The organism is Hymenobacter polaris, assembly GCF_012927305.1.
Classification (GTDB): Bacteria; Bacteroidota; Bacteroidia; order Cytophagales; family Hymenobacteraceae; genus Hymenobacter; species Hymenobacter polaris.
This window is the reverse complement of sequence record NZ_JABBGH010000001.1, coordinates 1086686-1144356: the sequence shown is the minus strand read 5'-3', so window position 1 is coordinate 1144356 and position 57671 is coordinate 1086686. Positions and strand designations below refer to the sequence as shown.

The window sequence follows — 57671 nt, the reverse complement described above, 5'->3', positions numbered from 1 at the left end:
TGGTCGCGCTCGTCCCAGGGCTTGAGGCGCACAATCACCATGCCGTAGCTGCTGCCGCTGCCGGCCAGGAAGTTCTGGCCCGAGATGCGCAGCGTGCCCCGCACCGCCGGAATACCCCGGATGAGGCTGTCCACCTGCGTGTTGATGGCCGTGGTGCGCTCCAGCGACGAGGCCGGCGGCAAGCTCACGTTCACGAAGATGGTGCCCATGTCCTCGGCCGGCACGAAGCTGCTGGCCGTGCCCGTCATCAAAAAATACAGCGCCACGCCGAAGCCTGCTACGCCCGCCAGCGCCAGTACCTTGTGCCCCCCCAGAAACTCGACGCCCCGCGTGTACTTGGCCACCAGCCCGTCGTAGGCCGCATTGAAAGCCCGGCTGAAGCGCTGCCGGTAGCTGAGCTTGGGCTGCGGCGGTGGGGTGCCAGCCGGGGCCCTAGGGTCGGCATCCACCTTGGCGGGCTCGTCGCCGTGGTCGGGCGGCAGCAGAAACAGCGCCGCCAGGGCCGGGCACAAGGTTAGCGCGTTCACCGCCGAAATGAGAATGGCGATGGCCAGCGTGATGCCGAACTGCTTGTAAAACACCCCGGTAGAGCCCTCAATAAACGTAACGGGCAAGAATACCGCCGCCATCACGAGCGTGATGCTGACGATGGCGCCGCTGATTTCGCCCATCGCGTCGATGGCCGCCTTGCGGGCCGAGGTGTAGCCGCTTTCGAGCTTGCCGTGCACGGCCTCCACCACCACAATGGCATCATCGACCACGATGCCGATGGCCAGCACCAGCGCAAACAGCGTGAGCAGGTTGATGCTGTAGCCGAACAGCTTGAGGAAGAAGAAGGTACCGATGATGGACACCGGTACCGACACCCCGTGGATGATGGTGGAGCGGAAGTCCTGCAAAAAGATGAAAATCACCAGAAACACCAGCGCGAAGGCTTCGAGCAGGGTGTGGATTACTTTGTCAATCGAGGCGTCCAGGAAATCGTTGACGTTCACCAGCGTCGTGTACTTGACGCCGGCCGGAAACGACTTGGAGGCGTCTTCCAGCACCTTCACCGACTTCTCAATCACGGCGCGGGCGTTGGAGCCCGGCGTCTGGTTGACCGAGATGCCCACCGAGGGCTTGCCGAAGGTGGCGCTGTTGCTGTTGTAGGCCTGGGCGCCCAGCTCGATGCGGGCCACGTCGCGCAGGTGCAGCAGCTGGCCCTGGGCGGTGCCGCGCAGCACGATGTCCCCAAACTGCTCGGCATTTATGAGCTTGCCGGTATACTGAATGACGTATTGGAAGCTCTGGTCGGAGTTTTCGCCAAACTTGCCCGGCGCGGCGTACACGTTCTGGTCGGCCAGCGCGGCGGTGATGTCGGCCGGCACCAGGCCGTAGATGGCCATCACGTCGGGCTTCAGCCAGATGCGCATCGAGTAGTCGCGCGAGCCGAACGCGTTGGAGGCGCCCACGCCCGTCACGCGCCGCACCCTAGGGGTGATGTTAATCTGGGCGTAATTCTGCAGGAAGGTTTGGTCGTAGGCCGGGTTATCGCTGTAGAGCGCAAAAATCAACAGGTTGCTGCTCTGCTGCTTGCGCACCGTCACGCCGGCCAGGGTCACTTCCTGGGGTAGCAGGCTGGTGGCGCTGGCCACGCGGTTCTGCACGTCCACGGCCGCCTGGTCGGGGTCGCGCCCTACGTTGAAGTACACCTGGATGCTAGCCGAGCCGTCGTTGGTGGCCGAGGACGTCATGTAGGTCATGCCCTCCACGCCGTTTATCTGCTCTTCCAAAGGCGTAATCACGCTCTTGAGCACCACGTCGGCGTTGGCACCCGCGTAGCTGGCCGACACCTGCACGGTGGGCGGCGAAATATCGGGATACTGCGCAATGGGCAGCGTGAGCAGCCCTAGGGCCCCCAGCAGCACCAGGATAACGGAGATAACCGTTGATAAAACGGGCCGCTCGATGAATATCTTTAGCATTGCAATTAGTAGCTAATCGTTTGGCATTGCGAGTTCGCGAAGCAATCGCAACCCGCATGAAACCCTAGGGCCACTATTCTAGTGCGATTGCTTCGCGGGCTCGCCATGACAAACGCTCCTTAAAGCAGCGTTACCCTTTTACGTCCGCCTTGGCCTTGGCTGCCGACTGCACCACGGGCTTAATCTTGGTGCCGTCCTTGAGGCTGGCGGCGCCCTGCAACACCACTTCCTCGCCCGGCTTCAGGCCCGCATCCACTACGAACGACTGGCCATCGGGCGTGGGCGTGACGGTGATGGGCGCGGCGTACACGGCCGTGTCGCGGCCCACCACGTAGGCAAAGCGCTTGCCCTGCAGCTCGTAGGTGGCGCTCTGCGGAATGACGAGCACATTGCGCATGGGCTGCACGGTGCGCACCGCGCCGCTGCCGCCGCTGCGCAGCAGGCCGTTGGGGTTGGGGAAGGTGGCGCGGAAGGTGCTGGCGCCCGTTTCAGTATCTACCGAGCCGATGGCCGTTTTCACCCGGCCAGGGTACTGATACACCGCCCCGTTGGCCAGCACCAGGCGCACGTTGGGCAGGTTGGCCAGCTTGTCTTGCAGGGTGGCGCCGGGCCGCCGCTGCACAAAGTTCAGCAGTGCCTTCTCGCTGAGCGAGAAGTAGGCGTACACGTCGGCCGTGCCCGACACGGTGGTGAGCGGGTCGGCGGACGTGCTGCTCACCAGCGCGCCAATCTTGTTGGGGATGGTGCCCACCACGCCGTCTACCGGGCTGGTAATGACCGTGTAGCCTAGGTTAGTGAGGGCATTAGCCAGCGTGGCGCGGGCCTGGGCCAGGGCGGCCTGCTTGCTTTCGAGGGTGTACTGGGCGCCTTCCAGCTCGTACTTGCTGATGATGCCGCGCGCCACCAGCGGCGACACCTTGCGCACGGTCATCTCGGCGGCATCCACGTCGGCCTGGGCGGTTTTGATGCCGGCGCGGGCCGTGCGCACCTCTTGTTCGTACTGCGGGGCGCTAATTTTGAATAGCTTCTGGCCCTTAAGTACGTTGGCGCCCTCGTCCACGTAAATGGCCTCCACGTAGCCATCCACCTTGGGCCGAATTTCCACGTTCTGCTTGCCCTGAATGGTGGCCGGGTAGTCCTGAAACAGCGTCACCGTATCGGGGCGTAGCCTGAGCACGGGGTAGGTTTGAATTTTGGGCGGGCCTTTCTGGGCCGCATCCTTCTTTTTGCCGCCGCATGCCGCCAGGCTCAGCGCCAGCAGGCCGGCCGCCAGAAAAGGCAGGTTGTTCCGCATAGGTATAAAGGTGCAAAGCTGGAAGCAGCTGGCCGGTATAGAGTAGGCAGACAGCTGCAATTCACCGGCTAAAGGCTCTATACGCACGGATGGGGGATAGTGATTAACGTCGCCTAGAATCGCGAGCGTGTAGCGCACCAGACAATGACAGGCGACATTAAGCACTACTCACCAAACGTTAGTTACTACTAATGGTGGTGATGCCCGGCCGGCCGCTCCTTGCCGAATAAATTGACCAGCGCGCCCACCACAAACAGCGCCGCCCAACACACGTAGAGCCACTGGTAGCCCGCGGGCAGGGGCCGGGCAAATACGTAGCGGATGAGCACCTGGGCCCCGGCGCTCATCAGCAGGCCGGTGAAGGCGATGAACTGCCAGGAGTTGAAGCGGGTAGGGCGGTAGAGCTTAGCGAGTTCCATGGGGCGAAAAGATGGGCTGGGGAAGGCAACAACGATAACCCCGCCCCCGGCTCCGCGTATGCAACAACGGCGGCGGCCCGCGCGAAGTTTACCGGTGCGGGCCCTAGGCTGCCTTTTCCGCCCAAGCCTTTACCCTTTTCCCTCCCCCTAATATGTTACTCAACGACGAGATTTTCGACGAAAACAAGCCCAAAACGGGCGAGCAAGAACACCAGGGCTCCAACCAAAACCCGGTGAACAACGTGCCCGGTGCCCACAACGAAGAGCTGGAGAAGCAGCGCGACTACCAGCGCGACCAAAGCAACAACAAGGACAGCAACGACGCCAGCGCCGCCCGCAACACCGGCGCCAACGCCTATACGCAGCGCAGCGACCAGAAAGACCAGTTGAGCAACCTGCACATTGGCGGCTCGGAAACCGAGCCCCAGGGCGGCAATAACCACGCCACGGCCGGCGAGCAGGCCCAGGGCCCCGGCTTCACCGAGGAAGGCAGTTACGAGCTGGGCGACGGCATTCGGATGCACGACCAGCGCCTGGGCGAAGACCACACCAGCGGCCCCGCCCGCAAGCCCCAGGACGAAACTAGCAACTAGCTGCTGCCTAGTGAGGTAGCTAGTCGATGGTGGCCTAGGGGCAGTGCTGCTCCTAGGCCTTTTTTCACTCAACCAAGTAGCGTAGTAGGTGGCCCGGTGCCCAGCCTGCGCTGCCAGGTTATTTATTTCGCTGCATATCGTGCGCTTTCAACTCAAAAAAAAGGCCGGGGTAAGTGCCCTAGCCTTCCTGCTGGCGGCTGGCGTGGCTAGCTGCAACTCGCCCACCCAACCAGCCGGCTCATCGGTAACGCTGCCCGCAGGCGCGGAAGCGCAAGACTCGGTGAAAGCCAGCCTAACTGCCCCTGCCCCCGATGCGGTAAGTACCAGCGCCGACTCGACGGCGGCCCGCTCGTCCGTAACGCCCCGTTGAGCACGCAGGCCCTAGGGGCACTAGGATGGAACAGGGCAACATCAGTTGAAAATGGGGCGCAGACGCAGGCTAAGCGCGCTCCGCAACATTAGGGCAGCCACTTAAGAAAGACGCAACCGTGCCTTTCTTAAGTGGCTGCCTGCTTGCTAACAAGCCCCGTAGTGCGGCTTAAGTAGTTGGTTGTTAAGAATAAATAATTGCAACATTGACGGTACTGGCGTGCGTAGGGAAAATAAAATTTTAGCCCCCTGCTTCACGTATGATTACTGTTTCCTCCACGCGCGGGCTGGCCAGCCGGCCTTTACCCCGCCTGCTAGTGCTGGCCGGCCTGGCCGCCAGCCTGGGCGGCCCGCTGGCTGCTTGCAAAAAAGACAGCGACTCGTCGCCCAGTCTCATTCAGCCAACCACGGCCAAGCCCAGCTACGCGCCCAACGAGAACGACCAGATGTGGGCCGTTATCGAGCAGTTTATTGCCTTCAATGACCCGGCATTGCCCACGCTCTCGGCCCGCCAGGCCCGCATGACGCACAGCGTGAGCGGCGACGCCGTGCGGGCGCTGCTTGCCAAAAACAACCGCGCTGCCTCGTCTTTTAACCTGACCATCAGTCAGATGGTGCTTAAGACAAACACTGCCGGCTCGGCTGCCGATGGCGTGCCGGTGCGGGTGTACAAGCCTGCCAACGCGAGCGGCACCCTACCGGCCATCGTGTATTACCACGGCGGGGGCTTCGTCATTGGCTCGCTCGACGTGTATGAGCCGTCAGCTAAGGCGCTGGCCAACAACACTGGGGCCATCGTGTTCTCGGTAGATTACCGCCTGGCTTCCGAAACTATGAACAAGTTTCCGGCGGCCCACGAGGATGCCTACGCCGCCTACAAGTACGTGCGCGATAATGCGGCGGCCCTAGGGGTGAACCCGGCTAAAATTGCCGTGGCGGGCGAGAGCGCCGGGGGCAACCTGGCCGCCGCCGTGTGCCTGCTGGCCAAGGAGCGCGGCCTGGCCCTGCCCGTGCACGAGCTGCTGGTGTACCCCGAGGCCGACAACAACATGACCACGGCCTCTTACCAGAAATACGCCAATGCTATGCCCCTGAACCAGGCCAACATCCAGTATTTCAGCGGCCTGTATTTTAACTCGCCGGCCGATGGCGACAACCGCCTCATTTCGCTGGTGGACGTAGCCGACCTCAAAGGCCTGCCACCCACCACGATTATCGCCGCCGAAATAGACCCGCTGCAAACCGAGGGCCAGAGCCTGCGCGACAAGCTAACGGCCGCCGGCGTGAGCACGGACTACACGCTCTACGCGGGCACCACCCACGAGTTCTTTGGTACCTACGACCTCGTGCCCCTCGCCGTCGACGCCCAAAACCACGCCGCCGACCGCCTTAAGGCCGCGTTTCAGTAGGAAGTCAAAAGTGAGGAGTTAAAAGTTAAAATCCCCGGCCTCCATGTGAAGCCGGGGATTTTAACTTTTAACTCCTCACTTTTGACTTCCTACACGCTCATCCGGCGCCCAAACAGCAGGTACACCGGCAGCCCTAGGGCCACCAGGCCCAGGCCGTAGCGCGAGTACTCGGCCGTGTCAGGGGCGATGAGCAGGATGATGCAGAAGGCCGAGGCCAGCACCACGTAAATGCCCGGTAGCACCGGGTAGCCCCAGGCGCGGTAGGGGCGGGGCGCGGTGGGCCGAGTGCGGCGCAGCACGAAAATGCCGATTATCGTGATGAGGTAGAACAGGATAACCGAAAACATGACGTAGTTGAGCAGCTGCCCGTAGCTGCCGCTCAGGCACAGCAAACTGGCCCACAGGCACTGCACCCACAGCGCCCGGCCCGGCACCCCAGCCCGGTTGAGGCGGGCCAGCCCCGGAAAAAACAGGCCGTCCTTAGCCATGGCGTAGTAGGCGCGGGCCCCGCTCAGGATGATGCCGTTGTTGGCCCCGAAGGTGCTGAGCATGATGAGCACCGCCAGCACGTAAGCGCCCGCCCGGCCCATTACCGACTCGGCCACGGCAGTGGCCACCCGGTCGTCGGTGGCGTACTGAATGCCGCGGCCGGCTAGGGTAGCGGCCTCGGGCGAGCCCTGCAGGGGCAGCACCAGCAAATACACCACGTTGATGAGGATGTAGAGCGTCGTGACGATGGCCGTGCCTAGGGCCATGCTGCGCACCAAGGTGCGCTCGGGGTTCTGGATTTCCTCGCCCGCGAAGCCGATGTTGTTCCACGAATCGGACGAGAACAGCGAGCCGGTCATGGCCATGCCGATGCCAATAACGAGCGCCCCGCTGCTGAGCGGTACCACCGTCCCGCCCACGCCCGGCGCCGGCGAGCGCGTAGCGTGCCAGAGGTCGTGGAAATTGGCCTGCACGGCGTCGGCGTTCAGCCCCAGAAACAAGCCGAACAAGATGAGCAGCGCCAGGGCCACGAGCTTGGTCGAGCCCAGCACGTTCTGGATGAGCTTGCCAGCCTGCACGCCCCGCGCGTTCACGGCCGTGATGGCCACGATGAGCAGAATGGCCAGCACCTGCACTGAGCTAATGGGAAAGGGCCCTAGGCTGAACAGCACGTGCTTGACCGAAAACCAGGGCAGCAATACGCCCGTGAACTTGGCAAAGGCCACCGCCACGGCCGCGATAACGCCGGTTTGGATGACCAGAAACAGCGTCCAGCCGTAGAGAAACGCCACCAGCCGCCCGAAGGCCTCGCGCAGGTACACGTACTGCCCGCCCACCTTGGGGAACATGGCCGCCAGCTCGCCGTAGCTAATGGCGCCGGCCATGGTGATGAGGCCCGTGAGCAGCCACACCACCAGCAGCCAGCCCGCCGAGCCCACCTGCCGGGCAATGTCGGCCGACACCAGGAAAATGCCCGAGCCAATCATGGAGCCCGTGACGAGCATCACGGCATCAAACAGCGTAAGCGCGCGCTTGAAGTGGCCGGGCGCGTCGGTAGTAGGAGGGGAGGTAGTGGGAGAAGCCATTCAGGGAGGATTTTCGCCAAATAACGGGCCTAGGGCTGAATGCAACTTCTGGGGCAACACTAGTATCTTCAGGCTGACTTCAGAAAAACCACCTACTCGCTGGAAAATAACCGCCACCATGCGTCTGCTGCTACTCTGCCTGGTCAGCCTGTTCTGCGTCACCTGCCTGGTAGCGTGTGAGAATACCGCCGAGCCCGACCAGCTGACCGTAGTGCAGGGCACCGTGACGAGTGCTGAAACCGGCCGGCCGCTGGCGAGCGTGCTGATGGTCATTGAGTCGTTTCAGCGCGGCATATTTGGCAGGCCCTACCTAATTGCCACTGGCGACTCGGTGCGGACCGATAGGCAGGGTAAGTATCAGCTGAGCTTTCGCAACCGCAAGGGCCTGTACTATGCCGCTACGGCCGAGCCGCTGGATTTGCGAAAGTCTTCGCCGTACTATCGCTTGGCTTTTGTCACCAATCCTAAAGCTAGTATTTTTCAATATCTTAACAGCCAAGAAGTAACCGTTGGTCAAACCAATACCGTCGATTTCCAGCCCAACGAGCTGCGCACCGTGGCCGTGCGCATTCGCAACCGTAACACCGGCTACCAGCAGCTCGATTTCAACTACCGCTACCTGCACGGCAACAACCTGGATACGCTGGCCTATCTACGCGGCTACTACCTGCCGCCAGTGGGCGTGCAATTTCACTATTACCAGCGCAACACCGCGGGCCAGCTAACCAAAGACACCGCCGTGGCGCTGGTGGTGCAAAGTCCCGCTGCCCGGCCGCCCGATACGCTGCGCGCCACGCTCACCTTTGGGCGCTAAGCTGCCCTAGGGACCCTTGCGCCCTAGGCGCTACTTTTGCCCGCATGTCCCGCAAGCTCCTGGCCCTGCTGCTGGCCTCGCTGCTGCTGCTGTCGCTGGCCACCTACGTTTACTACCGCCGCACGCTGGCCGCCGTGCCCGTCGATGCCTACGCCCTGGTGCCCGACGATGCGGTGCTGGTGCTGGCCACCCGCAACCACCCCGCCCTGGTGCGCCACCTGCAGGAGGCCGGCGTGTGGGACAACCTCACCGGCGTGCGCTACTACCAGCAGGTAGCCGGCCAGTTGACCCTGGCCGACAGCCTGGCCACCGGCGGCAACCCCAGCGCCAGCCCCCGCCGCGGCTTACTGAGCCTGCTCGGCAATAAGCTGGTGCTGACGTCCTTGCACGTCACGGGGCCGCGCCAGGTAGACCTGCTCTACCAGCTGCCACTGCTGAGCGTGCGCGAGTACCGCCAGGCGCGGGGCCTGCTCGAAACCCTGGGCCGCGACCCGCGCTACACCCTAGGGGCGCGTGCCTACGAAGGCCAGGAGCTGCAGGAGCTGACCCGGCGCGGCGGCGAGCGCCTGACGCTGCTCAACTACCGCAACCACTTGCTGTTCAGTACCAACCCGGGCCTGGTAGAAGCCGTAGTGCACCGACTGGCGCACCCCGACGCGCCCACCGTGCGCGCCGGCTTCGGCGAAACCGACTTGTTCCGGCTGCGCGACTTCGATGCCACGCTACTCATCAATTTTCGCCGTCTGCCGGGGCTGCTCGATGTGCTGTGTCAGCCCGGTACCCACGCCCGCCTCGACCAGGCCCTGGCCTTGGTGCGCGACGGCTGGCTGGGGCTGCAACTGGCCCCCGGCCAGCTTACCTGCACCGGCTTTGCCAACCCCGAAACGGCCGCCGGCGCCTGGCAGGCGCAGATGAGCGGCCCGCCCACCCAGGCCCTGCGCCCCCTGGCCGAGGTGCTGCCCCAGCGCACCGCCCTGCTGCTGGCCGTAGATGGCCGCCTGCCCCTAGCCGCCGCCCCCGACTCGGCTACCCGCCCGGCCCTCGACAGCCTGCGCGCCAGCTTGCTGCCGGGGGCCGCCCTGGCCTGGCTGGCGGCGCCCACGCCCGGCCCGCCGCCCGCGCCGGTGCTGGTGCTGCGCTGCCGCGCCCCCGGCCGGGCGGCAAGCTGGCTGGCGCGCCTGCGCCGCGCCGCCCGGGTGGCGCCCGCGTTCGAGCGCGTGGGCCGTTTCGAGCTGTTTGGGGCGCCCGTGGGCGCGGCGCAGCTGGCGGGCCCCCTCGGCGGCCCTGCGCCGGCCGACACCGTGCCGCTGGGCACGGTGCTCATGGGCAGCTACTTGGTGTGGGGCGAGAAAGCCAGCCTGCGCCGATACGCCGCCGAGGTGGCGGCCGGCCGGGTGTGGAGCCGCTCCACCACGCAGGTGGCGCTGGTGCAGCAGGCCTTGCCCCAGGCCCGCCTCACCCTGCTGGCCGATGTGCGCCAGGGCTGGAACGCGCTGCTGGGTACGCTGGCCGAAGACCGCCGCGCCGGCTTGCTGCGCAACGAAAGCCTGCTGCGCCGCTTCCCGCAGGTGGCCTGGCAGCTGCTGCCACCCGACGCGGCCCCTAGGGCCGGCGGCCCCGCCCAGGCCGGTCCCTACTACGCCCAGCTGCTGCTGCGCCGCGCCACCGAAGCCACGGCCGCCGACTCGGCCCTGGCGGCCAGCACCGGCACCCGGTTCCGCACCGCGCTGGCCGGTAAGCCGCTGCTGCTGAGCGCCGCCGAAAACGCCTATTCCACCGTGCTGGCCGATTCGGCGGGGGTGCTGCGCCTGCTGCCCGGCGCGCCCGGCGCCCTGCCGTGGGTGGATAGCCTGCCCGGCCCGGCCGTGGGCCCCGGGCCGCGCCTGGTGCGGGGCCGCCTGCTGCTGGCCACCGCCCACCAGGTGCACTGGCTGAGCGTGGCCGACGGCCGCGAGGCGCCCGGCTTCCCCCTCAACCTACCCGATACCACGACCCTGACGGCGGTGGTGGCCGCTCCCGGCACCCCGCGCCTGGTGGTGGCCACTGCCACCGACCTGCTGCTGCTCGATACCAACGGCCGGCGCTACCCCGGCTGGCCCCGCCGCCTCGAAGCACCGCTGGCCGGCCCGCCCGCCCTGCTCACCGTGGGCGGGCGCGACGTGGTGGTGGCGGCCCTGCGCAACGGCTACGTCTACGCCTTCGACCAGGCCGGCGAGCGCTACCCCGGCTTTCCGGTGAGCGCGGGGGCTAGGCTGGCGGGGCCGCTGCTGGCCACGGCCGGCCCCACGCTGGCCAAAAGCCAGCTGCGCCTCGTCAATCAGCACGGCGAGCTGCTCGCCTTCACCCTCAGCGGCGACGTGACGAGCCGCCGCCGCCTGGCCACCTGGAGCCGCACGGCCAGCTTCCGGCTGGTGCCCGAGGCCAGCCGCCGCGCCGGCTCCTTTGTAGTGGTGCGGCAGGATGGTGGCCAGCTCAGCGCCTTCAGCCCCACCGGCGAGTTGCTGCTGAGCCGCCAGCTGCTGACCTCGGGCGAGAAGCCGGTGCAGTGGTTTGACTTTGGGGGCAGCCACCAGGTGCTGGCCCTTACCGAGCCGCTGCCGGGCCAGGTCACGCTCTATACTGGCCAGGGCCGCCCGCTGGCCGGTAGCGCCAGCGCCCCGGCCACCTGGCCCAGCACCGGCACCGGCGTGGCCCTGCGCTACGACGGGGCTCGCCGCCGCTACCTGCTGGTGCGCTACCAGGGCCGCGAGCTGCACCGCGACGAGGTGGCGGAATAAAAAATTGCGGACTAAAAAAAGGCCCATCCCGCGCGGGATGGGCCTTTTTGGTAGGCTACGGCCCTAGGGGCCGGGCTACTACAGGGGCCGGGCGTCGAAGCCGGCTTCCTGCACCAGCGCCGCCACCTGGGCGGGGGCCAGGGTGGTTTCTACCGTCAGCACCTTGTCGGGGGTGGTGGTGTCCACCTGCCAGGTGCTGATGGCCGGCTCGGCGTTGAGGGTGGGCGTCACGGCCCGCAGGCAGTTGGCGCAGTTGATGGTGGTTTTGAAGCGTTGGGTAGCCATGAGTAAGAAAGCTAAAGGCCGCGCCCAAGCGGCGCTGGCGTAGCCTCTACAACCCGCCCGTCCCCAAATTGATTGCACCCGCCTGGCCCTAGGCCCCCTCCGGGCTAGAAAGGGTAGCCGATGCCCACGTTGATAATCGTTTGGTTGGTAGTGGTGCGAATGGCCTCGCGTAGGCGCCAAGGGGCGTCGGGCACCGTGGGGTCGTACACTTTCGTGGCAATGTCGAAGCGCAGGATGATGAACGTGAAATCCATGCGCAGGCCGAAGCCCGACGCCACCGCAAACTGCTTGTAGAACGAGTCGAGCTGGAATTTTGCCCCCGGGCGCCGGTCGTCAGGCTGCAGCGACCACACGTTGCCAAAATCGGTGAACACGGCGCCGTTGATGAACGAGTACAGCGGGAAGCGGTATTCTACCGACCCTTCCAGCAGCACGTTGCCCGGCTGCTCGGTCACGTAGTCGCGGGTGCCGTCGGGCTTGGTGGTGGCAAAGGAGCCGATGCCCAGCCGGCGCGGCGCCCAGGCCCGCACGCTGTTCGAGCCCCCCGCAAACAAAAACTTGTCGTAGGGAATAATATACTCGCTGTCGCCGGCCTGGGCGGGGGGCGTGGCCGTCAGGGCCTGGGCTATGCCACCATTGAGGCGCCAGGCCAGGTAGGTGGTGGGCGACAGCTTGTAGTACTGCCGGTAGTCGGCCGTGACTTTGTAGAAGTTATACACCGACAAGCCGGTGTCCTTAAACCAGCCGGCGTCGCGGTAGAGCCCGCGCGTGAGCCCGCCCAGCTCCACAAACCAGCGGAAGTAGTGCGCCGAGCGCGTCTGGTTGATGTCGTTGGAGTTGAAGATGGAGCTGAAGCTGAAGCTCGGCTCGTAGATGTTGCGAAACGACTGGTAGAGCGGGCTGCCAAATTTGATGCGCAGCGTATCCAGCTGCGCCTGGTAGGCCTCGCTCACAAACGGCGTGCTGACGATGCCAATATCCAGGGGCGTAAAGATATACTGCTGGTAAACACTGGGTTGCCAGAGGTAGTCGAGCGTGGCCTCCGTGTTGCTGCGGGTGTAGTAAGGGGTTTTGGTGTAGTTGTTGGAAACCGAGAACCGGGTGCGCGGCTGGTCGTTGCGCAGGAAATTGCCGAGGCCGAAGGGCACCAGAAACTGCGGCACCACCAGGGCCGCCGAGGCGCCGTACTGCAGGGTGTAAAGGGAAGACGTGTTGGTGGCGTCATTCAGGTCGAGGCGGGCCAGCTGGCCTTCCAGGCCGGCGCGGGCGCTTAGCTCCAGCACCTCGGCCCCGCCAAAGGGGTTGCGCCACTTCAGGCGCAGGTTGCCGAAGGGCCCCACCTTGTCGGCCACGTAGGTGCCGCCAAATTCGGTGGTTTCGGAAAAGCGCGGGCTAGGCGAGGTGGTGATGGTGGCGTCGAGAAAGCCCGTGGGCGACTCCAGCGCGGCGGGGGGCCGCGGGGGCCCTAGGGCCGGCCGCAGGGTATCGGCCAGGGCCACGTCGGCGTTGGTGGTGTCGCGGGCCACGTTGTCGAAGCTCACCCGGCTGTCGGCCGCCACCTTGCGGTAGGTCACGGTGTTGAACTGAAACATGTCCAGGGCCGACAGCTGGCGCTGGGCGCGCTGCGTGCGGGTGAGGTTGTAGAGCTGGCCCGGCCGCAGCGGCACCTGGCGCACCAGCACCTTGGGGCTGATTTCGAGCGGCCCGCGGCTGGCAATCAGCACCGAATCCTGGCGCACGGTATCGCGCGGGGCCACGCGGCGGCCCGTGCGCCGCAGCCGGCTGGCCGTCATGGAGTCGGACACGGCCGCCGGGGTAACGCCCGCCGGCAGGTTGGCCGTCGAGATGCGGCCCGTGCGGTTGGCGTTGGTGGCCACGCGGGCGGCCGCCGTGTCGGCGGCCAGCTGCTGGCGGTACGACCGCCGCCCCAGGCGGGCAGTATCGCCGGCCGTGGCGCGCAGGGCGCGGGCCCGGCTCACGTCGGTCAGCAGCGTTACCTGGCGCAGGCGGTAGCGGCGCAGGCCGCCGGGGGGGCTGGCTAGCAGCATGCGCAGGCGCACTTGCTGCTTCTCAAAGCTCGTATCAGCCTCAAAGGAAATCAGTTGGGCCCGAAAATCGTAGTAGCCCGCGTTTTTGAGCAGCGTTTCGAGGCGCTGGCGCTCCAGCCCAATCGCGTCCTCGTTGTAGGCGTCGCCGCGGTGCAGCAGCGCGTCCGTCTGGCTTTGGGCAATCACGCGCGCCACCCCCGAGTCGGGCACGATGCGCGCCAGCTGGCTCAGGGTAAACTCGGGGCCTTCCTTCACCTCGTAGGTCACGGCCACGCGCCGGTACAGGCGCTGGCCGGTCAGGGAATCGCGCAGGGGGGTGGCTCGCACGGGCTTGCTGCCCAGCAGGTTGCGCACGATGCCGCCGGGGCTGCGCTTGGCGCGGGCCGTGTCGAAGTAGCTCACCTGGGCCCGGAAGTAGCCCTGCGAGTGCAGGTACGTTTTGAGCTGCTCCACGGTGCGGGCGCTCAGGGTGGGGTCGTAGAGCACGGGCGGCTCGCCGAGGCGCATAATGGCGTTGCCCTTGTTAAGAGCCGTGCGCTTGCGGGCCAGGCGGCGGTCGCGGCGGTCGGCCAGCCGCCCCACGCGGGCCGAGTCGGTGCCCGCCTGGGCAATCTTGTCGGCGTACTTGGCCTGAATGCGCGCAATGTGCCGCTTGATGCGGGCCGAGTCGTAGAACGAGTGCCCCAGCTGGTAGATGGCCAGTCGGGGCAGCGGCAGGTTGCGGTTGGGCTTTTGCTGCACCAGTGTTAGCATGCGCTCCTGCTGGGCCGTGGTCAGGCCGTCGCTCTCAATCGTTACCTTCGTCAGCAGGCGCTCGTTGGGCGCCAGCAGGCGCAGCGGCGAGCAGCCCACGGCCAGCCACAGCGCCACCAGCGCCAGTAGGCCCCGGCCGCCCGCCGCGCCACGCCGCCGCGGGTGGTCGTTACTTTGTGGGTCCAATGGTTTCAAAAGCTCTCGCCAAATACATTCGGTCGCTGCACCAGCGCAAATATCGGCAGCGCCACGCCGCCTTCCTGGTCGAAGGTGCCAAAAGCGTGCTAGAGTTGCTCGGCGCGGGCCTGGCCATCGAGCACCTGGTGGCCACGCCCGCCTTCGCCCCGCAGCTGGCCGCCGCCCGCGCCCCGCTGCATTTGGCCAGCGAAGAGGAGCTAACCCAGCTGGGCACGCTGCAAACTAACGCCGCCGCCCTGGCCGTAGTACGCCAGCCTGCCCTAGGGCCCCTGCTGCCCACCTTGCCCACCACCCAGCTCGTGCTGGCCCTCGACGGCGTGGCCGACCCCGGCAACCTGGGCACCCTCTGGCGCCTGGCCGACTGGTACGGCCTGCCCGGCCTGGTGCTGAGCGAGCACTGCGCCGACCCCTTCAACCCCAAGGCCGTGGCCGCCAGCATGGGCGCCTTCGGCCGGGTGCCGGTGTGGGCCGGCCGTGACCTGGCCACCTGGCTAAGCGAGCTGCCGGCCGAAACGGCGGTATTCGGAGCCGACCTGCACGGCGACAACGTGCACCGCCTGGCCCTAGCCCCCAGGGGCGTGCTGGTGATGGGCAGCGAAAGCCACGGCCTGAGCGAAGCCGTTGGCCAGGCCCTCACGCAGCGCCTGCACATTCCGCACGGCCCCGGCGGCCGCGCCGAAAGCCTGAACGTGGCCGTGTCGGCGGCCATTCTGCTGGATAATTTTTTTCGAGGCGTGAGCTGACGCCGCCCTTGGCGGGCCACTGGGCCCTAGGGCTACGGCCGGCGGCCCCGCCGCCAGCCACTGCTTAGGGGCTGCCTTGCTCGTTGGGCGCGCCGTTTATCTTGCGCCGGTACGTGGCTGCGGCTGTTTGTGCAAATGCCCGAAACCCGCACCACCTCGCGCCTCACTACCGACCCCGGCGCCAAAGCCTAGGCCCCGGTTCTTTTCGCTACCTTCTCCCGCCTCCTCTCACCCATGAAACGCTGGTATTCCAACCTCACCGTGCAGGTGCTCACGGCCATTGCCCTCGGGGTGCTGGTGGGCGCGCTCTTTCCCAGGCTCGGCGCCGGCCTCAAGCCCGTGGCCGACACCTTTATCAACTTGATAAAGATGCTGATAGCGCCCATTATCTTCCTGACCGTGGTGCTGGGCATCGCCGGTATGGGCAGCCTCAAGAAAGTGGGCCGGGTGGGGGGCAAGGCCCTGCTCTACTTCGAAATCGTGACTACGCTGGCCCTGGCCATCGGCATCGGCGTGGCCAACCTCACGCAGCCGGGCGCCGGCGTGCAAGCCACGGCCCAGGCCGTGCTGCTCGACAGCAAGAAAACCGAGGAAGCCGCCAAGTTTACCGACAAGGCGGGCGAGATGAACTGGGTGGAGTTCTTCACCCACATCGTGCCCGACAACGTGGTGGGCGCCTTTGCTCAGGGCGACATCCTGCAGGTGCTGCTGTTTGCGGTGCTCTTTGGGCTGGCCCTCAATCGCTTGGGCGAGCCCCTGGCTCCGCTCACGCGCACGCTGGAGCGGCTGTCGGCCGTTATGTTTCAGGTGCTGGGGCTGGTGATGAAGCTGGCACCCCTAGGGGCCTTCGGGGGCATGGCCTTCACCATCGGCAAGTACGGCATCGCCACGCTGCTGCCGCTGGGCAAGCTCATGCTGGTGGTGTACGTCACCATGTTCCTGTTCATCTTCGTGGTGCTCAACCTGATACTGCGCTACTACAAGCTGCGCCTGGGCGCGTACCTGAGCTTTATCAAAGAAGAGATTCTGCTGGTGCTGGGCACCTCGTCGTCGGAGTCGGCCCTGCCGCGCATGATTGACAAGCTGGAGCGCCTGGGCTGCTCGCGCTCGGTGGCGGGTCTGGTCATTCCGACGGGCTACTCGTTCAACCTCGACGGCACGAGCATCTACCTTTCCGTTGCGGTTATCTTTCTGGCCCAGGCGTTTAACATCCCGCTCACGTTCACCCAGCAGCTCACGCTCATTGGCATTCTCATCGTCACCAGCAAGGGGGCGGCGGGCGTCACAGGCTCGGGCTTCATTGTGCTGGCTTCCACGCTGGCCGCTACCAAAACCATTCCGGTCGAGAGCGTGGCCCTGCTGCTGGGCGTCGACCGCTTCATGAGCGAAGCCCGCGCCATCACCAACGTCATCGGCAATGGCGTGGCCACGCTGGTCATTGCCAAAAGCGAGGGCGAGTTTGACGAGGCCCGCTACCAGGCCGCCATTGCCGGGCACGCCGTACCAGTAACTCAGATGGCCCCGGCCGCCGTGCCGCAGCCGCTGCTAGAATCGCACTAGCGGCCGGCTGGGTGCAGGAAACGCACTAGAACCCGCCGTTTTGGCTGCGTTACTACGCCGCGCGCGACGCCACTGGCACCTGGGAACGCGAAAACTGCTGGAACACCGAAACGTCCTGCTGGCAGTCGTTTGCCACGCCCTAGGTACGCTTCCACTACCCGCCTGGCTTCACTTTCAATCCTGCGCAGGCTCGCCGCGCCAGCGCCTTCTGCGACTCGGTGGTGGCGCTGCTGCACCCGCCCGGCGCGCAGCCCTTCGACTATTACTTGATGAGTTCGGAGGAAGAGCTAGGCCGGCTGTTCAACTTCGATTACTGGCTGGCCTACAATACCGGCTTCACCCAAAAAGCCTTCAACCGCACTTTCTCCAGCCGCGGCCGCGAGCAGCACCGCCACGAGTTCGTGCACATGCTGTACCCCGCCGTAAAAAACTATTTCCTAGCCGAGGGCCTGGCCACCTACCTGGGCGGCGTAGATGGCCACACGCCCTACCGCGAAACCCTGCGCGCCGTGGCCCTCGATTTGCAGCGGCACCCTGGCGTAACGTTCGAGGACCTCTACACCAGCAAGTTCCGCTACCCCACCAACGCCAACCCGCGCTACGTAGCAGCGGGGCTGGTGTATGAGCTAGTGGCTCAGCGCGCCGGCGTGGGCGCCTTTCAGCAGCTCGAAGAAAGCGAGAACACCTACGCCTCTTTTTTGCAACATTTCGCGGCTTTGCTGCGCCTGCCGCCCCCTAGGGCCGAGGCTCTGCTCAACCAGCAGCTGCGGGCTGCCGCCCGGTAGCTGCCTTTGCCGGCCGCGCCGCCGCGCCCAGGTCGGCGCCCTAAGGCCGTGGTAGCGTGGCAGTTTTCCAGGCCGGCTAGTGCCCTGCCAGCGCCACCTGCGGCACCCCGCGCAGTTCTAATTCGATGCCGCGGGCCGGGGCGGCCTGCCGAAAAGCTTCGATGGCTTCGAGCACGTCGTGGTCAATCACATCGGAGCGGCTGCCATCGAGCAGTACGCGGCTGCCGGCGGGCAGCTGGTCGAGGGTAGTCACGATGCTGGCCTTGTTGAGGAACGACACGTGCTCGGGCAGGCGCAGGTGCAGCAGTTCGCCGGGCGCGGGCGGGGCGTCGGGGGCGCCCGATTCGCGGCGCAGATACGAGCCGGCCTTGGCGTTGTCCTTGAGAATGAAGAAGAACCCGAGCACCAGCCCTAGGCTCACGCCCTTCAGCAGGTCGGTGAACAGCACCGCGATGATGGTGAAGATGAACGGCCCGAACTGCGCCCAGCCCAGGCGCCACTGCTGCCGGTACAGCGCCGGCTTGGTTAGCTTGAAGCCCACCACCAGCAGCACCGCCGCCAGCGCCGACAGCGGAATCAAATTCAGCCAGCGGCCCAGCAGCAACAGGCTGGCCAGCAGCAGCGTGCCGTGAATAAAGGCCGCCAGCCGGGTGCGCGCCCCGGCCGCAATGTTGGCCGACGAGCGCACGATAACCGCCGTGAGGGGCAGCCCGCCGAGCAGGGCGCTGACGAGGTTGCCCGCGCCCTGGGCCAGCAGCTCGCGGTTGGGCGGGGTGTGGCGCTTCTGCGGGTCAAGGTTATCTACGGCCTCGATACTGAGCAGCGTTTCGAGCGAGGCCACGATGGCAATGGTGAGGGCCACGCCGTAGGTGGCCGGCCGGCGCAGGGCCGAGTAGTCGGGCCAGGTCATTTCGCGGCTTAGCTGGCCTAGGGTCGTTAGCACCGGCAAGTGCACCAGGTGGGCGGGCCGCACCTGCCAGGCCGGCGCCAGTAGGTGCAGCAACTGGTTGAGGCCCAGCGCGGCCAGCACCGCCACCAGCGCCCCCGGCACCAGCCGCGCCCAGGCTTGGCGCCGCACCACCGGGCGGTCCCAGAGCAGCAGCAAAAGCAGCGATGCCAGCCCAATCAGCACCGAGCCGGGACTAAACGCCCCCAGGGCCGCTCCCAGCTCGGTGAAGGTGGTGCGCCCGTCGGCCTGGAAAAACTCCAGGTCTTCGAAGTAGTCCTTGTCGAACCCCACGAAGTGCGGCAGCTGCTTCAGAATGAGGATGATGCCAATGGCCGCCAGCATCCCCCGAATAACGGCCGCCGGAAAATAAAGCGCGATAATGCCCGCCCGCGCCGCGCCCAGCGCCAGCTGCATGACGCCCGCCACGGCCGTAGCCGCCGCCACCGCCGGAAAAGACCCTAGGGTGCCAATGGCCGACACCATGACGATAGTAAGGCCCGCCGCCGGCCCGCTCACGCTCACGTGCGAGCCGCTCAGCAAACTCACCACCAACCCACCCACGATGCCCGCCACCAGCCCCGCCAGCAGCGGCGCCCCCGAGGCCAGCGAAATGCCTAAACACAGCGGCAGCGCCACCAGAAATACTACCAGTCCCGCCGGCGCATCCTGGCTGAGGTGGGCAAAAGGCGAAGTGGGAGAGGGCGGAATAGTTGCTTTAGCAGCAGCCAGCGGTGCCGGAGCAGGTAGCGGGTGGGGCATAGAGAAGAATGGGTTGGTAGGTAAAATCTACTTGGTGTGTACTATTTTTCATCAGTACTTCATGTGTAAAAGTACTTGTTGCCCAGGCTGAAAGCAACAAGGATTAAGAAAAGATGAATGAAAGCCACGCACCGGCCACGCTGCCAGCGGTCAGGCCAATTAGAGAGTGTGGTGGCCGGCGCTACCCCTTAGCCTGGGTCTCTGTGGGCACACGGGGCAAGGCAACAGTAGGCACGCTTGGCTGCCTAACGCGCCTGCGGGGTCTGGATAAAAAGGCTGACCAGCCCGGCCGGGCGTAATTTTGACGTATGCCCGTCTCGCTGCGTTTGCTTCTTTACTGCTTGCTGGCGCTACTGGGCGCCTGCCAGGCCGCGCCCGCCGAGCAGCCCGACACGCTGGTGAACCTGGCTACCGTGCAAAGCGGCCCTAGGGTGCAGGCCGACGAACTAGATGGCGCCATTCGGCAGCAGCCTCAGAATACGGCCCTGCTGGCTCGCCGTGCCAGCTTGCGCCTGGCCGCCGGTCAGCCCACCGCCGCCCTGCGCGACGTATCGGCCGCCCTTGCCATCGACGACCAGGATGGCGACTTGTATTACTTGCAGGCCCGCGCCCTGCGGGCCCTAGGGCGCCTAACTGAGGCGCTGACCGCCGCCCGCGCTGCCGCCGCCGCCGGCTACAACGCGCCCGAGCTACCTCTGCTGGAGGGCGAAACCCACTTGGCCGCCCACCAGTACGATGCCGCCCTGGCCAGCCTCGACCGCACCCTGCGCCTCGACCCCGACCAGCCGGCCGCCCTCTTCTACAAAGGTCTGGCCTACGCCGCCACCCAGGATACCGTGCAGGCCTTCGACTACCTGCGCGCCGCCCTGGCCCGCGACCCCCGCCAGCCCGAGATTCTGCACCAGCTGGCTTTTCTGAGTAATGCCTACCGGGTGCCTACCGATGCGGCCCGCTACGCCACCCTAGGGCTGCGCCTCGACTCGGCCTCGGGGGCGCTGCACTACGATTTTGGCCGCCAGCTGGAGCTGCAGGGCCGCCCCGACAGCGCCCTGCGCTACTACCGCCGCGCCCTGGTGCTCGACAGCACCCAGTACCGGGCCGACTACCGGCTGGCGCTGGCCGCCAGCGCCCACGGCCAGCGCCCCGCCGCCGTTATTCCGCACCTGCGCCGGGCCCTGCGCCGCAACCCGCGCCTGCCCCAGGCCCGGCAGCTGCTGGCCGAAGCCCTCGAAGCCCAGCGCCGCCTGCCCGAAGCCCTGCGGCAATACCGCATGCTGGTGCTCGAAAACCCCGGCAACACCCACTGGACTTACAAGGTGTGGACGCTGGGGCAGAAAGTGCAGTCCGCCCTGCCCGACAGCCTGCGCACCGGCCCGCGCTACTACCCACGCCCGGCCAGCCTCAGGCCCCGCCCCGCCGCCGAGGCGCTTTTGCCGTCCCGCTAGCCCCTAGGGCACTATCAAGCGAGTAGGTTGGTTTAGGAAGATGGCGTTTTGGCGCCGTCCGCGCTCCGCGCCCTCTGCGGGCAATCCGTTAGCGCCAGTCCGCCGAAAACCACCGCCCTAGTAACTTGCCGCCCCGTTTGCGACTTTCGCAGCGACTACCCCATGCTTCATATCACCCTCCCCGATGGCTCGGTCCGCCCGGTCGAGCCCGGCACGACTGGCTACGACCTGGCCGCTGGCATCAGCGAAGGCCTGGCCCGCAACGCCTTGGCAGTAAAAGTCAACGGTGAAATCCGCGACCTGCACCGCCCCTTCACCCAAGATGCCCAGGTGGAAATCCTTACCTGGAACGACGCCGGCGGCAAGCAGGCTTATTGGCATTCCTCGGCCCACCTCATGGCCGAAGCCCTCGAAGCGCTGTATCCCGGCGTAAAGCTGGCCATTGGCCCGGCCATCGAAAACGGCTTCTACTACGACGTGGACCTGGGCGAGGGCCGCACCATCAGCTCCGACGACTTTCCGCTCATTGAGAAGAAAATGCTGGAGCTGGCTAAAAACAAGAGCCGCTTCGAGCGCCGCGAGGTGCCCAAGGCCGAGGCCGTGGCCTACTTCACCGAGAAGCAGGACCCCTATAAACTCGAGCTGCTTGAAAACCTGGAGGACGGCAACATCACTTTCTACACCCAGGGCAGCTTCACCGACCTCTGCCGCGGCCCCCACATTCCGGATACCAGCCCCATTAAGGCGGCTAAAATCATGAATGTGGCCGGCGCGTACTGGCGCGGTGACGAGAAAAACAAGCAGCTCACGCGCCTCTACGGCATCACCTTCCCCAAGCAGAAGGACCTAACCGAGTACCTCGAAAAGCTGGAGGAAGCCAAGCGCCGCGACCACCGCAAGCTGGGCAAGGAGCTGGAGCTGTTCGCCTTCTCGGAGAAGGTGGGCGCCGGCCTGCCGCTGTGGCTGCCCAAGGGTACGGCCCTGCGCGAGCGCTTAGAGCAGTTTCTGCGCAAAGCCCAGGTAAAAGCTGGCTACCAGCCTGTGGTGACGCCCCACATCGGCGCCAAAGAGCTGTACGTGACCAGCGGCCACTACGAGAAGTACGGCGCCGACTCGTTTCAGCCCATCAAGACGCCCAACCCCGGCGAGGAGTTCTTCCTCAAGCCGATGAACTGCCCCCACCACTGCGAAATCTACCGCACCAAGCCCCGCAGCTACCGCGACCTGCCGGTGCGCCTGGCCGAGTTTGGCACCGTGTACCGCTACGAGCAGAGCGGCGAGCTGCACGGCCTAACCCGCGTGCGCGGCTTCACGCAGGATGATGCCCACATCTTCTGCCGCCCCGACCAGGTAATCGACGAGTTCAAGAAAGTCGTCGACTTGGTCTTGTACGTATTCAAGGCCCTAGGCTTCACCGAGTTCACGGCTCAGGTAAGCCTGCGCGACCCGGAGAATAAAGCCAAGTACATCGGCAGCGACGAGAACTGGACGATTGCCGAAAACGCTATCATCCAGGCGGCGGCCGAAAAGGGCCTAACCACCGTCACGGAGCTGGGCGAGGCGGCCTTCTACGGCCCCAAGCTCGACTTTATGGTGCGCGATGCCCTAGGGCGCCGCTGGCAGCTGGGCACAGTGCAGGTAGATTACAACCTGCCCGAGCGCTTCGACTTGGAATACGTGACGCCCGACAACACCCGCGCCCGCCCAGTGATGATTCACCGCGCGCCGTTTGGCTCTTTGGAGCGCTTCGTGGCCGTGCTCATCGAGCATACGGCCGGCAACTTCCCGCTCTGGCTCTCGCCCGAGCAGTTCACGGTGCTGCCCATCTCCGACAAATTTGCTGATTACGCCTACCAAGTAAAAGCCGCCTTGGAGGCGGCCGACCTGCGCGGCACCGTAGATGCCCGCGACGAGCGCATTGGCCGTAAAATCCGCGATGCGGAGCTGGCCAAAACGCCCTATTTGCTGGTAGTTGGCGAGAAAGAGGCGCAAGACAACTTGGTAAGCGTGCGCCGCCACGGTGAGGGCGACCTTGGCTCGATGCCGCTCGACGCCTTTATTAAAAGCGTGCAAAATCAAGTAGCCGAAGCTATGGGCTAGCTTGATTAGGATATACCAAGTAATTTTCCGATATTTGCCCCCCGAACGCCTGGCCATCCGCCGGGCGTTCCCCTTAAAAACATCTTTCCAGCCACATTTCAGCAGGAGGACTTTCGCCATAGCTACCCCGAATCGTCGATACGTGCCCCGCCAGCAGGTGGAGGAGCCGTTCAAAATCAATCAGAAAATCACCGCCCGCGAAGTTCGCCTGGTCGGTGATAATGTCGAGCAGGGTGTTTACCCGACCGACCAAGCCCGCAAAATGGCCCAGGACCAGAACCTGGACCTCGTGGAGATTTCGCCCACGGCTACGCCGCCCGTTTGCCGCGTCATCGACTACTCGAAATTTAAATACGAGCAGAAGAAAAAAACTCGTGAGCTGAAGGCTAAGCAAACCAAAGTTGTTCTTAAGGAGATTCGCTTCGGCCCCAATACCGACGACCACGACTTTGACTTTAAGCTCAAGCACGCGCAAGAGTTTTTAAAGGAAGGCGCCAAAATCAAGGCCTACGTGCACTTTGTAGGTCGTAGCATCGTCTTCAAGGAACGCGGTGAAATACTGCTGCTCAAGTTTGCCCAGGCCCTCGAGGACCTAGCCAAAGTGGAGCAGCTACCCAAGCTCGAAGGCAAGCGCATGTTTTTGTACCTGGCGCCCAAGGCCGTGGTAGTGGCCAAGGCCAAGCCGGCCCCCGCGCCGGCCAGCAAGGAAGCCAAGCCCGCCGCCCCGGCCAAAGAGGCTGCTCCCACACCCACCGAATAGCTCCCAACCTCTCCGGTTGTTGATGACTGCCGCCGCCTTAGCGAGGGCTAGGAGCCGGCGTCAGTTCCAAACAATCAATAATCAACCCCCAACCATGCCCAAAGTAAAAACCAAGTCGGGCGCCAAGAAGCGCTTTAAGCTCACCGGCACCGGCAAAGTGAAGCGCAAGCACGCCTTCAAGTCGCACATCCTCACCAAGAAAAGCACCAAGCGCAAGCGCGCCCTCACCCACGCCGGCCTCGTAAGCACCGCCGACATGAATCGGGTGAACCAGATGCTCAATATTTAATTATGAAGTAGAAATTATGAATCATGAGTTAGCTAGTTTGATGTAGCTAAGTGACTCGAAATCAATTCATAATTTTTGATTCGTAATTCATAATTATTTTCATCCCGGCTTCCGGCCGAAACTCAAGCTGCTGCTGAACCAGCGCGCCGGCTGCCAAAAAACAACTAGGTTACTATGCCCCGCAGTGTCAATCACGTGGCTTCGCGCCACCGCCGCAAAAAGGTAATGCGCCTCGCCAAAGGCTACTATGGCCGGCGCAAAAATGTCTGGACCGTCGCCAAAAACGCCGTTGAAAAAGGCTTGGTGTACGCTTACCGCGACCGTAAGGTAAAGAAGCGCGAGTTCCGCGCCCTCTGGATTCAGCGTATCAACGCTGGCGCCCGCGAGCATGGCCTCTCGTACTCGCAGCTGATGGGCGGCCTCAAAGCCGCTGGCATCGACCTCAACCGCAAGGTGCTGGCCGACCTCGCCCTCAACCATCCGGCTGCCTTCGCGGGCATCGTCGAGAAAGTGAAGTAAACGCGAGTGGTTCCACCCTCGGGGAGCCACTCACCCAAACTGCATCTGAAACGCGCTTGCCCCCTGGGAGGAGGTAGGCGCGTTTTTTGCTTTTAGCCCCCTGCCAAGCTTGCTGCTACTGCTAGCAATGCAAAAAAGCCGCTCCAGCTAAGCTGAAACGGCTTTTGAAAGTAGCGGGGACGAGAGTTGAACTCGTGACCTCAGGGTTATGAATCCTGTGCTCTAACCAACTGAGCTACCCCGCCGGGTGGTGTTTGGGAGCGCAAAGGTAGGAAAAAACTGTCTCTTTTCCCAATCTCTGCGCGCATAAATTCTTGTTTTTTGCCCACCAGGCCACTCTCGCAGCGGTAAGGGTCGGGCTCTTTTCTATAAAGTACCTATGCCTGAGTTAGTAACCAGCAAGCGCCGCTTCGAGCGCGAATACGCTATCAATGCCTCGCCGCGAATTCTGTTTCCTTACATTGCCTCTGCTTCGGGTTTGGCGCAGTGGTTTTGCGATGCTGCCCGCCTCGACCCCGACCATCGCCTGACCCTGGTGTGGGACCAGCAAAACCACTACGCCGAGGTGACCGCCGAGCGCCCCGGCCGCAGCATTCGCTACGTGTTTCTGGACGAGCACAAGCAGCCGAAAAGCGACGCTAGCTACCTGGATTTGACCCTCGAATCCTCACGCATTACGCAGGAAGTGTTTTTGCGAGTTACCGATTATTCCAGCCACTCCGACGAGGAGCAGCTGGAGCTGTGGGAGGGCCTGGTGCACCGCCTGCGCGAGCAAGTAAGCGGCGAGGCTGGCAACCGCCGTTAGTTTGTCGCCCCTGCACTATCGGTCCAACCGCTGCGTTGAGAAGCGGGCCTAGGCCCTGCGCTACTTATGCTTAAAAAACTCGATAAGCTGATAATTAAGGCTTTTGCCGGACCTTTCCTGCTCACGTTTGCGGTAGTAGAATTTATTTTCTTGACCCAAACGCTGCTCAAATACCTTGATGACCTGGTGGGCAAGGACCTAGGGTTGCTGGTATTCGTGAAGCTGCTGTTTTATTTCGCGGTGCTCATCGTGCCCATCTCGCTGCCGCTGGCAGTGCTGCTCTCGTCTTTGATGACCTACGGCAGCCTAGGCGAGCACCACGAGTTGACGGCCATCAAGTCGTCGGGCATTGCCCTCACGCGCATTCTGCGGCCGGTAATGCTGCTGAGCCTGGGGCTGGCGGCCGGCGGCTTTTGGTTTAATGAGCATATCGTGCCGAAAGCCAACCTGGGGGCCTATAGCTTGCTCTGGGACGTGCGACAGAAAAAGCTGGCCCTCGATATCCGGCCAGGCGTATTCTACAACGGTATTCCGGGCTTCACCATCAAGGTGGACAAGAAAGTGGGGCCCGAGCACGATATTCTGATGGGCGTTATGATATACGACCACCGGCAGCAGGGCGGCAACTCGACCATGATGCTGGCCGACTCGGGGCGCATGTTTACGCGGGCCAGCGGGCAGTACCTGGTTATGGAGCTGCATCGTGGCCATACCTACGTGGAGCAGCCCGACACCCGCGACCGCAACGCCGCCTCTTTTGCGCGTGAGGGCTTTAAGAAGAACGTGATAACGTTTTCGCTGGCTTCCTTTAACCTGAATAATACCAAGAAAGAGCTGTTTAAATCGAACCGGATGATGCTGACGATTCCGCAGCTTCGGCACGCTACCGATTCCATTCAGCAAAAGCTGCAGCACGAGCGCCGCCTGCTGCCCCTGCAGCTAAGTGGCTACTACACCTACATGCGGTTCGACACGGCGGGGCGGGGCCAGAACCGCCGGGCCGAGCGGCTGCAAGTAGCAGCCAACCGCTTACCGCCCCTTACGGTACAGGGTGCCGAGCAGGCCCTGTCGCGGGCGCGCAACGCGCAAGGCTTTATAGGGGCTACCTCGGCGCGGCTACTAGAAGTAGCCCACGACTCGGCCGAGCACCGCATCGAGATTTATAAGAAGTTTACCCAGTCGCTGGCCATCGTGCTCATGTTTCTGATTGGCGCACCCCTAGGGGCCATTATCAAGAAAGGCGGCATTGGAGTGCCCATTCTAGTGTCCATCGTGTTTTTCATCGTGTTCTACGTGTTCACGACCATGGGCGAGAAGTACGCCAAGGACTTTATTTTGCCCGTTTGGACCGGTACCTTCCTGCCCATTGCGGCGCTGCTGCCGTTTGGCTTATTCTTTCTTTACCAAGCCTATCACGACTCGGGCCTGCTTGAAACCGACTTCTGGCGGCGGCTGGCCCAGCGCCTGCCGCGCTTCCCCAAGCTGCGCCAGTTGGTGCTGCCGCAGCCCGCGCAGGGTTAGCAACACCGCGGGCCAATGCTTGCCAGGGGGCTAGGGCGCCTTGGAATCGTGAAAGTTTTCACGTACCTTTGCGCCCGCCTCGCGGTGCGGGGTGAGCTTTTCTTATTATTTCACAATCTAAGACGGGGTCAAACCTATCTGCCGATGATTCTCTCGACCGAGGCCAAGCAGGCCATCTTCGAAAAAAACAGCCTTCAGAAATCAAGCACCGATACCGGGTCGGCCGAGTCGCAAATTGCGCTGTTTACGCACCGCATTCAGCACCTGACCGAGCACCTCAAGGTGAACAAGAAGGACCACAGCACCCGCCTGGGTTTGCTGAAACTGGTTGGTAAGCGCCGCCGGATGCTCGATTACCTCCAGCACCGCGAGATTAACCGCTACCGCGCCATCATTAAGGAGCTGGGCATCCGTAAGTAAGCCCTTCGCCAATCAGCAGGGAGCCTTCACACCGAAGGTTCCCTGCTCTTTTTTTACCCCGTAGTGCTGCCCCGGACATGAGACGTGGAAGCCGGGCCTAGGGCCCTGGCCGAACCAGACCGCACCCGCTCATGTCTAGTCTAAAACGTCTCTTGTCTAATTCCCCACTGATGCCCGCTCCCCACGCGATTACCAAAACGCTGGCGCTGCCCGATGGCCGCCAGCTTTCCATTGAAACCGGCAAGCTCGCCAAATTTGCCGATGGCGCCGTCGTAGTGCGCCTCGGCGATACCATGCTGCTGGCCACCGTCGTATCGGCCCCCAGCCAGCGCGAAGGTGTTGACTTTCTGCCTTTGTCGGTTGACTACCAGGAAAAATTCGGCTCGGCCGGCAAAATCCCTGGCTCCTTTCAGCGCCGCGAAGGCCGCCTCTCCGACTACGAAATCCTGATTTGCCGCCTCGTGGACCGCATCCTGCGGCCCATGTTCCCCAAAGACTATCACTACGAGGTGCAGGTGATGATTAACCTCATCTCGGCCGACAAAGAAGTGCAGCCCGACGCGCTGGCCGCCCTGGCCGCTTCGGCCGCGCTCTCGATTTCGGATATTCCCTTTGCCGGTCCCATCTCGGAAGTGCGGGTGGCCCGCATCGACGGCCAGTTCCAGATTAACCCCAAAACCAGCGACTTGCAGCGCGCCGACATGGACCTCATCGTGGGTGCCACCGGCGACTCAGTAGCCATGGTAGAGGGCGAGATGCACGAGGTGAGCGAGGAAGAGATGGTAGCCGCTATCGCCTTCGCTCATGAGGCCATCAAGGCCCAGGTGCAGCTGCAGAAAGACTTGGCCGAGGCCGTGGGCCGCACGCCCGACGCCCAGCCCCGCGAATATCCTAAGTACGAGGAAAATGACGCGCTCAAGGCCCTCATTCACGAGGGTATCTACCAGGGTGCCTACGACGTGGCCCGCTCGGGCAACACTAGCAAGAGCGGCCGCAAGGAAGGTTTCTCGGGCGTTAAAAAGGCGTTCCTAGATAAGCTAGTGGCTGAGCAGCCCGAGCTGGACATGAAAATGTTTAGCCGCTACTACGGCTCGGCCGAGAAGAAAGCCATCCGCGACATGATGGTAAAAGAGCGCGTGCGCCTCGACGGCCGCCAGCTTACCGAAATTCGCCCCATCTGGTCGGAAATCAACTACCTGCCCGGCGCCCACGGCTCGGCCATCTTCACCCGCGGCGAAACCCAGAGCCTGACCACGGCCACCCTCGGCACCAAGCTCGATGAGCAAATCATCGACCAGCCGCTGACCAAGGGTTACAACCGCTTCATGCTGCACTACAACTTCCCTGGTTACTCGACCGGCGAGGTGAAGCCCAACCGCGGCGCCGGCCGCCGCGAAATTGGCCACGGCAACCTGGCCATGCGCTCGCTCAAGCAAGTGCTGCCGCCCGACGACGAAAACCCCTACACCATCCGCATCGTGTCGGACATTCTGGAGTCGAACGGCTCTAGCTCGATGGCCACCGTGTGCGCCGGCTCGCTGGCGCTGATGGACGCGGGCGTGAAAGTGCGCGCCGCCGTGGCGGGCATCGCCATGGGCCTCGTACAAGACAAGGAAACCGGCGAGTACGCCGTGCTGAGCGACATCCTAGGCGACGAGGACCACCTCGGTGACATGGACTTCAAAGTAACGGGCACCGAGAAAGGCATTTGCGCCTGCCAGATGGACATCAAAATCCAGGGCCTGAGCAACGAGATTCTGACCGCCGCGCTGCACCAGGCCCGCGAAGGCCGCCTGCACATCCTGCGCGAGATGGCTAAGACCATCGCCGCCCCGGCGCCCGAGCTGAAGGCCCATACGCCGCGCTCACACAAGATGCTGATTGACAAAGAGTTTATCGGCGCCGTAATCGGGCCGGGCGGCAAGGTCATCCAGCAGATTCAGAAGGATACCAACGCCACGGTTATCATCGAGGAGAAGGACGAGAAGGGCCACGTGAGCATCTATGCCGCCAACCAAGCCGATATGCAAGGTGCCATCGACCGCATCCGCGCCATTGCGGCCCAGCCCGAGGTGGGCGAGGTCTACAAAGGCAAGGTGCGCAGCATCCAGCCTTACGGTGCCTTCGTGGAAATTATGCCCGGCAAGGACGGCCTGCTGCACATCTCGGAAGTCACCCACGAGCGCATTGCCTCGCTGGAGGGCGTGCTCGAAGTAGGGCAGGACATCGACGTGAAGCTGGTGGATATCGATAAGAAAACCGGCAAGTACCGTTTGTCGCGCAAGGTGCTGCTGGCCAAGCCCGCCTAGGGCTTGGCGCAGAGCCTGAAGTAGTAAATACGGCGGGTGGGAAACGCTTTAACAAAGTTTCCCACCCTAGGCCGACTTTCCAAGCAAAAACGAGGGCTATGGAGTAACTTCCAAGCCTCTTTACGACTTCCTATATAAAATAGAACTTTCGGCCGCGTAAGCTCGTTGCTTACTATTAAACCGGCGGAAAGCTGGAGAATTTATGCGTTCTCACTTACCCTTTGAAAACTAGTTAATTAGCGCCGTTACCGATGAGACAGCTAAAAATCAGCAAGCAGATTACCAACCGCGAGAGCCAGTCGCTAGATAAGTACCTCCAGGAGATTGGTAAAGTGGACCTGCTGACGCCCGACGAAGAGGTAACGCTCGCCCAACGCATTCGCGACGGCGACCAGAAAGCGCTCGAAAAGCTTACTAAAGCTAACCTGCGCTTTGTGGTGTCGGTAGCCAAGCAGTACCAAAACCAGGGCCTTAGCCTTGGCGACCTCATTAACGAGGGCAACCTAGGCCTCATTAAAGCCGCCAAACGCTTTGATGAGACTCGGGGCTTTAAGTTCATCTCCTACGCCGTGTGGTGGATTCGCCAAAGCATTCTGCAGGCTTTGGCCGAGCAAAGCCGCATCGTGCGCCTGCCCCTGAATCGAGTGGGCTCGCTGAATAAAATCAGCAAGTCATTCTCGGAGCTGGAGCAGAAATTCGAGCGCGAGCCCTCGCCCGAAGAAATTGCTGAGGTGCTAGAGTTGACGACTTCGGAAGTGGTGGACACGCTGAAAATTTCGGGTCGTCACGTGTCGGTAGACGCACCGTTTGTGCAGGGCGAGGAAAACCGCTTGCTCGATGTGCTCGAAAACGAGGACGAAGAAACGCCCGACTCGGGGCTGATGAACGACTCGCTGCGCAAGGAAGTACAGCGCGCCCTCTCGACCCTGACCAAGCGCGAGGCCGACGTAATTACGCTCTACTTCGGGCTGAACGGCGAGGCTGCCCTGACGCTGGAAGAGATTGGCGAGAAATTTAATCTAACCCGCGAGCGGGTGCGCCAGATAAAAGAAAAGGCTATCCGCCGTCTGCGCCACACCTCGCGTTCGAAGGCGCTGAAGCCGTACTTAGGCTAAGACTTCCGCGTTATTTTTGCAATTGAAAACCCCGACCGTGAGGTTGGGGTTTTTTGTAGGGCGTCCGCTTGGTTTACGCCCACTTTATTGACTTTTTCATGGAACATATTCATTGCTTGATAATTGGGTCGGGCCCGGCGGGCTACACGGCCGCTATATATGCTGCGCGCGCCGGCCTGAAACCCGTTATGTATATGGGCCTGCAGCCCGGCGGGCAGCTAACCATCACCAACGATGTGGAGAACTTTCCGGGCTATCCGGATGGGGTGATGGGCCCGGAGATGATGGAAGACTTGAAAAAGCAGGCCGAGCGCTTCGGCACCGACATTCGCTACGGCATTGCTACCAAGGTGGACTTTTCGGCTTGCCCGCACAAAATCACCATTGACGAAACCACGGAGCTAACGGCCGACGCGGTAATTATTGCTACCGGGGCCTCGGCCAAGTGGCTGGGGCTGCCCTCGGAGGCGCGCCTCAACGGGGCGGGCGTGTCGGCCTGCGCGGTGTGCGATGGCTTTTTCTACCGCGGTAAAGACGTGGCGATTGTGGGCGCCGGCGACACGGCGGCCGAGGAGGCTTCGTACCTGGCTAATCTGTGCTCGAAAGTGTATATGCTGGTGCGTAAGGATGCCATGCGTGCTTCCAAGATTATGCAGAAGCGGGTGCTGGAAAACCCCAAGATTGAAGTGCTGTTCGATACCGTGACGGAGGAAATTTTGGGGGAGCATGCGGTGGAGGCTGTGCGGGTGAAGAACCTGATGAGCGGTGAGGAGAAGGAGATTCCCGTGCACGGCTTTTTCGTAGCTATTGGGCACGAGCCTAACTCCAAGATTTTTCAGGAATACCTGCACCACGACGAGCAGGGCTACTTGAAGACCCTGCCCGGCACCGCCAAGACCAACGTGGACGGCGTATTTGCCTGCGGCGACGTGCAGGACTTTACCTACCGGCAGGCCGTAACGGCCGCGGGTACCGGCTGCATGGCTGCCCTCGACGCCGAGCGCTACCTGGCTGGGCTGAAGAGCTAAAGGCTGAGCTGGTGCAGCCGACGCATACCGGCCGGCGACCTTTGCGCGTTAACTACCCCCTAGACTGCCGGCCGGGAACTGCCTGATGAGCGCTCCCGGCCGGTTTAGCGAGCTTGATTTGACTTCATTAAAGCACATTACCGGCCTGCTTCTGCTGTTGGCCTGCTTGCTGGTGGGGCCGTCGGCCTGGGCGCAGCACCGCAAGCCGCGGGCGCGAGCTGGTACGCCGCGCGCCCGCGGCGACTTTTTCCGGGCCAAGGCTCCCACCATGCGCTACGTGCGCCCCGACACGACTACCATCATCGAAACTGAGCAACTGCCCGATGAAAAGTCGGACGCTGCCAAGTCGATTTTTAACCCCGCTCGCAAGCTCAGCATCGTGAGCGAGGACACCACCACGCTCAACGAGGGCGGGCAGGAGATAGTGGAAATGTCTGACGAGGTGCTGATTGATACCTCGTGGGTGCGCGTGGCGGGCTACTATTCCATCTGGGACACGCATAATATTAATCCCTATCGGGTGGATGGGCGCCGCATCCGCGATACGCTGGTGCTGCACCTGACCGATGACGAGCGGCAGCGCTTTGCCAAAATGCCCCTGGCCACCACGCCCATTACCTCAGGCTTTACGTTTCGCTGGGGGCGCTGGCACTTTGGGGTCGATTTGGATTTGAATACCGGCGATTCGGTGCGGGCGGTATTTGATGGCGTGATGCGCATCAGCAAGTGGGATGGGGGCGGTTACGGAAACTATCTGCTTGTGCGCCATTATAATGGCCTTGAAACCCTCTATGGGCACTTGAGTAAGCCGCTGGTGCCGGTGGGCACCTTCGTGAAGGCCGGCCAGGTGATCGGCCTAGGCGGCAGCACGGGGCGCAGTACGGGCTCGCACCTGCACTTCGAGGTGCGCTACGAGGGCAATCCCATCAACCCGACCTACGTCTACAGCTTTCCCGAATACAAGCTGAAGAGCGAGACGTTTCGCATCACTTCTTCGCTGTTCAATTACTACAACCGGGCCCTAGGCGGCGGACGGGGCCGTAGCCGAAGTCGGAGCCGCGAGCCCGCTGCCGCCCGCCAAGTGGCCCTGCACCGGGTGCGCTCAGGGGATACACTCTCCGAAATTGCGGACCGCTACGGCGTGCGCGTCAGTACCCTTCAAAAGCTCAATCCGAAGCTGCGCGGTAAGCTCCAGCCCGGCCAAAAGCTGCGGGTTAAATAGACCACTGATTAGCGCGGATTTTAGCGAATTCCACGGATTTTGTGGACGCTCTGCTTTTTCTAGCGCCAGTAGCGGAAAATGGGTTTAAAGTAGCCATTTGTTAGCCGGCCAGTGGTTCCTGGCCAAATAAGGCAATGGTTACTAATTACAGCGGCTACTGCAACTGCTACTTATAGGTGCCGGCTACTAGCTAGCCGCGTAGCAAAACTGCTGAATGACAGCAGCGTATAAGGCCATCCACAAAATCCGTGAAATCCGTTAAAATCCGCGTAATCCGTGATTAAATTAGATATTCTGGCCCTTGGGGCCCACCCCGATGATGTGGAGATGTCGTGCTCGGGCACGCTGCTGGCAGCCGTAGCGGCGGGCAAAAAGGTAGGCATCGTCGATTTTACGCGGGGCGAGCTGGGCACCCGCGGCACCCCCCAGACCCGGGCAGCCGAAGCCGACGCTGCCAGCAAAATCCTGCGGCTAAGTGTTCGCGAAAACCTGGGCTTGCCCGATGGCTTTTTCCAAAATGACCGGGCGCACCAGCTGCCCCTCATTGCCGCGCTGCGGCGCTACCAGCCCGAGGTCGTGCTCTGCAATGCCATCAGCGACCGGCACCCCGACCACGGGCGCGGCGCCCAACTAGCCACCGACGCCTGCTTCCTGAGCGGCTTGCGCATGATTGAGACCCTAGGGGCCGATGGGCAGCCCCAGGCCGCCTGGCGCCCCAAGCACGTGTACCACTACATCCAGGACCGGCAGCTGGTGGCCGACTTTGTGGTGGATATTACCCCGCACTGGGCCGGCAAATGGGCCAGCATCAACGCCTACGGCACCCAGTTTTTTAACCCTAATGCCGACCCTGCTGCGCCGCAAACTTACTTGTCTGGTGATACTTTTCACCGCTTTATGGAAGCGCGGGCGCGTGAGTTTGGCCACCTGATAGGGGTGGAGTTTGGCGAAGGATTTACCGTGGAGAGAACTCTGGGGATAAAGGAGTTGGGTGACTTGGTTTAAAGTATTAAGTATTTTAAAAAGGCGGTCATGCTGAGCCCCGCGAAGCATCTCTACCGCATCGTCTAGGTGACGTTTGGTAGAGATGCTTCGCGGGGATCAGCATGACCGCTTGGCTTTTCGCCCTAGCCTAAAAAAGCTCGCCCTGCTGCCCGGCCGCCGGTAGCTCATCGGTAGGCTCGTCGGTTGCGCCGCCGGTGGGTAGTAGCGCCAGTAGCTCCTGCTCAGAGATGATGGGCACCTTGAGCGTGGTAGCTTTTTCGCGCTTGGCGGGGCCCATATTTTCGCCGGCTACCAGGTAGCTCAGCTTCTTGGAGATAGAGCCCGTGATTTTGCCGCCGTGCTGCTGAATGAGGTCCTGTAGCTGCTCGCGGCTGTAGTTTTCGAACACGCCCGACAGCACGAAGGTGAGGCCCGCCAGGCGGTCGCTCACGGCCCTAGGCGGCTCGCCGCTGGCTGCTAGCTGCACACCAGCGGCGGCCAGGCGCTGCACCAGCGCCTGATTTTCGGGCTGCTGGCTCCACAGCGCCACCGAGTCGGCAATCACGCCGCCTACCTCGGGCACGGCCGCCAACTCGGCGGCCGGCGCAGCCATAATAGCGGCCATGGTGCGGTAGTGCTGAGCCAGCTTTTGGGCCACCGTTTCGCCCACGTAGCGAATGCCCAGGCCAAAAAGCACGCGCTCGAAGGGCACGGTCTTGCTTTTTTCGATGCCCGCCAGCAGGTTGTCGATGGATTTCTCCCCTAGGCGCTCCAGGGTCACCAGCTCGGGGCGCCGCTGGGGCAGGTCGTAAATATCGGCGGGTGTATTCACCAAGCCCAGGTCGAAGAAGCGGCCCACGGTTTCGGCCCCTAAGCCGTCGATGTTCAGCGCCTTGCGCGACACGTAGTGCTCGAGCCGGGCCTTGCTCTGGGGTGGGCAGCCGCGCTCGTTGGGGCAGCGGAAGTGGGCCTCGCCCTCGGGGCGCACCAGCGGGGTGCCGCAGGCCGGGCACTCGGTGGGGAAGCGCACCGGGATGGCCTCGGCGGGCCGCGCGGCCAGGTCCACGCCTGTGATTTTGGGGATAATCTCGCCGCCTTTCTCCACAAAGACCATATCGCCCAGGCGCAAATCGAGCAGGGCTATCTGGTTGGCATTGTGCACGCTGGCGCGCTTGACAATGGTGCCGGCCAGCGGCACGGGGTCGAGCAGCGCCACGGGCGTGACGGCCCCCGTGCGGCCCACGTTGTAGATAATTTCGTTGAGGCGAGTGCGGGCCGCCGCCGTGGGGTACTTGTAGGCGATGGCCCAGCGCGGGCTTTTGGCGGTGAGGCCCAGCTGGTCCTGCTGGCGCAGGTCGTCTACCTTTATTACGATGCCGTCGGTGTTGACGGGCAGCTCGAAGCGCTTCTGGGCCCACTCGTGGATGTAGTCGAGCACCTCCTGCAGGTTGGCGCAACGCCGCCAGGTGGGCGACACCGGCAGGCCCCAGGCGGTGGCGGCCTCCAGGGCGGCGCTGTGGCTGGCAAAATGCCGGCCCGGCGTGAGCACCGAGTAGGCGTAGAAGCGCAGCCGCCGCGCCGCTACCAGGGTAGAATCCTGCAGCTTGAGGGCGCCACTGGCCGCGTTGCGCGGGTTGGCCAGCAGCGCCTCGCCGTTTTGCTCGCGCTCCTGGTTGAGGTCGTCGAATACCTGATTGGGCATGAACACCTCACCGCGCACCTCGGCGTCGGCCGGAAATTCGCCGTGCAGGTGCAAAGGCAGGGTACGAATAGTGCGCACGTTGGCCGTCACCACGTCGCCGCGAGTGCCGTCGCCGCGCGTCACGCCCTGGTGCAGCTCGCCATTTTCGTACCCTAGGCTCATCGCTACGCCGTCAAACTTTTGTTCGCACACGTAGGCGTAGGCCGCGCCTTCGAGGCCGCGCTGCACGCGCTCGTCAAACTCGCGCAGGTCGTCTTCCGAGTACGTGTTGCCTAAGCTCAGCATGGGGTAGCGGTGCGTAGCCTGGGCAAACTGCTTGGTGACGGTGCCACCCACGCGCTGGGTGGGCGAGTTGGGCGAGGCCAGGCTCGGGTAGTCCTTTTCAAGCTGAGTAAGCTCGGCCAACAGGCGGTCAAACTCCTGGTCACTCACCTCAGAGATGTCGTGCTGATAATACTGATTGTTAAGGTAATGCAGGCGTTGGGTGAGTGCCTGAATGCGGACTAGGGGTTCCATGTAAGTAAGCTGTTAGCTGGTAGCAGTTGGCCGTTAGCTTTGGGTGGGGTGCGGCTGAATAGGCTAGGGGACTACAACAAAAGAACGTCATGCTGAGCTTGCCGAAGCATCTCTACCGCATCGTATGGCGTGGTAGAGATGCTTCGGCAAGCTCAGCATGACGTTCTTTTGTTTCAGAAATTCGCTGGTAACTAGCAGCTAACGGCTACCAGCTGCGCGTAGGCGGGGTGCACGTAGGTGCTGCTGCCGCCTTGCTCGGCGGCTTTCTTACCCTGCTCCTCGGTGCGGGCGGGCGGCGCGTTGTCATCGGCGCCCGGCTGGCCCTGGGCCTCCTTGACTTCGGTCGGAATGATGGGCTCAGCCGGCGACTGGGGCTTGAAGCGGGCGATGAGCAAAAAGGCGATGGTGGCGGCGACAAACCAGAGGAAGAACTTCATAACGCAAAAACTAAACAACGTGACGCGGCAAACTTACGGCCGCCGCCGGGATGGTAGGCTACTTAAAGGGCTAGGGGTAGTTTAACGGCAAAACGCGTCGCGGGTAGGTAGCAAGCCGGCTGATTGGCCGCCAGGGCGTTGTTTTGCGTACCTGGCAGGAATTTCCAGCCCTATTTTTCACCTAGCCACCCACTCCTTCCCATGCCCGACCAACCCACCTCACTGGCCGAAACGGCCCTTAACCTGCTCGCCAAGCTCTCGGGCGGGGTCGAGCTGAACTTGTCGTTTGACCAGGTAGAACTGCAGGTGCCCAACCAGCAGACGCCCGGTGGCCCCGCTGCCACCTGGAAGCTCAACGGCGCCTTGCGCATCCGCACCAAGAGCGAGCCCGCGCCAGCCGCCCCCGCTGCGCCTACTGTGCGCGTCGACCCGCCCGCGCCTAGCGGCCGGCCGCAGCCCAGCTTCGGCGCCAACACTTCCGACGCGCTGCCGCGTGGCTAGTGGCCTCGACATCGAAGCCAGCCTGGTGCTAACCTGGCCGGGCGGGCACGAACTGCAGCTGGCGGCGGCGGGTTCGTATCTCATTCTCAACGTGCCCAGCCAGCAGGTGCTCGACCTCATAACGGCGGGCCCGCCGGGCGCCCCTAGGGCCGCCAAGCCAGCCAAGGCGCCCCGGCCCGACCCGCTGCAGGTGGTGCACGAGCTAGCCCGCGCCCTAGGGCTGGTGCTCGACTTGCGGGTGGGCGGCAAAACCTACGTCGTGTTTGGCCTGCCCGACCGCCGCAGCCCCAAAATCACGCTGAGCGCGGTGCTGGGCAAAATCGGCTCGTTCTTCAGCTAGGCCGGGTGGCGGGCTGGGTGGCAGCGTGGCCCTGGGGGCGGGTAGGGGCCTAGGTAAAAAATCCGGGCAAAAGGCTGCTGCGCCGCAACTTATTGGGGGCCGGGCAGCTTTAGGATATAGGAAATATACTAGCTTTAGAGCTGCCATTTTCGGCAGTTAGCTCCCACGTACAGCTATGCGGAACGCGCCTGATAATGAGCCTAATAAACCCATAGGGGCCGGCCGCCACCCCGCCCGCGAGTCGGCCTTTAGCCGCATCGAGCGCCTGCCGCCGCTGCAGTTAATGCTGTACCTGGCCCTGCTGGGCATTACGATACTATTTGGGGTGCTGGTGGCGCTGTACGCGGCCTCGCGGGGCTACAGCTCGCTGCCCATCGGCACGCACCCCTTTCCGCGCTACTTTTCGCTGAGCACGGTGGTGCTGCTGGTCTCGTCGTACACCCTGGCGCAGGCCCCGCGCCTGTACAAGGCCGACGACTTGCCCAATCTGGTGCGCTGCCTGGCGGCTACGCTGCTGCTGGGCTGCATTTTTAGCGGCCTGCAGGTACAGGGCTGGCGCGAGCTGATACAGCAGGGCGTTTTCTTCACTGGTGAGCGCAGCGGCACGTTCGTGTACGTTATTTCGGGCCTGCATGTGGCGCACGTGCTGGTGGGCCTGCTGGCGCTGCTGGCCCAGCTGCTGCGCACCGCCTACGCCGCCCGCGACGGCGTGCGGACGCTAGTGTTCATTCGCAACCCCTACTACCGCCGCCGGCTGCGGCTGCTCGGCATTTACTGGCACTTCATCGACGCGCTGTGGGTCGTGCTGTTCAGCGTGTTTCTGTTCCTCTACTAATCACGGATTACGCGGATTTTAGCGGATTTCACGGATTTTGTGGATGATTCGCCTAGGCCCCCGCTGCATGAAAAAGGCCGCTCCAAGGAGCGGTCTTTCCTGTCTTTTCTAATTTGACCTACTTTAGTAATAACTAAGTACGAACCCTAGCGCCGTCCACAAAATCCGTGAAATCCGCTAAAATCCGCGTAATCCGTGATTTATTGGATAACCTCCACCCAGCCTTTGTAGCGGCGGCCGGTGCTGTATATTAGGAGGTAGTAGTAGATGCCCGCGGTGCCCTCGCCGCCCCAGGTGAAGTTGCGGTCGGCGGACTGGTACACCTGGCGGCCCCAGCGCGTAAAGATGCGGATTTCGGAAAAGCGCGAGTCGCAGAAATCAGCTGGCAGGCTGCGCATCGTAAAAAGGCGGTTGGCCAGGTTGGCGCCGGTGGGCAGAATAAGGTTGGGCGGGTTGAACTGCGACGTGTCGGGGTTGATGACCTGAAAGCGCACCGTTTGGGTTTGGGGCTGCGGGCGGCAGGTAGTCTCCTGCAATTGGAACGTGACAGTGAGGATTTGCGCCTGCCCGCTCAACACGGTGCTGGCGTCGCAGGTGGGCTGCCAGGTAAAGGTGCCCGCCGCCTGGCCGGCCGGGCTAGGGGTGGTAGCCAAGCGCATGCCGGCCGCCGCCAGGTCGAAGTTGTCGCCGGCGGCGCTCAGCGCCAGCACGTCGCGGTCGGCGTCGAGGCCGGCCAGGGTGGCCGTGTAGGTTTGCCCTAGGGCTACCTTAATGAGCGGCGGGGGGCTAGGGCTGCCGCTGGCAGCGGCGCCCGCAAAGGTGGACGTGAGTACCGGGGGCGCGTTGGCGTAGTCTACCACGTAGGCCACGCGGAGGCTGGCGGCTGTTTGCGTGGTGTTGCAGGCCGAAGTCGAGCTGGCCCCAAACGTGAGGGTTTGCACCTGGCCCGGCGGCGTGGTCACGGCCGAGCAGCCCACCAGCCAGCTGAAGTGCCCCACCCGCCGGGTGCCCGCCTGGGCTTCCAGGGCCAGGGTGCCGCCCGCACCCCCGCTCATGGTCAGGCTGAGCGGGTCGGCGTCGGGGTCAGTGGCCGTTAGGTCGAAGGCCAGGGTTTGGCCCACGCGCAGGTGTAGGGGCTGGGCCGCGGCGGTGCTCACCAAGGTAGGCGGCGCGTTGGGCGGCAGCACGGCCGTGAAGGCCACGTGCACCGTGTCGTGTTTAGGCAGCGAGCAGCCGTTGTCGGCCACCAGCACGTCGAAGTGCCGCACCAGGCCGCGGGTATCAGCGCAGTCCGGAAAGCAGAGGCTGGCCACCAGCGTATCGGGCTGGCCGGCTACGTGCACCGTACCCGTGGTGGCGGTAGTGAAGGTGGGCATGGGCCCGGTATAGTCGCGGCTTAGCAGGCTGAGGGTCAGCCGCGAGCTGGCGTCGGGGTCGGTGAAGCGCAGGCGCACGCAGCGTGCACTGCCCGGCGTGAGGTGCAGCGTGTCGCGGCCGGGGCGGTACAGCACGTTGCCGGTGGGGCTGGGCAGCAGCGCCAGGCTAGGGGCGTGGTTGACGGGGCAGACCAGCACCTGGAGCTGGAAGTCGCGCCGCGTTTCGCCAATCTTGGTGCCCCGCCGAAACTCCTGGCAGCGCACCCCAAACACGAACAGCCCCGTGCGGCTGGGGCGCACCTGCAGCCGCCCCGTGCGCGCCCCAATAGTAAGGGCCGGGCTGCCCGGAATCTGGTTGAGTGTGCTCAGGCCGGGGTTCCAGTTCACCAGCGTGTAGGGGGCGGCCTGCGGGTCGGGCTTGGGCGTGGTGGCCGTGGCGTGGCCGTTGAGGGGCGTCACCAGGTCGTACACCAGCGAGTCGCCGTCGGGGTCCTGGCCCCCAAAATCATACGTAAACACCTCGCCCAGGCAGGCGTAGTCGGCCAGCGGTGGAAAGATGCGCGGCGTCGAGTCGCGGAAGGGTTGCCCACCGCGCACCACGGCTGGAAACTCCAGGTAAAACGTTTGGGCCGCCGCGCCGGGATTCACGATGTTGCCGATGGTCACGTTGCGGCAGCAGCGCTCCACGGCCGCGTAGTAGCCCTGCGCGCCGTTGTAGATGCCGGCCGGCAGGCTTAGGCGGCTGCGGTAAATCAGCTGCTTGGTGCTCAGCGAGCCCACCGTGCAGGCCGGGTTGGTGTAGGCCACGTAGGTGTTGCTGATGAGCGGCAGCACCAGCGTGGCCAGCTGCCGGTTGGTAGCCTTGTCGTAGATGCCGGCCGTCAGCTCGTCGTCGAGCGCGCCGGGGCTGCCGTTCACGGCGTCGAAGTACAGGTTCAGCGTCAGCTGGTAAGTGTCGCCGCTGATGTACTGCAAGTCCATTTCGCCGCCCACGATGTGGGTGGCCTGGGCGCGCAGGGCGGCCCCCAGCAGCAGGGCCAGCAGCCACCCCAGCCGCCAGTTACCCCCGCCCGGCCAGGAATTCGTCATCCACCTAAAGTAGCGATGTAGCATAGCGAAGCGAGAGGAGAAAGCTAGCGCGGGCCATCAGCGCCGTGGCAGCGCTGGGCGCTCACGCGCGGTTCAGTAAAATTGTTAGAATTTCCGTCAGAAATTACATGCGGCAACCTGAAAATCGACGGCCAGGCGCTGGGCCGCGCCCAATGCGCCGGCTGGCCCTAGGTACTTGGCCCGGCTAAACCCCGCGCTAGCAAGCACCAGGAGCTTGAGCTAGGCCCCGTTGCGCTAACGCCGCCCGTCCGCCTTTTAGTGCTACCCCCACCATGCAAAAATTTACCTTTTTTATCCTAGGGCTGCTCGGCTGGCTGGCCGCCCCGGCTGGCGCGCAGCGAGTGGGCTTCGACCCGGCGGGCGCCGACGCCCTAGGCTGCTACCAGGCCCGCGTGGCCGGCGCCCAGCGCCTCGCCGCAGCCGCGACGGTGCCGCTGCGCCACCGCCAAAAAATGGACCGCTACGACGTGCAGTGGTACAAGCTCGACCTGACGCTCGCCAATACCTCGCTCGGCGTGGCGGGCTCGGGGCTGCTGCGGGTGCGGGTGCGGCAGGCCCTCGACTCGGTGGCCTTCGAGCTGTACCAGGCGCCGGCCGGGGCCGCGGCCGGGGCCCCCACGCTGCTCATCGACTCGGTGGTGGCCGGTGGGCGGCGCTCGCCGGGTATTTTGCGCCAGGGCCAGGCCGTGACGGCCGCCCTGGCCCAGCCCGCACCCGCCGGCGCGGTGCTCGACGTGCGGGTGTATTACCACGGCACGGCGCCCTACGCCGGGCCCGCCGCGCCGGGCGCCGGCAACGGCCTGCGCCACTACAACGCCTACGGCCTAGGCGGCACCAGCTACCCCTACCAGGTGACGGCCAGCCTGACCGAGCCGTTTTTTGCCCACGAGTGGTTTCCCTGCAAGCAGGTGCTCACCGACAAGGCCGACTCGGCGGCCGTGTCCGTGACGACGGCCGCCACCAATAAGGTGGGCTCCAACGGGCTGCTGCGGCGCACGGTGGCGCTGCCCGGCGGCCAGGTGCGCTACGAGTGGAGCACCCGCCATCCCATTGACTACTACCTCATTTCGGTGGCCGTGGCGCCCTACGTCGAGGCCCTGAGCTACGCCAATCCCGCGGGTGGCCCTAGGGTGCCCGTCCTCGACTACCTCTACGACCAGCGCACCCTGGACTACTACCAGAGCCAACTCGCGCTCACGCCGGGCTTTATCGAAAACTACTCGCGGCTGGTGGGCACCTATTTCTTCGCCGACGAGAAATACGGCCACGCCCTAGCCCCCATTGGCGGCGGCATGGAGCACCAAACCATGACCACCCAGGACGGCTTCACCTTCACGCTGAACGCGCACGAGCTGTTCCACCAGTGGTTTGGCGACAACGTGACTTGCGCCTCGTGGCAGGATATCTGGCTCAACGAAGCCTTTGCCTCCTACGGCGAGTACTTGTCGCTGCAGGCCTTCGACACGCCCGCCGCCGCCCGCGCCTGGATGGACGACGCCCAGGCCCGCGCCCACCTCGACAATACCGGCACCGTGCTCGTGCCCGACACCACCAGCGCAGACCGCATTTTCAACTACAACCTGACCTATAAAAAAGGCGCCGCCGTGGTGCACCTGCTGCGCTACCTCTGCCAGGACGACGCCCGCTTTTTCCGGGTGCTGCGCACGTATCAGCAGCAGTACAGCGGCAGCACGGCCCGCACCGCCGATTTGCAGCGCCTGTTTGAGGCCGAGCTGGGCACCCCGCTCGACTATTTCTTTGCTCAGTGGTACCGCGGCCAGGGCTACCCCAGCTTGGCCGTGCGCTGGAACCAGGCCGGCAGCACCCTAGCCCTGCAAGTTACCGAAACCGTGACTACGCCCGCCGCCACCCCCTTTTTCCGCACCGACGTGGAGTATCAGCTCACCTTTGCGGACGGCAGCCAGCAGCTGCTGCGCCTGCCCCAAACCCAGGCCACCCAAACCTATACCGTGCCCGTGGGCGGTGCCGTGCAAAGCATTGTGGTAGACCCTAGCGGATGGCTGCCCGACCTGCCCGGCCCCGTGCAACACGATGCTACCCTGGTGCTGGCCACCCGCCCGGCCCAGGTCACCACGCTCGGCGCCTACCCCAATCCTTGCCGCGAACAGTTGAAAATCAGCGATTTGCCAGCTAGTATCGTCGCCGCTGAGGTGTATGATGCCCTGGGGCGCTTGGTGCTGCGCCAGCCCCTAGGGGCCGCGCCGCCCGTGCTGGTTACGGCTTCCCTGGCCCCCGGCCTCTACGTGCTGCGCCTGTTGAGTGCCGACGGCGCCGAGCTAGGCCGCCTACGCTTCGCCCGCGCCGAGTAGGTGGCAGTAGTGGGGGTAGCCCTAGAGTGGGAACAGAAAATAGCCCTAGGCCAATTCGTTGAATGACGCTCCCAATTAGAGAAGGCGCGCAAGGTGCGAAGTTGCCCCGCTGCAAAGGCTTCGGATAGGGTAAAGTCGTAGCGGCCTAGCCTATTGACGTATTCAGGCAGCAATGGCGAGAGGCGCGCCACCTCGTCCGGGTTCAGGACTTTTCGGTTGCTTGCCGCTACTCCAGCGCCTGCTGCTATAGCGGATGTTCCACAGCACCAAAGCGTTCACAGCTAGTTCTAACGCCCCTAACTAGTTCCCCTTCCCTCGCAGTAGTGCTGGCGCAGTTCCCCTTTCTCGCCATAGAAGGCGGCACGGGCCGGCGCGTGGCGACCATCGCCGTGGTTGAGCTGCACTGAGATGCGCCGCTGGCAGGTCTCATCGGGTTAGTCACCTATCCATTGGCGATTCTGAGCAGACAGCCTAACTTCCTCTCACTCGGCCCGCAAACTCAGCACGGGGTGGCGGCGGGCGGCTCGCCAGGCCTGCACGCTCACGGTGAGCCAGGCAATGAGTAGGGCCCCTAGGCCGGCCGCCGCGAAGTACCACCACTGCCACGCCACGCGGTAGGCGAAGCCCTCCAGCCACCGTTGCAGCAGCAGGTAGCTCAGGGGCAGCGCCAGCGCGATGGCCGCGACCACCAGCCAGGTCAGGCTGCTGGTCAATAGCCACACGATGCCCAGCTCGCTCGCGCCTAAGGCCTTGCGGATGCCGATTTCCTTGCGCCGCCGCTCGGCCGTGAATGCCGCCAGCCCCAACAGGCCTAGGGCCGAGATGAGAATGGCCAGCCCGGCGAAGTAGCGGGCGAGCACCGCCACCCGCCGCTCGGCCACGTACTGCGCCTGGTAGTCGACATCTAGAAACGAGTAGTCGAGCGTGAAGCCGGGGTTGTAGGCGGCGTACAGCTGCTGCAGCTGCGCAATCGTGGGCTGCTCCGCGCCTGGCTGGAGCTTGACCAGCACCGTATTTATCGAGGGGTCGAGCTGGAGCAGCAGGGGCTTGATTTTTTCGTGCAGCGACTCGTAGTGGAAGTCGCGGACCACGCCCACGATGCGGCCCCCGTCGAGCTGCTGGCCCACGGGGTCGGGCATGCCTAGGCTGGCCACCAGGGTCTGGTTGACGAGGATGGCGGCGCTGTCGGCGCGGAACTGCGGCGCAAAGCTGCGGCCGGCTACCAGGTGTATGCCCATCGTTTCCACCAGGTCGTAATTGACCAGCATCGTCGCGACGGGCAGGCGCCTGCCCCGCCAGCGCATCTCCTCCACGTGGCGCCCCCCTAGGAAGCCGCCCAACACACTGGACGCCTGCACGACGCCGGGCAACTTCCGCACCTCGGCCAGAAACGCTGCCTGCTGGCGCGCCGCCCGGCCGCCCGTATCGAAGCGGAGCACGTGGGCCTTGTCGTAGCCCAGCGGCTGGCGCTGCACAAAGGCCAGCTGCGCGTTGACGACCACCACGGCCACGATGAACAGCACCGAGAGCGTGAATTGCAGCACGACCAGGCCCTGCCGCGTCCACACATCGCCGGCCCGGGTCGGCACCTTGCCTTTGAGCACGGTCGCCGGCTGGAAACCCGACAGGTAGAACGCGGGGTAGCTGCCCGCCAGCAGCCCCGTACCCAGCGCCAGGGCCAGGCCGGCCGCCACCAGCGGCCACTCCCAGCGCAAGGTCAGCGGCTTGCCCGTCAGCGCGCTGAACTGCGGCAGCACGAGCTGCACCAGCCCCACGGCCACGACCAGGGCCAGCAAAGCCATTACCACCGACTCGGTCAGGTACTGTATTACCAGCGCGGCGCGGCTCGCCCCCAAGGCCTTGCGAATGCCCACTTCCTTGACCCGCCGCGAGGCCTTGGCGGTGAACAGGTTCATGAAATTGATGCTGGCAATCACCAGAATGAGCCCTGCAATCAGGGCAAACAGCCGCACATAGACAATGCGCCCCCCGGTAGCGACGCCGTTTTCGTAGGTGCCGTGCAGGTACCCCGCCGAGAACGGCCGCACGAACAGCGTGCGCCCCTGGGCCTGGGCCTGCGCCTGCGCGCTTTTGGTTTTCAGCAAGCCCGCCAGCTTAGCTTGAAACTGCGCGAGGTCGGCCCCCTGCTTCAAGGCCAGGTAAGTAGTGAAGGGGCCGTCGTCGTCCCACTTGATGACTTCGCCCAGATGCATCATGTTTTTGAACGCGGCAAACGGCAGCACGCAGTCGAATTGCTCGGACGAGTTGCGGGGCACGTCGGCAAACACCCCGGCCACCAGGCAGGTCTGCTTGCGGTCGGCCATTTGCCATTCCACGGCTTTGCCCAGGCTGTTCTGCGGCGACCGAAATAGCTTAGTAGCCAGGGCTTCGGAGAGCACAATGGCGTCTTTGTTCCGCAGCACCGTGGCGGGGGTGCCCACCAGCAGGGGGTAGGAAAATAGCTGGAAGAAGGCCGGGTCCGCGTATTTAGGGACGGCATTCAGGTGCTGGCCGCCCGCCGCCAGCGTGAAGCCGGGGAAAAAGGGGACCGGCGTGGTAGTGGCTACCAAGTCAAGCTCCGGCATTTCCCGCCGCAGGGCCTCGGCCAGCAGCGGGTTGGTACCGGTTTGGGTTTCGATGCCGGCGGCCGTGCGGCGGTTTTCCAGCACTTGGTAGAGACGGCTGTCCAGGACGTGGTAGCGGTCGAAGCTGCGCTCGTCGCTTACCCACAGGTAGATGAGCAGCGCGCAGGCCAGGCCGGTTGAGAGGCCAACCAGGTTGATGAAGAACGTGCCTTTGAACCGCTTGAAGTTGCGGTAGAGGAGCAGCAGGGGGTAGGGCAGCATGGGGAGGGATAATTATTGCGGTTCTCAGGTTCGTGTACATCGCCCACCCCGGCAGACCCCACCCCCGGCCCCTCCCCTCCGGGAGAGGGGAGGGGCCGGGGGTGGGGTCTGCCGGGGTGGGCGACTATGTATAGCGACTTGAGAACTGCTTTAGAATTGGCTGCGGCTGTGTTCCAGCACCACCTGCCCGTCGAGCAGGCGGACGACGCGCCGGGCGTACCGGGCGTCGTGCTCGGAGTGCGTGACCATGAGCACGGTGGTACCCGCCTCGTTCAGCTCGGTCAGCAGGCCCAGCACGTCGTGGCCGCTGGCCGAGTCGAGGTTGCCGGTGGGCTCGTCGGCCAGCAGCAGCGGCGGGGCGTTCACCACAGCGCGGGCCACGGCCGCGCGCTGCTGCTGCCCACCCGAGAGCTGCAACGGAAAGTGGTTGCGCCGGTGCAGCAGCTGCATCTTCTCCAGCACCTGTTCCACCCGCTGCCGCCGCTCGGCGGCCCCCACGCCGAGGTAGCGCAGGGGCAACTCCACGTTTTCGAACACTGTCAGTTCGTCAATCAAATTGAAGCTCTGAAACACAAAGCCCAGGCTGCGCTTGCGTAGCTCGGCCCGCTGGCGCTCGGAGTAGCGGCTGGTTTCGGTGCCCAGCAGTTGCAGGCTGCCGCCGTCGGGCTCGTCGAGCAAACCCAGCAGGTTGAGCAGCGTCGATTTGCCGCAGCCCGAGGGGCCCATGATGGCCACAAACTCCCCCTGCTCCACCGTCAGCGAGACGTGGTTCAGCGCCTTGGTTTGCACCTCCTCGGTGCGGTACACCTTTTCCAGGTTTTCGGTCTTAATCATGGGGTTCATGTTTTTAGGGTAAGCTGTCATGCTGAGCGGAGCGCAGCGCAGTCGAAGCATCTCTACCGCTTCGTTGCTAGTAGTAAAGAGTTAGTTCACCGGTAGAGATGCTTCGACTGCGCTGCGCTCAGCATGACGACCTATTTGAATCTTTAGTAAACCCTAGGGCCGGCCATTATCCAGCACCAGTTCCTGCTGGTCGGTGTAGCCTTCGTAGCTGGACGTTACCACCTGGTCGCCGGGTTGCAGGCCGGCCAGCACTTCGTAGTAGTCGGGGTTCTGCCGACCCAGCCGGATGGCCACCCGCTGGGCGCGGGTGCCGTCGGCCCCTAGCTTGAACGCCCAGTTGCCCACGGTTTGCTGATAAAAGCCGCCTTTTGGCAGCAGCACCGCCGGGGCCTTCGCGCTCAGCGCCAGCCGGATGGGCAAAGTCTGGCCCCGCCGCAGGCCCGGTGGCGGGGGGCCGGTAAAGGCCAGGTCAATTTGCAGGCCTTTGGCCACTTGGGCAAAGATTTTAGTCACGCGCAAGGCATACGCCTGGCCCTCCACCACCACTTCGCCCACTTGACCGGCCGCGATACGGGCAATGTAAAACTCGTCCACTGCGGCGTGCAGTTTCACGCCCGCCGGCGCGTCAATCTGCCCCAGGCGCTGGCCCCGGGTTTTGGCCTCGCCCACTTCGGCGGCCAGCGAGCTGAGGCGCCCGCCGATTGGGGCGCGCAGCAGCAGGTCGTCCAGCTGGCGCCGCATCAGGGCCAGGTTGCTGGTCATGCGCTGCACCGACTCCTGCATGGTGCCCAGCTGCTGCTGCATGGCGATAGAATCCTGGCGCAGGGTCTGCTGCGTGAGCTGCCGCCGGCGCAGCTGGTAGCGGTAGGCGTTCTGGCTTTGCAGGTAGTCTTGCCGCGCAATCACCTTCTGGTCGTAGAGCACCTGGTTGGTGTCGAACACCCGCCGGGCCTCGGCCAGCTGGAAGTCGATGTCGGCCAGCTGGTTTTGGCGCAGGATGCGGTTTTGCAGCAGCTGGGTGCGGGTGTTGCGCAGGTTGTTCATCAGGTCGTACACGGCCGTTTCGCGGTTTACCATTTCCAGCTGCAGGTCGGGGTTGGCTAGCCGGAGCAGGGGCTGGCCCGCCGTGAGGGTCGCGCCTTCCTCCACCAGTACTTGCTGCACGGTGCCGGCTTCCGGCGCATCCAGGTACACGGTGTGCAGGGGCTGCACCACCCCGTCGATAGCCGTAAACTCCTGAAAATTGCCCCGCGTAACGGAACTGATAGTCAGTCGGCTAGCCGCCACGTGCAGCCGCTGCCCCGGCCTAGGCCAGTAGCGCACGGCCGCGCCCGTGCCGGCCAGCACCAGGGCCCCCAGCCACCACCAGCGGGTGATAAACGACCACTTTTTCTTTGGTATCAGGACATCCATTTGGTTCGGCGCAGGCACTAGCCGCAAAAAGCTATCGGCCGCAGGTGCCAAGAATGATGCCTTACTCGCAAAGTATTGCTAATCAAAAGTCTAAATTTTAAGCTCTGGTTGCCAGCTTCCGCCAAGCGTCCGGTTCTGACACAGTTGACCGTTCGGTTCTGATACAGTCCGAATTCATTGCCAGACCAAAAACAGCCTGGCCGACTGAAACCCAATATTTTCCGAGGCCTGCACGGTTTATGTGGCCTGCCTTGGGCGGGTAACTGCCAGCCCCGACTTTTACGTTTTACCAAGCCGCTGCTTCATGAACCTTAAACACGCCCGCATCCTGGTGGTAGACGACGAGCGCGACGTGCTGTTCGCCCTCCAGTTGCTGCTCAAAAGTGAGGTGCGGGAAGTCGTGACGGAGCGCAACCCCGAGCTGCTGCTCTCCCTGCTCCGCCAGCAGCCCTTCGATGCCGTGCTGCTCGACATGAACTACCGCAGCGGCCAGGCGACGGGCAACGAGGGCTTCTACTGGCTAGGCCGCATCCGGGAGCACGCCCCCACCACGGCCGTACTCCTCCTTACGGCCTACGGCGACGTGCGCACGGCCGTGCGCGCCCTCAAGGCCGGTGCTACCGACTTCCTGCTCAAGCCCTGGCACAACGACCAGCTGCTGCAAACGCTGGCCGCCGCCCTCCAACCCACACCTAGCAGCAAAAGAGGGAGTAGCCCGAAGAAAGCAGCTGCGCCGGCCGCCGCTACTGCGCTACTCGGCGAGTCGGCCGCCATGCAGGAAGTGCGCGCCATCATTGAAAAGGTTGCTCCGACCGAAGCCAACGTGCTGCTGCTCGGCGAGAACGGCACGGGCAAGGAGCTGGCGGCCAGGTCCCTGCACGAGCAGTCGCGCCGCGCCGCCCGGCCCTTCGTGGCCGCCGACGTGGCCGCGCTCAGCGAGGGGCTATTTGAAAGCGAGCTGTTTGGGCACCTCAAGGGTGCGTTCACGGATGCCCAGGCTAGCCGCGTGGGCCGGTTCGAGGCGGCCACCGGCGGCACCTTGTTTCTGGACGAGATTGGCAACATCGGCCTGCCGCAGCAAGCCAAGCTGCTCACGGCCCTGCAAAACCGCCAGGTGGTGCCCGTGGGCAGCAACACCCCCGTGCCGGTGGACATCCGGCTGGTGTCGGCCACCAACGCCCCGCTGCACGCCCTGGTAGCCCGCGGTGCTTTCCGCCAGGACTTGATGTACCGCCTCAACACGGTCGAAATTACGCTGCCGCCCCTGCGCGAGCGGGCCGACGACGTGCCACTGCTGGCCCAGCACTTCGCGCAGATGTACGCCGCTCGCAACCGACAACCCGTGCCGGAATTCAGCGCCGCGGCCCTGCGCAAGCTTCGGGAACACCCCTGGCCCGGCAACGTGCGCGAGCTGCAACACGCCGTGGAGCGGGCCGTCATCCTAGGGGCCGGCCCCGTGCTGCTGCCGACCGATTTCTCGTTGCGGCCCCCCGAGTCGGTGGCTGCTTCTACGCCCGCGGCGACTGAGGCTGAGCCTGCGTTGCCGCTGCTGGAAGTAGAGAAAAACACCATTCAGCAGGCCATTGCGCGTCACCAGGGCAACCTCACCAAAGCGGCCAAAGAATTGGGCCTCACCCGCACCGCCCTCTACCGTCGGCTCGATAAGCATGATATTTAATGGCCTGGATATCCGCCTTTTGGGACGGTTGGTGCTGCTGGTAGCCGCGCTAGGCGGGGGCGGGTACACTGCGCTGCACCACGCCCACGGGCTAGCCCTAGGGTCCTTGCTGCTGCTGGTAGGGCTAGTTCTGGAGCTAACCCGCTATTTGACGCGCGGCCAGCAGGCGCTGGCCGACTTTACGCTGGCCCTCCAGTACCGGGATTTTTCGCGGCAGTACCCAGCGCAGTCCGTCCCGGCATCGCTGCGGCCCCTGTACGCGGCCTTTAATCAAGTTAACGCCACCTTTCGGGAGCTGCGGGCCGAGCGGGAAGGGCAGTTTCAGTACCTGCAAACTATCCTGGCCCTGCTTGATACGGGCATCGTGTCTTACGACGCGGCCGGTGCTGTGGCGTGGGTGAACGAAGCGTTTAAGCAGACGCTGCACCTGCCGTACCTGAAAAACATCCGGGCGCTGCAAGCCCGCCAGCCGGTTTTCTACGAAGCCATCTGCCGGGTGGTGCCCGGCCAACCCGTGGTGGTGAAGCTGACGGTGGGTCCTCAAACGGTGCAGCTGCTCGTATCGGCCACGCAGTTTAAGCTGCGCGGCGAAGCGTTTACGCTCCTGGCCTGCAAGAACGTGAGCCAGACCTTAGCTGATACTGAAACGGCCGCCTGGCAGCAGCTGCTCCGGGTGATGACGCACGAAATCATGAACTCAGTCGCCCCCATTGCCTCGCTGGCGGATTCGTTGGGCCGCCACGTGCAGCACGCCCGGCAACAAGAGGCTGCCACCGAACTGCTCGACGACGTGGGCACCGGCATCCGCATCATCCAGCAGCGTAGCGAAGGGCTGCTGCGCTTCGCCCAGGTGTACCGAGACTTTAGCACCATAGCCTCGCCACAGCGCACGACCCTCTACGTGCAGGAACTGTTCCAGACTACCCGGCAGCTCCTGGCGGAGCAGCTAGCCGCACAAGGCATCGAGGTTACTCTTAGCGTACGGCCCGCGCACCTCACCCTGCACGCCGACGGCCACCTGCTGGAGCAAGTGCTTATCAATCTGGTGCTCAATGCGGCGCAGGCGCTCGCGCAAATCCCCACCCCCCGCCTTAGCCTGCTGGCCTGGGCCGATGAGCAGGAGCGGGTAATTATTGAGGTAAAAGACAACGGGAGCGGCATACCGGCCGATGTGCTGGACAGCATCTTTATTCCTTTTTTCACCACCCGCCCCAACGGTTCCGGCATTGGACTGAGCCTGGCCAAGCAAATCATGCAGTTGCACCAGGGCAGCATTCAGGTGCATTCCGTGGCCGGGGCGGGCAGTGCGTTTCAGCTGTGGTTTCCCGGCTCAGTTACCTTCTAGGGGTATGGGCATATCCTACGTTATCTACTTAGGAGTTGCTCATGTATTTCCACTCATAAAGATAGAAATGCGCTAAGCAACGGTAGATGGTGGCCCGGCCGATGCCGATGTCCGATTTCAGCTACTGTCTTGTCCTGCTGTAAATAGAGCGTCTTGACTGCCTGGTCCGCCTTCCCTGGCGCCCTAGGGTCCGCCCCGTCGTTAGGCCGGCTTTGGTACGTTTGCTAATAAGGTTGCGCTTAGATTCAGCCTCGGTCGAGCTTCCACACCACAAGCGCGTTGCCCGGCCGCAGGCGGGTCAAGAGGTGCTGTAGCGCCGGCCGCCCTTTATACCAACGATGCTTTTTCCTGCGCCACTTCAGCACAACCATAAGCTTGCAAGGCATCGGTCTGGAGGTGCAACTCGTAATCAGCGGTGCTGACGCGGGCGTAACTAAAAACTAGGCGAAATTCTCAAGAAGTCAACGACACGTGGCTTGGTGAGAACAGAATAGGAGACAATTTCCGATACCTAATCCGTAGTTAGAGAAATAGAGGTAAATGGGCCGCTAAAACGTCCGTTTTTTGAGACAGTTGCCCACGTTGTCTTTTCCTACCGATATTTTCTGTTCCTCTTCTAGTGCTACCTCTAGTAGCGTGAAGTTCCTGCTTCGCGCTACTGCCTACGCCGCGAAGGCCTTAATCTGCGCCCGCTCGGCGGGGGTGGCGGCGGGCTCGTCGAACACGGCTTGCAGCAGGCCCTCGAACGACTGGGCGGGGGTGAAGTGCGCCTCGTGCACGGGGTTGGTGCTGAAGCGGATGAAGAGCGGTTCGCCATTGACGAGCACCAAATCGAGGTGCACCAGACCGAAGCGCTGGTTGCAGCGGCCGCTGTGGGTGCAGTCGGTGGGCTGGGGCTTAAAGAGCTGCTTCACCGTCAGCTCGCGCAGGTTGGCTTGCTCGCGCTGGCGGTGGTCGTGGCAGGCGCGGTAGTAGCCCAACTGCACCACGCGCGTGCCCAGCAGCTGAAACAGGTGCTCAAAATTGCCAGTACCCATGCTGGGCTCGTAAAAAAAAAGCGCGCCCTGCCGGTGCTCCTCGCGCAGCAGCTCTACGCGCGGTCCGCGCCGGCTCGCTATGCCGCCCTTCAGCAAGTGGTACGCCTTGTAGTAGGGGCCCAGCCAGTTGCGATACACGCGCCCCGCCAGCCAGGCCGCGTGGCGCTGGGCCTGGGCCGGCGTGGGCTCGGCGGCGGGCTGCCAGCCAGCGGCCGGCGCCCGGCGGCGCGCAAAAAGCTGTTGCAGAAAGTCGAGCACGAAAACCGTTTTAGCTGGGCAGGGGTGGTAGGACAAAAAACACTGGCTTGGGCAAATAGTTTCTGGCCCTAGGCCCGCACCAACCAAAAACAGCGCCCCGCTCAGTGAAGAGCAGGGCGCTGGCTATAGTGGGGACTGATAGGAGGCAGCAGCTTACTTCACCCGCGTCCAGGTTTGCGACTTGCCAATGAGCGAGAAGCCGATGTAGCCTTTTACTTCCATCGAGTTGGCGCTTTCCATCTTCATGTAGCACGAGTAGGTTTTGCCACTCTCCGGGTCGTATATCTTGCCGTTGTCCCACTTGTTATCGTCTTCGTAGCTAAAGCCTTGCATGAAGGGCAGGCCTAGGCGCGGGCGGTTGCGCAGCTTGGGGTCGGGGTTTTGGGTATCGAGCTTAGGCTTGCCGGTGGCCGGGTCGTTGGGCACGGTCAGGCTCACGATTTTGCCGCACAGCTTGTCGCCGCACTTGTAAATCTCGAAGGTGGCTTTTTTGTCCGCGTTCGTCCACACGCCCAGGGGGGAGAGGGTTTGGGCGGCGGCCCCGCAAGCCGCGCTAAGCCACAGGGCCAGCACGAAAAACAGCGATTTATACATGGGGTAGAAGGTGAAGAATAAATGAGGATACAAAGGTTGGACAAGAGTAGTGCCAAAACCTGCTCGGTTTTAGCCAGGCAATTATACGGCCAGAATGCACGTGGCCGTTTCGGCTGCCCCCTAGAGCCCCGCCACTGGGCCGCTTTTGGCGGCGGCCGCCTGGCTAAAATAATTGGACTGATACTGAGGACGGTGGCGCCCTAGGGCCAGGCCGGGGCCTAGGAAAAGCTAAAATATTTTGAACCTAAGCGCGCGCTGCTAACTTTACCACTCAGTAGCGAGTGCTACGGCCCCGCTCAAGCCGCCCTAAGTTGCTGGGAAGCGCGAACGAGGTTATGTGGAACTTTAAAGAAAGGAGGTACAAAATGTCTAGTAGTCCCAACCAAATCCTGCCGAGCCTGTCCAATGTAGTACGCGTCACCGCCGTACTCGCCTAACACACAGCTCGGCGGAGGGCACTGCGGTATCGCGGCTCCCTTTCGTTGGACAGGTCTTACTGTGAGACGCCGGCGCTGTACCCCAGCGTTGCCGCTCGGTAAGATTTGAAGGATTAGATGCCCGGTTGGCCCGGCGACACGCGTGAGCGGTTCGCTAAGGCCGACCGGGCATCGTTTTTTTAGGTTAGCCGAGGCACCAGCGTTGCTGGCGGTGCGGGAAGTTTGCTGCCTACCTTAGCGCTGCCTACGCTACTTACCCTGCCGCATGAGAAATGTTCGTTTGCTTGCGCTGTCGCTGCTGCTTGGCATGGGAAATTTAAGCCGGCCGGCCGCCGGCCAAACCGCTCGCGAGGTGCTAGCCAAGTACCAGGCGCGTCTGCAAGCTGCCCCGCTCATTGGCTACACCGTGCAGCGCATTGATACCTTTGGCAATGGGGATAGCTGGAACCATCGCGGCCGGGCGGTGTTGCAGCGCCGCGCGGGCAGCAAACTGCTTGGGGCCGCGTTTCGAGTTAGCCAAGTAGATAATGCGGCTACCTATTACTACAACGGCAACGTGGGCTTCGAACTGGATGACAAAGCCAAGACGTTTGAGCTGGCTGCCGCGCCCTACGCACCGAGCGTGCTAGGAAGCCCCGCCGGCCAAATGCTGGTGGAGGAGCTGCTCGCCATCGACTCTACTTACCAAAGCGTAACGTACCAGCCCGTGCCAGGTGGTGGCGGCACCCTGCATTTGCGCTACCCCGACAAGCCCCAGGCAGATGTGCTAAACCAGCATACTTACCTGGTGCTCGACGCTGCCACCGGCCTGCCGCGCACGGTCCGCACTACCATGGTGCGCTCGGGGCGCCGCTGGACGACCACCAAGCTGCTGACGGACCTACGCTTGAATGCGCCCGCCGACGCAGCTTATTTGCAGCAGCCCGATTTTCTAACTACTTACGCCGCCGAGCTGCCAGCTCCGCCGCCCGCGCCCACTCCCACGCTGGTGGCGCAGCCCGCCCCCGCGTTCGAACTGCGCAGCTTTGCCCAGGCCCTCGTAAAGCTGAGCAGCTACCGGGGCAAGGTAGTATTGCTGGACTTTTGGGAAACCAGCTGCGCTCCCTGCATCGGCTCGATGCCGCACGTGCAGCGCCTGCAAGATGAGCACCTGGGCAAGCTGGTGGTGCTGGGTATTTTGCTGGATACCGATGCCGCCGATACCGAGCGGGCGAAAGGAATTTTGCAGCGCCAGCACGCCCGGTATATTAATCTCGTGGGTACTGCCGCCATTGCCCGCACCTACCGCGTTGACAGCTTTCCGCGCTACTACGTTATTGGCAAAGACGGGCGCGTGGCAGCCACTCATGCTGGCGGTGGCAACTTGGAAGAGCTAGCCGCCGCAGTGAAGGCTGCGCTGGCCGAGTAATACCTACCTTATAATACCCGGCGCACCCCTAGGAAGCGAGTCTCGTAGCCGCTACCTTCTACCGCGCTCACCTTCACGCCCGACGCGCGCCGGGCCGAGGAGGCGTGCACGAAGCGCAGGGGCACCTCGCCTAGGGCCGAAATAACGATGCCCGCGTGGCCGGGCGTGGTGCTGCCCGGCGCCGTGCCGGCAAACACAACCAAGTCGCCGGGCTGGGCCTGGGCGCGCGCCACCGGGCGGCCCACGCCGATGAGCAGGGCCGTGGAGTGGGGCGTAGCCACGCCAAAGTGCCCGAACACGTATTGCACGAAGCCCGAGCAGTCGAAGCCGGTGCGGGGGCTGGTGCCAGCGTAGCAGTAGGCGGTGCCCTGCTGAGCGAGGGCGAAGCGCACGAGGCTATCGGCGCGGGTAGGAGCGGGGCCGGGCCTAGGGGCAGTGGGCGCCGATGGGCCGGCCGCACCCGCCGCAGCCCGCTGGGTTAGGGCGGCCGGTGCTGGCGGCTGGCTGAGGTGGTAGCCCAGGCCCAGCGCTCCCAGCAACCCAGTAAATACAAGCCAAATACTGCGCATGAAAAGGTAAAACGCGGCGCGGGCGGCAAAGTTCGGGGCCGCCCGGCCGCGGGGTGTGCAACGGCCGGGCGCGGGGTGCATCTTTGCAGGATGTTTGCAACTGCTTCTGCCTGGAGCCGCGCCGCCTTGGCGGCCGGCCTGCTGGCGGCCCTTCAACCCGCTGCCGCCCAAACCGTTAAAACCAAAACTAAAACCAAAGGTGGCGCTCCCGCCGCCGCGCTGGATACGCCGGCGGCCCCCCCAGGCAATGCCAGCCTGCACTACACCCTGGCCATGCCCGCCCCCCAAACGCACTATTTCGAAGTGCAACTGGACTTGCGGGGCTTCACCAGGGAGTACACTGACCTGAAAATGGCGGTGTGGGCGCCCGGCTCGTACCTCATTCGGGAATTTGAGCGCCACGTGGAGCGCCTGCAGGCCTCGGCCGACGGCCAGCCCCTGCGCGTGGAGAAGCTCGACAAGAACACCTGGCGCGTGTACAACCCGCGCCGGGGCAGCTTCCGCGTCAGCTACGGCGTGTATGCCAACGAGCTGAGCGTGCGCACCAGCTACATCGACGCCGACCACGGCTTTGCGTTGCCCAGCAGCGTGTTGATGTACCCGGCGGGCGCCAAGGAGCTGCCCAGCCAGGTGACGGTGCAGCCCGCCGCCGGCTGGGCTACCGTGAGCACCCCGCTGCGCCCGGTGGCGGGCATGCAGAAGTTCACCTACCAGGCCGCTAACTTCGACGAGCTGGCCGACTCGCCCATTGAAATTGGCAACCAGAAGGTGCTGAGCTTCACCACCCAGGGCACGCCGCACCAGATGGCCATGTACGGGCCCTACACCCTGCCCGACGAGGGCAAATTTCTGGCCGATATGAAGCGCGTGACCGAGGAGGCCCAGCGCGTGGTGGGTCAGAACCCCTTGGACCACTACGTGTTCATCGTGCACCACACGGAGGCCGGCGGCGGGGGCCTGGAGCACTTGTTCTCGACCACCCTAGGGGCGCGGCCGGGCACCTACGCCAGCGAGGTGGGCTACAAGAACTTTCTGCGCCTGGTGGCCCACGAGTACTTCCACCTCTGGAACGTGAAGCGCATCCGGCCCATCGCCCTAGGGCCCTTCGACTACGACAAGGAGAACTACACCCACATGCTGTGGGTGAGCGAGGGCCAGACCGAGTACATGGCCAACCAGATAACCGAGCGCGCCGGCTTCTACACTCCGCAGCAATACTTCGACCACCTGGCCACGACCCTGACGGCCGTAGAAAACACGCCCGGCAACAAGCTGCAGGCGGTAAGCGAGTCGAGCTTCGACGCCTGGATAAACTACTACCGGCCCGATGAGAACTCGGCCAACTCGGGCATCAGCTACTACGACAAGGGCGAACTGGTGGGCCTGATGCAGGACCTGCTGATAGTGCAGGCTACCAAGGGCGAGAAGCACTTGGACGACGTATTCCGGCTGCTCTACGAGAAGTACTACAAGGGCCTGAAGCGCGGCTTCACCGACCAGGAGTACCAGGATGCCGTGGCCCAGGTGGCGGGCCGGCGCTTCGACGACTTCTTCCAGAACTGCGTGTACGGCACCCGCACGCCCGACTACGCCACGGCCCTAGGCTACGTAGGCCTGACGCTAACCAGCGCCCCCAGCAGCCCGAACGGGGCCCTAGGGGCCAGCATCGTGAACCGCGGCGGGCACTACCTGGTGGCCACGGCTCGCCCCGGCGGCACTCCCGTGCGGCGCGACGGGGCGGCCTGGACGGGTGGCCTCAACGCGGGCGACGAAATACTGCAGCTCAACGGCGCCGCCCCCACCGACGAGGCCGTGAAGCAGGTGGTGAACGGCAGCCCGGTGGGCACGGTAGTGAAAATGCAAGTCAAGCACGGCGCCGAAACCCACGACCTCACCCTCACGCTGACCGCCGACCCCCTGCGCACCTACCAAATTCAACCCAACCCCCAGGCCACGCCCGAGCAGCAGCGCCTGCTGGCCAAGTGGCTGGGGAAATAGTAACTAATGACTAATTACTAGTGACTAACTACTAGTGACTAATGACTAGGAAGTGCTAAAAATCGGCCCTAGTCATTAGTCACTAGTAGTTAGTCATTAATCATTAATCCACAGGCCGTGGAAGCCTAGGGGGATGTTGTGGGGCAGGCGCCAACGGGCCAACGTGGTCAGGCTGGCGGCGTCGGCCACTAGTAGGTCGGTGGTGTGGGTGGCGGCGTCGAAGCGCAGGTAGGCGAGGTAGGCATCGTCCTCGGCGGTGGCCCCGGGGCGTGGAATGATGACGGG

Annotated in this window: 45 protein-coding genes, 1 tRNA gene and 1 pseudogene (2 of these 47 running past the window's edge); 29 read left to right on the top strand and 18 right to left on the bottom strand. The window is 63.7% G+C overall.

All coding sequences use genetic code 11. From position 1 onward, the window contains the following. The 3 genes from HHL22_RS04830 to HHL22_RS04820 all read right to left on the bottom strand — a co-directional run. Positions 1–1967: the 5' portion of an efflux RND transporter permease subunit gene (locus HHL22_RS04830; RefSeq protein WP_169529813.1), read on the bottom strand. The gene continues 1324 nt to the left of window position 1, outside the view; the window shows 1967 of its 3291 coding nt (coding positions 1–1967); its start codon is at positions 1965–1967; its stop codon lies off the left edge, out of view. 130 nt (positions 1968–2097) lie between these two features. After that, positions 2098–3261, bottom strand: a complete 1164-nt coding sequence (locus HHL22_RS04825) for an efflux RND transporter periplasmic adaptor subunit (RefSeq protein ID WP_169529812.1) — start codon at positions 3259–3261, stop codon at positions 2098–2100. Positions 3262–3449: 188 nt separating this feature from the next. Next, entirely contained in the window at positions 3450–3680 is a 231-nt protein-coding gene (locus HHL22_RS04820; protein WP_169529811.1) for a hypothetical protein, read from the bottom strand. Positions 3681–3832: 152 nt separating this feature from the next. On the opposite strand from HHL22_RS04820, the gene HHL22_RS04815 reads away from it, so the two are divergent. The 3 genes from HHL22_RS04815 to HHL22_RS04805 all read left to right on the top strand — a co-directional run bounded on the left by HHL22_RS04815 (position 3833) and on the right by HHL22_RS04805 (position 6051). Beyond that, positions 3833–4273: a hypothetical protein gene (locus tag HHL22_RS04815; RefSeq protein ID WP_169529810.1), complete on the top strand. Its 441-nt coding sequence runs from the start codon at positions 3833–3835 to the stop codon at positions 4271–4273. A gap of 139 nt (positions 4274–4412) precedes the next feature. Continuing rightward, on the top strand, positions 4413–4643 hold the full coding sequence (locus tag HHL22_RS04810; RefSeq protein ID WP_169529809.1) for a hypothetical protein: 231 nt from the start codon (positions 4413–4415) through the stop codon (positions 4641–4643). Between the two features lie 259 nt (positions 4644–4902). After that, positions 4903–6051 carry an alpha/beta hydrolase gene (locus tag HHL22_RS04805; protein WP_169529808.1) on the top strand — a complete coding sequence of 383 codons (1149 nt, stop codon included), beginning with the start codon at positions 4903–4905 and terminating at the stop codon, positions 6049–6051. An 89-nt stretch (positions 6052–6140) separates the two neighbouring features. Here HHL22_RS04805 and HHL22_RS04800 read toward each other — a convergent pair whose 3' ends face one another. Further along, on the bottom strand, positions 6141–7625 hold the full coding sequence (locus tag HHL22_RS04800) for an APC family permease (RefSeq protein ID WP_169529807.1): 1485 nt from the start codon (positions 7623–7625) through the stop codon (positions 6141–6143). A gap of 118 nt (positions 7626–7743) precedes the next feature. Here HHL22_RS04800 and HHL22_RS04795 point away from each other — a divergent pair, with 118 nt between their 5' ends. Together HHL22_RS04795 and HHL22_RS04790 are read left to right on the top strand one after the other, a co-directional pair. Beyond that, a complete protein-coding gene (locus HHL22_RS04795; protein WP_169529806.1) occupies positions 7744–8439 on the top strand; it encodes a hypothetical protein in 696 nt (231 codons plus the stop codon). A gap of 44 nt (positions 8440–8483) precedes the next feature. After that, a complete protein-coding gene (locus HHL22_RS04790) occupies positions 8484–11216 on the top strand; it encodes a hypothetical protein (protein ID WP_169529805.1) in 2733 nt (910 codons plus the stop codon). Between the two features lie 78 nt (positions 11217–11294). On the opposite strand, the gene HHL22_RS04785 is transcribed toward HHL22_RS04790, so the two are convergent. Together HHL22_RS04785 and HHL22_RS04780 are read right to left on the bottom strand one after the other, a co-directional pair. Next, entirely contained in the window at positions 11295–11501 is a 207-nt protein-coding gene (locus HHL22_RS04785) for a heavy-metal-associated domain-containing protein (protein WP_169529804.1), read from the bottom strand. Between the two features lie 104 nt (positions 11502–11605). Next, complete coding sequence (locus HHL22_RS04780; RefSeq protein WP_169529803.1) at positions 11606–14488, bottom strand: BamA/TamA family outer membrane protein; 2883 nt, start codon at positions 14486–14488, stop codon at positions 11606–11608. Here HHL22_RS04780 and HHL22_RS04775 point away from each other — a divergent pair. From HHL22_RS04775 to HHL22_RS04765, 3 genes are all read left to right on the top strand, one after another. Beyond that, positions 14488–15243 carry a TrmH family RNA methyltransferase gene (locus tag HHL22_RS04775; protein WP_169529802.1) on the top strand — a complete coding sequence of 252 codons (756 nt, stop codon included), beginning with the start codon at positions 14488–14490 and terminating at the stop codon, positions 15241–15243. The genes HHL22_RS04780 and HHL22_RS04775 overlap by 1 nt on opposite strands. Before the next feature lie 234 nt (positions 15244–15477). Beyond that, positions 15478–16803, top strand: a complete 1326-nt coding sequence (locus tag HHL22_RS04770) for a dicarboxylate/amino acid:cation symporter (RefSeq protein WP_169529801.1) — start codon at positions 15478–15480, stop codon at positions 16801–16803. Positions 16804–17024: 221 nt separating this feature from the next. After that, positions 17025–17588: a hypothetical protein gene (locus tag HHL22_RS04765; RefSeq protein WP_169529800.1), complete on the top strand. Its 564-nt coding sequence runs from the start codon at positions 17025–17027 to the stop codon at positions 17586–17588. A gap of 76 nt (positions 17589–17664) precedes the next feature. Here HHL22_RS04765 and HHL22_RS04760 read toward each other — a convergent pair whose 3' ends face one another. Next, a complete protein-coding gene (locus tag HHL22_RS04760) occupies positions 17665–19296 on the bottom strand; it encodes a SulP family inorganic anion transporter (protein WP_169529799.1) in 1632 nt (543 codons plus the stop codon). A 308-nt stretch (positions 19297–19604) separates the two neighbouring features. On the opposite strand from HHL22_RS04760, the gene HHL22_RS04755 reads away from it, so the two are divergent. The 5 genes and pseudogenes from HHL22_RS04755 (at position 19605) to rplT (ending at position 24409) form a co-directional block, all read left to right on the top strand. Further along, the gene (locus tag HHL22_RS04755; protein ID WP_169529798.1) at positions 19605–20741 is read left to right on the top strand and encodes a tetratricopeptide repeat protein; all 1137 of its coding nucleotides are present in this window, start codon (positions 19605–19607) and stop codon (positions 20739–20741) included. A gap of 162 nt (positions 20742–20903) precedes the next feature. Beyond that, on the top strand, positions 20904–22841 hold the full coding sequence (gene thrS / locus HHL22_RS04750) for a threonine--tRNA ligase (protein WP_169529797.1): 1938 nt from the start codon (positions 20904–20906) through the stop codon (positions 22839–22841). A gap of 118 nt (positions 22842–22959) precedes the next feature. Further along, a pseudogene (gene infC / locus HHL22_RS23920) lies at positions 22960–23517 on the top strand (translation initiation factor IF-3); the annotation flags it as partial. Between the two features lie 178 nt (positions 23518–23695). Continuing rightward, the gene (gene rpmI, locus HHL22_RS04740) at positions 23696–23890 is read left to right on the top strand and encodes a 50S ribosomal protein L35 (protein ID WP_169529796.1); all 195 of its coding nucleotides are present in this window, start codon (positions 23696–23698) and stop codon (positions 23888–23890) included. 174 nt (positions 23891–24064) lie between these two features. After that, complete coding sequence (gene rplT / locus HHL22_RS04735; RefSeq protein WP_169529795.1) at positions 24065–24409, top strand: 50S ribosomal protein L20; 345 nt, start codon at positions 24065–24067, stop codon at positions 24407–24409. Between the two features lie 171 nt (positions 24410–24580). Here rplT and HHL22_RS04730 read toward each other — a convergent pair. Continuing rightward, positions 24581–24654 (bottom strand) — tRNA-Met (locus HHL22_RS04730). Positions 24655–24788: 134 nt separating this feature from the next. On the opposite strand from HHL22_RS04730, the gene HHL22_RS04725 reads away from it, so the two are divergent. The 8 genes from HHL22_RS04725 to bshB1 all read left to right on the top strand — a co-directional run bounded on the left by HHL22_RS04725 (position 24789) and on the right by bshB1 (position 33834). Continuing rightward, positions 24789–25214, top strand: coding sequence for an START-like domain-containing protein (locus HHL22_RS04725; RefSeq protein ID WP_169529794.1), 426 nt, complete (start codon positions 24789–24791; stop codon positions 25212–25214). 66 nt (positions 25215–25280) lie between these two features. Continuing rightward, a complete protein-coding gene (locus HHL22_RS04720; protein WP_169529793.1) occupies positions 25281–26735 on the top strand; it encodes an LptF/LptG family permease in 1455 nt (484 codons plus the stop codon). Between the two features lie 144 nt (positions 26736–26879). Next, positions 26880–27155 carry a 30S ribosomal protein S15 gene (gene rpsO, locus HHL22_RS04715; RefSeq protein ID WP_169529792.1) on the top strand — a complete coding sequence of 92 codons (276 nt, stop codon included), beginning with the start codon at positions 26880–26882 and terminating at the stop codon, positions 27153–27155. A gap of 170 nt (positions 27156–27325) precedes the next feature. After that, positions 27326–29464, top strand: coding sequence for a polyribonucleotide nucleotidyltransferase (pnp, locus tag HHL22_RS04710; protein WP_169529791.1), 2139 nt, complete (start codon positions 27326–27328; stop codon positions 29462–29464). Between the two features lie 251 nt (positions 29465–29715). After that, positions 29716–30579, top strand: a complete 864-nt coding sequence (locus HHL22_RS04705) for a sigma-70 family RNA polymerase sigma factor (RefSeq protein WP_144842942.1) — start codon at positions 29716–29718, stop codon at positions 30577–30579. A gap of 98 nt (positions 30580–30677) precedes the next feature. Further along, positions 30678–31607, top strand: coding sequence for a thioredoxin-disulfide reductase (gene trxB, locus HHL22_RS04700; protein WP_169529790.1), 930 nt, complete (start codon positions 30678–30680; stop codon positions 31605–31607). Positions 31608–31725: 118 nt separating this feature from the next. Beyond that, entirely contained in the window at positions 31726–32829 is a 1104-nt protein-coding gene (locus HHL22_RS04695) for a peptidoglycan DD-metalloendopeptidase family protein (RefSeq protein ID WP_241737964.1), read from the top strand. 279 nt (positions 32830–33108) lie between these two features. Continuing rightward, a complete protein-coding gene (bshB1, locus tag HHL22_RS04690) occupies positions 33109–33834 on the top strand; it encodes a bacillithiol biosynthesis deacetylase BshB1 (RefSeq protein ID WP_169530971.1) in 726 nt (241 codons plus the stop codon). 127 nt (positions 33835–33961) lie between these two features. Here bshB1 and ligA read toward each other — a convergent pair whose 3' ends face one another. Continuing rightward, positions 33962–36031, bottom strand: coding sequence for an NAD-dependent DNA ligase LigA (gene ligA, locus HHL22_RS04685; protein ID WP_169529789.1), 2070 nt, complete (start codon positions 36029–36031; stop codon positions 33962–33964). Positions 36032–36222: 191 nt separating this feature from the next. Then, positions 36223–36468, bottom strand: coding sequence for a hypothetical protein (locus HHL22_RS04680; protein WP_169529788.1), 246 nt, complete (start codon positions 36466–36468; stop codon positions 36223–36225). Positions 36469–36669: 201 nt separating this feature from the next. Here HHL22_RS04680 and HHL22_RS04675 point away from each other — a divergent pair, with 201 nt between their 5' ends. The 3 genes from HHL22_RS04675 (at position 36670) to HHL22_RS04665 (ending at position 38144) form a co-directional block, all read left to right on the top strand. Beyond that, positions 36670–36969, top strand: a complete 300-nt coding sequence (locus tag HHL22_RS04675; protein ID WP_169529787.1) for a hypothetical protein — start codon at positions 36670–36672, stop codon at positions 36967–36969. Then, entirely contained in the window at positions 36962–37309 is a 348-nt protein-coding gene (locus tag HHL22_RS04670) for a hypothetical protein (RefSeq protein WP_169529786.1), read from the top strand. The genes HHL22_RS04675 and HHL22_RS04670 overlap by 8 nt, the downstream gene beginning before the upstream one ends. 175 nt (positions 37310–37484) lie before the next feature. Further along, positions 37485–38144 carry a cytochrome c oxidase subunit 3 gene (locus HHL22_RS04665; RefSeq protein ID WP_169529785.1) on the top strand — a complete coding sequence of 220 codons (660 nt, stop codon included), beginning with the start codon at positions 37485–37487 and terminating at the stop codon, positions 38142–38144. A gap of 200 nt (positions 38145–38344) precedes the next feature. Here the strand turns inward: HHL22_RS04665 and HHL22_RS04660 are convergent, their stop codons facing one another. After that, positions 38345–40633, bottom strand: coding sequence for a T9SS type B sorting domain-containing protein (locus HHL22_RS04660; RefSeq protein WP_169529784.1), 2289 nt, complete (start codon positions 40631–40633; stop codon positions 38345–38347). 269 nt (positions 40634–40902) lie between these two features. On the opposite strand from HHL22_RS04660, the gene HHL22_RS04655 reads away from it, so the two are divergent. Further along, positions 40903–42960: a M1 family aminopeptidase gene (locus HHL22_RS04655; protein WP_169529783.1), complete on the top strand. Its 2058-nt coding sequence runs from the start codon at positions 40903–40905 to the stop codon at positions 42958–42960. Positions 42961–43442: 482 nt separating this feature from the next. Here HHL22_RS04655 and HHL22_RS04650 read toward each other — a convergent pair whose 3' ends face one another. The 3 genes from HHL22_RS04650 to HHL22_RS04640 all read right to left on the bottom strand — a co-directional run bounded on the left by HHL22_RS04650 (position 43443) and on the right by HHL22_RS04640 (position 48062). Further along, the gene (locus HHL22_RS04650; RefSeq protein ID WP_169529782.1) at positions 43443–45806 is read right to left on the bottom strand and encodes an FtsX-like permease family protein; all 2364 of its coding nucleotides are present in this window, start codon (positions 45804–45806) and stop codon (positions 43443–43445) included. A 150-nt stretch (positions 45807–45956) separates the two neighbouring features. Further along, positions 45957–46640, bottom strand: coding sequence for an ABC transporter ATP-binding protein (locus HHL22_RS04645; protein WP_169530970.1), 684 nt, complete (start codon positions 46638–46640; stop codon positions 45957–45959). A gap of 162 nt (positions 46641–46802) precedes the next feature. Beyond that, a complete protein-coding gene (locus HHL22_RS04640) occupies positions 46803–48062 on the bottom strand; it encodes an efflux RND transporter periplasmic adaptor subunit (RefSeq protein WP_169529781.1) in 1260 nt (419 codons plus the stop codon). A gap of 304 nt (positions 48063–48366) precedes the next feature. Between HHL22_RS04640 and HHL22_RS04635 the strand changes: the two genes are divergently transcribed. Both HHL22_RS04635 and HHL22_RS04630 read left to right on the top strand, forming a co-directional pair. Continuing rightward, complete coding sequence (locus HHL22_RS04635) at positions 48367–49740, top strand: sigma-54-dependent transcriptional regulator (RefSeq protein WP_169529780.1); 1374 nt, start codon at positions 48367–48369, stop codon at positions 49738–49740. Continuing rightward, a complete protein-coding gene (locus tag HHL22_RS04630; protein ID WP_169529779.1) occupies positions 49730–51085 on the top strand; it encodes a sensor histidine kinase in 1356 nt (451 codons plus the stop codon). The genes HHL22_RS04635 and HHL22_RS04630 overlap by 11 nt, the downstream gene beginning before the upstream one ends. Positions 51086–51747: 662 nt before the next feature. On the opposite strand, the gene HHL22_RS04625 is transcribed toward HHL22_RS04630, so the two are convergent. Both HHL22_RS04625 and HHL22_RS04620 read right to left on the bottom strand, forming a co-directional pair. After that, a complete protein-coding gene (locus HHL22_RS04625; RefSeq protein ID WP_169529778.1) occupies positions 51748–52416 on the bottom strand; it encodes a hypothetical protein in 669 nt (222 codons plus the stop codon). A 117-nt stretch (positions 52417–52533) separates the two neighbouring features. Further along, complete coding sequence (locus HHL22_RS04620; protein WP_169529777.1) at positions 52534–52974, bottom strand: DUF2147 domain-containing protein; 441 nt, start codon at positions 52972–52974, stop codon at positions 52534–52536. Between the two features lie 702 nt (positions 52975–53676). Here HHL22_RS04620 and HHL22_RS04615 point away from each other — a divergent pair. Next, entirely contained in the window at positions 53677–54819 is a 1143-nt protein-coding gene (locus tag HHL22_RS04615; protein WP_169529776.1) for a TlpA family protein disulfide reductase, read from the top strand. 8 nt (positions 54820–54827) lie between these two features. Here HHL22_RS04615 and HHL22_RS04610 read toward each other — a convergent pair whose 3' ends face one another. After that, on the bottom strand, positions 54828–55388 hold the full coding sequence (locus tag HHL22_RS04610; RefSeq protein WP_169529775.1) for a C40 family peptidase: 561 nt from the start codon (positions 55386–55388) through the stop codon (positions 54828–54830). Between the two features lie 90 nt (positions 55389–55478). On the opposite strand from HHL22_RS04610, the gene HHL22_RS04605 reads away from it, so the two are divergent. After that, positions 55479–57386 carry a M61 family metallopeptidase gene (locus HHL22_RS04605; RefSeq protein WP_169529774.1) on the top strand — a complete coding sequence of 636 codons (1908 nt, stop codon included), beginning with the start codon at positions 55479–55481 and terminating at the stop codon, positions 57384–57386. A 96-nt stretch (positions 57387–57482) separates the two neighbouring features. Here the strand turns inward: HHL22_RS04605 and HHL22_RS04600 are convergent, their stop codons facing one another. Continuing rightward, a protein-coding gene (locus HHL22_RS04600) for a carotenoid oxygenase family protein (protein WP_169529773.1) crosses the window boundary here: on the bottom strand, positions 57483–57671 show its end. 1272 nt of this gene lie beyond the right edge of the window; 189 of the gene's 1461 nt are visible here — the last part of the coding sequence; its start codon lies beyond the right edge, outside the window; it ends in the stop codon at positions 57483–57485.

Excerpts from the sequence above, each read along its gene's own strand:
- HHL22_RS04825 (WP_169529812.1), bottom strand. The coding sequence starts at position 3,261 with ATGCGGAACAACCTGCCTTTTCTGGCGGCCGGCCTGCTGGCGCTGAGC.
- HHL22_RS04820 (WP_169529811.1), bottom strand. The coding sequence starts at position 3,680 with ATGGAACTCGCTAAGCTCTACCGCCCTACCCGCTTCAACTCCTGGCAG.
- HHL22_RS04815 (WP_169529810.1), top strand. The coding sequence starts at position 3,833 with ATGTTACTCAACGACGAGATTTTCGACGAAAACAAGCCCAAAACGGGC.
- HHL22_RS04805 (WP_169529808.1), top strand. The coding sequence starts at position 4,903 with ATGATTACTGTTTCCTCCACGCGCGGGCTGGCCAGCCGGCCTTTACCC.
- HHL22_RS04800 (WP_169529807.1), bottom strand. The coding sequence starts at position 7,625 with ATGGCTTCTCCCACTACCTCCCCTCCTACTACCGACGCGCCCGGCCAC.
- HHL22_RS04795 (WP_169529806.1), top strand. The coding sequence starts at position 7,744 with ATGCGTCTGCTGCTACTCTGCCTGGTCAGCCTGTTCTGCGTCACCTGC.
- HHL22_RS04790 (WP_169529805.1), top strand. The coding sequence starts at position 8,484 with ATGTCCCGCAAGCTCCTGGCCCTGCTGCTGGCCTCGCTGCTGCTGCTG.
- HHL22_RS04785 (WP_169529804.1), bottom strand. The coding sequence starts at position 11,501 with ATGGCTACCCAACGCTTCAAAACCACCATCAACTGCGCCAACTGCCTG.
- HHL22_RS04775 (WP_169529802.1), top strand. The coding sequence starts at position 14,488 with ATGGTTTCAAAAGCTCTCGCCAAATACATTCGGTCGCTGCACCAGCGC.
- HHL22_RS04770 (WP_169529801.1), top strand. The coding sequence starts at position 15,478 with ATGAAACGCTGGTATTCCAACCTCACCGTGCAGGTGCTCACGGCCATT.
- HHL22_RS04760 (WP_169529799.1), bottom strand. The coding sequence starts at position 19,296 with ATGCCCCACCCGCTACCTGCTCCGGCACCGCTGGCTGCTGCTAAAGCA.
- HHL22_RS04755 (WP_169529798.1), top strand. The coding sequence starts at position 19,605 with ATGCCCGTCTCGCTGCGTTTGCTTCTTTACTGCTTGCTGGCGCTACTG.
- thrS (WP_169529797.1), top strand. The coding sequence starts at position 20,904 with ATGCTTCATATCACCCTCCCCGATGGCTCGGTCCGCCCGGTCGAGCCC.
- rpmI (WP_169529796.1), top strand. The coding sequence starts at position 23,696 with ATGCCCAAAGTAAAAACCAAGTCGGGCGCCAAGAAGCGCTTTAAGCTC.
- rplT (WP_169529795.1), top strand. The coding sequence starts at position 24,065 with ATGCCCCGCAGTGTCAATCACGTGGCTTCGCGCCACCGCCGCAAAAAG.
- HHL22_RS04725 (WP_169529794.1), top strand. The coding sequence starts at position 24,789 with ATGCCTGAGTTAGTAACCAGCAAGCGCCGCTTCGAGCGCGAATACGCT.
- HHL22_RS04720 (WP_169529793.1), top strand. The coding sequence starts at position 25,281 with ATGCTTAAAAAACTCGATAAGCTGATAATTAAGGCTTTTGCCGGACCT.
- rpsO (WP_169529792.1), top strand. The coding sequence starts at position 26,880 with ATGATTCTCTCGACCGAGGCCAAGCAGGCCATCTTCGAAAAAAACAGC.
- pnp (WP_169529791.1), top strand. The coding sequence starts at position 27,326 with ATGCCCGCTCCCCACGCGATTACCAAAACGCTGGCGCTGCCCGATGGC.
- HHL22_RS04705 (WP_144842942.1), top strand. The coding sequence starts at position 29,716 with ATGAGACAGCTAAAAATCAGCAAGCAGATTACCAACCGCGAGAGCCAG.
- trxB (WP_169529790.1), top strand. The coding sequence starts at position 30,678 with ATGGAACATATTCATTGCTTGATAATTGGGTCGGGCCCGGCGGGCTAC.
- ligA (WP_169529789.1), bottom strand. The coding sequence starts at position 36,031 with ATGGAACCCCTAGTCCGCATTCAGGCACTCACCCAACGCCTGCATTAC.
- HHL22_RS04680 (WP_169529788.1), bottom strand. The coding sequence starts at position 36,468 with ATGAAGTTCTTCCTCTGGTTTGTCGCCGCCACCATCGCCTTTTTGCTC.
- HHL22_RS04675 (WP_169529787.1), top strand. The coding sequence starts at position 36,670 with ATGCCCGACCAACCCACCTCACTGGCCGAAACGGCCCTTAACCTGCTC.
- HHL22_RS04665 (WP_169529785.1), top strand. The coding sequence starts at position 37,485 with ATGCGGAACGCGCCTGATAATGAGCCTAATAAACCCATAGGGGCCGGC.
- HHL22_RS04660 (WP_169529784.1), bottom strand. The coding sequence starts at position 40,633 with ATGCTACATCGCTACTTTAGGTGGATGACGAATTCCTGGCCGGGCGGG.
- HHL22_RS04655 (WP_169529783.1), top strand. The coding sequence starts at position 40,903 with ATGCAAAAATTTACCTTTTTTATCCTAGGGCTGCTCGGCTGGCTGGCC.
- HHL22_RS04650 (WP_169529782.1), bottom strand. The coding sequence starts at position 45,806 with ATGCTGCCCTACCCCCTGCTGCTCCTCTACCGCAACTTCAAGCGGTTC.
- HHL22_RS04645 (WP_169530970.1), bottom strand. The coding sequence starts at position 46,640 with ATGATTAAGACCGAAAACCTGGAAAAGGTGTACCGCACCGAGGAGGTG.
- HHL22_RS04640 (WP_169529781.1), bottom strand. The coding sequence starts at position 48,062 with ATGGATGTCCTGATACCAAAGAAAAAGTGGTCGTTTATCACCCGCTGG.
- HHL22_RS04635 (WP_169529780.1), top strand. The coding sequence starts at position 48,367 with ATGAACCTTAAACACGCCCGCATCCTGGTGGTAGACGACGAGCGCGAC.
- HHL22_RS04630 (WP_169529779.1), top strand. The coding sequence starts at position 49,730 with ATGATATTTAATGGCCTGGATATCCGCCTTTTGGGACGGTTGGTGCTG.
- HHL22_RS04620 (WP_169529777.1), bottom strand. The coding sequence starts at position 52,974 with ATGTATAAATCGCTGTTTTTCGTGCTGGCCCTGTGGCTTAGCGCGGCT.
- HHL22_RS04615 (WP_169529776.1), top strand. The coding sequence starts at position 53,677 with ATGAGAAATGTTCGTTTGCTTGCGCTGTCGCTGCTGCTTGGCATGGGA.
- HHL22_RS04610 (WP_169529775.1), bottom strand. The coding sequence starts at position 55,388 with ATGCGCAGTATTTGGCTTGTATTTACTGGGTTGCTGGGAGCGCTGGGC.
- HHL22_RS04605 (WP_169529774.1), top strand. The coding sequence starts at position 55,479 with ATGTTTGCAACTGCTTCTGCCTGGAGCCGCGCCGCCTTGGCGGCCGGC.